We start from the raw sequence: 57,671 nt of genomic DNA on the forward strand, positions 1-57,671 counted from the left end.
CGTACGAGCCGCCGTCGGCCAGCGGCACCGAGGCGCAGCCGGCCAGCCACTTGTGGCCGGAGAGCAGCATGTAGCGGGCGATGCCGGCCCACACCAGGCCGACCACCGAGCCGTTGCGGTGGTCCGGGTGCACGCAGGAGCGGCCGGTCTCCACCAGCGCCGGCCGCAGCGCCGACAGGTTGCCCAGGTCGAACTCGGTCTCGGAGTACAGGCCGCCGCCGGCGTACTCGGGCGGCAACATCCGGTAGGTGCCGACGATCTCGCCGCTCTCGTCGTCACGGACCACCAGGTGGTCGCAGCGCTCGTCGAACTCGTCGGCGTCGACACCATCCGCGATGGAATGCAGAGTGGCGCCCATTTCCTCGGCGAACACCAGGTGCCGCAGCCGCTGGGCGGCCCGCACCTCCTCGTTGTCACGGGCGACGAGTAGCGAGTAGCGAGGCGTGCCCGGAGCCGTTTCCGGGCTGCTGACCAGCAGTTGCGACCGCGTCATGCCATCTGGTGTACCGGCAGTAACCCCTACTCCGAAGGGTATGTCCGTTTACGCGAAAATGACGGTTGCGCTAATTGCCGGTCGACGTGAATTCAGCGTGAAGTGGATATGAATCAGGGGCTATTCCCAGGTTGATGGGAATAGCCCCTGATACCGAAAAGATCTCAGCCCTTGCGCTTCGAGACTTCCTCGGTGAGCTGCGGGGCCACCTTGAACAGGTCGCCGACCACGCCGAAGTCGGCGATCTCGAAGATCGGCGCCTCCGCGTCCTTGTTGACCGCGACGATCGTCTTGGACGTCTGCATGCCGGCCCGGTGCTGGATGGCGCCGGAGATGCCCAGCGCGATGTACAGCTGCGGGGACACCGTCTTGCCGGTCTGGCCGACCTGGAACTGGTGCGGGTAGTAGCCGGAGTCGACGGCCGCACGCGACGCGCCGACCGCGCCGCCCAGGGCGTCGGCCAGGGCCTCGACCACGGCGAAGTTCTCCGCACTGGCCACACCGCGGCCGCCGGAGACGACGACGGACGCCTCGGTCAGCTCGGGGCGGTCGCCCGCGGCCAGCGGCTCGCGGCTGGTGATCGTGACGACGGAGGCCGCGTTGGCCGCCGGCACCGCCACGGTCTCCTCGGCCGCCGCGCCCTCGGCGTTCTCGGCCTCGATCGCGCCCGGACGCACCGAGATCACCGGCACGCCCTTGCCGGCCTTGGCCTTGACGTTGTACGCGCCGCCGAAGATCGACTGACCGACGGTGGCGTCGGCGTTGACCTCGGTGGCGTCCACCAGCACGCCGGAGCCGATGCGGATGGCCAGCCGGCCGGCGATCTCCTTGCCGGTGGCCGACGCGGCGACCAGCACGGCCGCCGGGGACGCGGAGCCGACCAGCGCCGCCAGCACGTCCACCTCGGGGGTGACCAGCTGGGTGGCGGCGTCGTCGGACTCGGCGACGTAGACCTTGGCGGCGCCGTGCGCGGCCAGGGCGTCCTTCAGCTTCGCCGCGGTGCCCGGGGCGCCGACGACGACCGCGCTGGCCTCGCCGATGCGGCGGGCCGCGGTGAGCAGCTCGTGGGTGACCTTCTTGACCTCGCCGTCGACGTGGTCGACGAGGACCAGGACCTCTGCCATGTCTGTTTCCTCCTCGTCAGTTCGTCAGATCAGCTTCTGGCCGACGAGGTACTCGGCGACCTTGGTGCCGCCGTCGCCCTCGTCCTCGACGCGCTGGCCGGCCGAGCGCGGCGGCTTCGGCGCGGACTCCAGCACCGAGGTCCACGAGCCGGCGATACCCAGCTCGGCCGCGTCCACTCCGAGGTCGGCCACGGTGAGCGTGCTGACCGGCTTCTTCTTGGCGGCCATGATGCCCTTGAAGGACGGGTAGCGCGGCTCGTTGATCTTCTCGTTCACGCTGATCACGGCGGGCAGGGCGGCCTGGAGGTGCTGCACGCCCTCGTCGGTCTCGCGCTCGACCTTGACGGTCGTGCCGTCGACCTCGACCTTGCGGGCGTGGGTCAGTGCGGGCAGGCCCAGCAGCTCGGCCACCATCGCCGGCACCGCGCCGACGCGGCCGTCGGTCGCCTCGTTGCCGGCCAGCACCAGGTCGACGCCCTCGACCGTGCCGACGGCCTTGGCCAGCACCTTGGCCGTGCCGATCGCGTCGGTGCCGTGCAGGGCCTCGTCGCTGACGTGGACGGCCTTGTCGGCGCCCATGGACAGCGCCTTGCGGATGGCGTCGGTGGCGCGGTCCGGGCCGACGCTGACGACGGTGACCTCGCCGCCGTGCGTGGCCTGGAGCTGCAGCGCCTCTTCGACGGCGCGCTCGTTGATCTCATCGAGCACCGCGTCAGCCGACTCGCGGTCCAGGGTGTGGTCGGAGTCTGCGAGCTTGCGCTCGGAGTAGGTGTCGGGCACCTGCTTGACCAGGACGACGATGTTCATCGGTCTCCTTCGACCTCCTGAGCGCTGGGCTGTTCAACCACCAGAATGTTACCGACGGGTAGCACAGGCGCAAACGCGGGCAAGCACTCTGGTGGCGTGAGAGTCCTCACGCGGCATCCTTGCACTACGCGGACGTGCGGGGGCAGCGGGTGGACGTCCGAACGGACGTCACCCGTATGCAGGCATGCGTCAGCCCGGATAGCCTCCTGGGCCATGAGGCGTCGTGTAGCCGTCGTGACCGACTCCAGCGCCTGTCTTCCGCCGCACTTGGCTGCTACATCGGGAGTGGCCGTTGTTCAGTTACAGCTCCAGGTGGGAGATCGGTTCGACGAGGAGGCGTGGGTCGCGCCAGAGGACTTGATCAAGGCCATGCAGGCCGGGAGCGCGGTGTCGACCTCGCCGCCGGATCCCGGCGCGTTCTTCTGGACGTACCAGGACGCCGCCGCGCAGGGCGTGGATGCCGTGGTGTCGCTGCACATCTCGGAGAAGATGTCGCAGACCTGCGAGGTCGCCAGACAGGCGGCCGCGCAGGCCAGCGTGCCCGTGCACGTGGTCGACAGCTCGTGCATCAGCATGAGCCTCGGCTACGCCGCGTTGGCCGCCGCCCAGGCCGCGGCCGCCGGTTGGGACGTGCGGCAGGTGATCGCCGCCGCCCAGCGGAGATACAGCACCGGGACCGAGTTGATCTACGTGGACACCTTGGAGTACCTGCGCAAGGGTGGGCGGATCGGGGCTGCGCAGGCACTGCTGGGCACGGCGCTGTCCATGAAACCGCTGTTGACCATAAAGAACGGCCAGGTGGCCCCGTCGGGCCGCGCGATGGGCACCGACCGTGCCATCAAGAAGCTGGTCGAGGCCGCCGTGAAGCGGGCCGGCAACGACCAGGTGGACGTGGCCGTGCAGCACTACGGGCCGGATGAGCGGGCCGCGACGCTGCTGGACACGTTGAAGAAGCGCATCCCCCGCGCCCGCAACTTCGTGCTCACCCAGGCCAGTTCCGCGGTGTTCGCGCACCTCGGTCCGGGCGCGATCGGCGTAACCGTGTCGCCGGTGTGATCGACGCCGGCAGCTCTGGGGGCTGTCGGCTAACGGTCCGTGCCCGGGATCCGAAGGAGCGGGCATGGCAGTTCTCAGGGCACTGGCGGTTGTCAGCGTGCTCGGTCTCGCCGGCTGCTCGACGGCCGTGGCCGGCCAGGCGTCGCCGGCGGTGCATCCGCAGCTGCGCTTCCGTCCCGTGCTGGTCGACCCGACCACGGGGGCGGCCATGGTGATGCCGTCCGACCAGCGCTCCGGGAACGGGCAGTCGCCGCGCCAGAGCACGACGCCGGCCGAGCAGCGGGCCGCGCTGGAGGGCCTGGACTGCTCCGCGCCGGATCCGCTGCACGCCAAGGACGACCCGGCCAAGCCGCTGGCCACCTGCGACCAGCAGGGCGAGATGAAGTACGTGCTCGGGCCGTCGTTCCTGGACGGCAGCTCGATCAAGTCGGCGACCGCGGGCCAGGACCAGGGCCGGTGGACCGTCACCCTGACGTTCACCACGGCCGGCGCCAAGACCTGGTCCGACTACACCGGCCACAACGTCGGCTCGCAGGTCGCGGTCGCGCTGGACGGCCGGGTGCTGTCCGCGCCGACGATCAACCAGCAGATCACCGGCGACACCGAGATCAGCGGGTCGTTCACCGAGCAGACCGCCAAGGACCTGGCCGCCGCGCTCAGTGGTTGACCAGGGCCCGTGCGGTCTGGCCGGCCTCGCTGGTGGTCGGGAAGCGGAACGCGAGGGTGTCGGACAGCGTCGGGGTCACGGTCAGCGACGACACGACTCGGCCGTCCAGCAGCAGCGCCAGCAGCACATCGTTGTTCTTCGGCGCCATCTCGGCCACGGTCCGGCTGCCGGCCGGGGTCAGTCGCACCCAGACCGTGCCGCCCTGCGCCGGGTCATCGCTGACGCCGTAGCTGATCTCGGCGATCTGGTCGGCGGTGAGCAGGGTCGGGGCCAGCACGGCGACCTTGTAGTCGGGCGCGCAGGCGGCCAGCGGCAGCTTCGGATCGTCCTCGCCGCGCATCGGGTTGTCCTGGAAGCAGTTCATGGTGTCGGCGGCATGCTTCTGCGCGGCCGGGTCGGTGGCCAGCGCCGGGTCCTGCCACGCCGCCTTGGCCGTCGCCGAGTCGTGGATCCCGTCCATTCGGGTGTTGGACTCCAGGAGCGCGGAGGTGTGGTACTTGTCGGCGACGAACAGCCGCACCTGGACCTGGTGCCGCGGAGCCGCCGCCTCGGGCGTCGCCGTCTCCCGAGGCGGGGCCGCTGTCGTCGGCGCGCTCAGCGCTTGGCCCGGAACCTGGATCTCGATGCCGACGGTGCACCCGCCGAGAGCCAGCAACACAATGATCAACAAAGCTCGGAAACGCATGGCGAATCCCCCTTGACCTGGGATTCGCCACGCGCGCCCGTCGTGTTACTCAGGTCGTGACCCAGTACCGGCGGATGCCGTCGCCGGCGAACTCCAGGACGCCGCCGTTGGCCTCGATCACGCCGCGGGAGCCGAGGTTGTCCTCGTCGCACGTGATCAACACGTGCTGGAGGCCCAGCTCACGGGCCTTGGGCAGCGCGGCCTTGAGCATCGCGGTGCCGTGCCCCTGCCGCCGGGCCGTCGGCCGCACGTCGAAACCGATGTGACCGCCCTTGCGGCGCAGCCGCTCGGTCAGCTCGTGCCGGATCGCGATCCGCGCCAGGTAGGTGTCGCCCTCGCACCACCACCAGGTCGTGCTGGGCACCTTGAGCGCCGTGGCCGACGCCGTCTGGAGGCTGGCGAGGAACGCCGGAAACGTCTCGGCTTCGGCCCACCGGCCGTCCCGGATCTCGTCGCCGACCATGGACTGGTCATGCCCCTGCCCGCGCCCCTCGGCCTGGAACTCGGCCATCGCCTCGGCGAAGGACGGCTGCATCAGGATTCCGGGTGCTGTGAGCTCTGGCATGGCCCCAGTGCAGCAGCAATGCCGGCCGTCATGCACCCGAATTCCGACGAGGCGATCATCGCGGTTCGATCGCCGAGCCGCCGGTGCTGCGGCCGTGGGGCATGTACGAGATGCGTCTGCGCGATCCCGACGGCAACGTGCTCCGGGTCAGCTCGCCGCCTACCGGCAGGTAGGGTTCGCGGCGTGACCGCCGAGCCACTGCCCCTGACCGGGGAACGCACCGTCCCGGGCATCCCGGAGGAAAATTACTGGTTCAGGCGCCATGAGGCGGCGTATCTGGCGCTGGCCCGGCACTGCACGGGCGCGACGGTGCTGGAGGCGGGCTGCGGCGAGGGATACGGCGCGGACCTGCTGGCCGGGGTGGCGGCTCGCGTCGTGGCGGTGGACTACGACCAGCTGACGGCGGCGCACGTGCGGCGGGCCTATCCGCGGGTGCATACCGTGCGGGGCAACCTGGCGACGCTGCCGCTGGCCGACGAGTCGGTGGACGTGGTGGCCAACCTCCAGGTGATCGAGCATCTCTGGGACCAGCACGGGTTTCTGGTGGAGTGCCGGCGCGTGCTGCGGCCGGGCGGCCGGCTGCTGGTGACGACGCCGAACCGGATCACGTTCTCGCCGGGCCGGGACACGCCGCTGAATCCCTTCCACACCAGGGAATTGTCACCGTCCGAATTGGACTCACTGGTGCGCGGGGCCGGGTTCGAGGTCGAGTCGTTGCAGGGCCTGCGGCACGGTCCGGGCATCTCCGACACGATCATCGAACGGCAGGTCGCGGTGGTGCTCGGCGACGACGGCTGGCCGGACGACCTGCTGACGGAGGTCAAAGCCGTTGCCGCGGAGGACTTCGTGATCACGGGCGACGACCTGGACGGCAGCCTTGATCTCGTTGCGGTGGCGGTGAAACCGTGACGGAGCAAGGAACCTTCTGTCTGGTCGTGCACAGTCACCTGCCCTGGCTGGCCCATCACGGCTCGTGGCCGGTCGGCGAGGAATGGCTCTACCAGGCCTGGGCACACTCCTACCTTCCGGTCGTCGATCTGCTGGAACGCTATGCGGCGCAAGGAAAGCGGGACATGCTGACGCTCGGCGTGACGCCGGTGCTGGCCGCCCAGCTGGACGATCCGTACTGCCTGCGGGCCTTTCACGACTGGCTCGGCAACTGGCAGCTGCGGGCCGACTTCGCCGCCACCCGGTGGACCGACCCACTGCTGAAGGACCTGGCCGCGGCCGAGCACCGGGCTTCGGCGAAAGCGTTGCGGGACTTCGAAACCAAGTGGCGGCACGGGTTCTCGCCGGTCCTTCGCGGACTGGTCGACAACGGCGTGATCGAGCTGCTCGGCGGCCCGGCCATGCACCCCTTCCAGCCGCTGCTGGATCCCCGTATCCGCCGCTTCTCCTTGGAGACAGGACTTTCCGACACCCAGCACCGCATCGGCCATCGGCCGGCCGGCATCTGGGCGCCGGAATGCGGGTTTTCCCCTGGCATGGAGGAGGGTTACGCCGCCGCCGGCGTGCAGCGGTTCCTGGTGGACGGTCCGGCGCTGCACGGCGACACGGCCGCGGCGCGCACGGTCGGCGACAGCGACGTGGTCTGCTTCGGCCGCGATCTCGAGGTCACCTACCGGGTGTGGTCGCCGAAGGCCGGCTACCCCGGCGATCCGGTGTACCGGGACTTCCACACCTACGACCACCCGTCCGGCCTGAAGCCGTCGCGGGTGACCGGCAAGAACGTGCCGCCGGAGCAGAAACGGCCGTACGAGCCGGAATTGGCCGCCGCCGCGGTGCAGCGGCACGCCGCCGACTTCGTCGACACGGTGGTGCACAGGCTGCGTTCGCTGCCGGGGCGGGGGCTCGTCGTCGCCGCGTACGACACCGAGCTGTTCGGGCACTGGTGGCACGAGGGGCCGGCCTGGCTCGACGCCGTGCTGACCGCCTTACCCGAGGCCGGCGTGCGGGTCACCACGCTGCAAGGCGCGCTGGAGGCCGGGCATCTGGGCGGCCCGATCGACCTGCCGGCGTCGTCGTGGGGCTCGGGCAAGGACTGGCGGGTCTGGGACGGCGAGCAGGTGGCCGACATGGTCGACGCCAACGCACGGTTGCAGCGCACGCTGCTGGACACGCTGCGCCCCAGCGATGTCCGTGATCCGGTCAACGACCAGCTGCTGCGCGAGGCGCTGCTGGCGCTGTCCAGCGACTGGGCGTTCATGGTCACCAAGGACTCGGCCGCCGACTACGCCCGGCACCGCGCGTCAACCCATGCCGACGGGTTTTCCCACCTGGCGGACCTGATTCGCCTGGGAGCTCGGGACAAAGCGGCCGATATCGCCGCTGAGCTGCGCGTTCGGGACGGCCTGTTCGGAACTCTAGACGCAAGACGGTGGTGACAGCCGGGCCTTGCCGCTAGGTTCACCGTTCGTGTCCAAATCCGCACGCACGGTGCTAGTCGCTGCCCTCGTCGCCGCGACCCTGCCCGCCACCGCGGCGGTCGCCGCCGCCACGCCCCTGCTTCCGTTGCAGCGCACCGCCGTCCAGCCCGCGCCGCTGCCCACCGACCAGTGCCTGGCCAAGCTGTCCCGACACTGCTACTCGCCGGCCCAGCTGCTGGCCGCCTACGACGTGAATCCGTTGCACGCCAAGGGAATCACCGGCAAGGGCCGGACCATCGTGATCGTCGACTCGTTCGGCTCGCCGACCATCCAGCACGACCTGGAGGTGTTCGACAAGCAGTTCGGCCTGCCCGACACCCAGGTCGAGGTGCTCAAGTGGGGCGAGGTGCCGCCGTTCGACCCGACCAACGACGACCAGACCGGTTGGGCCGGCGAGAGCACGCTCGACGTCGAGTCGGCGCACGCCATCGCCCCTGGCGCCAAGATCGTCCTGGTCGAGACCGGCGTCTCCGAGACCGAGGGCCCGGTCGGCGTGCCGGAGATGATGAGCGCGATCAACCACCTGGTCAACGCCGGTGACGGCGACGTCGTGTCGATGAGCTGGGCCACCGGCGAGCGGCACTTCCCCGGCTACGAGGTCGGCGACTACACCTCGCTGACCAGCCTGCGCTACGCCTTCCAGAACGCCGCCCGGCATGGCGTCACGCTGACCGCCAGCTCCGGCGACGGCGGCGGCGCGCAGGCCGGCTCCGGCGGGCTGTGGCCGTCGTCCGACCCGCTCGTCACGGCCATCGGCGGCACCCATCTCGACCTCGACAACACCGGCAAGCGGCTGGCCGCCGACAGCGCGTGGAAGGGCAGCGGCGGCTACGTGTCGCAGGTCTTCGACCGTCCCGCATACCAGAACGCGGTGAAGTCGGTCGTCGGGGCCAAGCGCGGCACCCCCGACATCAGCATGGACGCCGACCCCGACGGCGGCCTGTGGATCTACTCCAGCTACGACAGCCAGCCCGGTTGGTGGCTCGGCGGCGGCACCAGCCAGTCCTCGCCGCTGTTCGCCGGCGTCGTCGCGCTGGCCGACCAGGCCGTCGGGCACCGACTCGGGCAGATCGACAACGACATCTACCGGCTCTACGCCCGGCACGCCGCCGGCCTGGTCGACGTGACGACCGGGCAGACCGGGACCAACGGCTATCCGGCGGTGCCCGGCTACGACCACGCCACCGGTGTCGGCACCCTGGACGTGGCGAAGTTCGTGTCCGAACTGCACTAGAACACGTTCTAACGAGGTGATTCGGGTCAACCGGGGCTACCGCCGAGTAGCCCCGGTCCCGGACATGGCAGGATCCCCTGGTCATGCGGATCCTGATGCTGTCCTGGGAGTACCCGCCGGTCGTGGTCGGCGGGCTGGGCCGGCACGTGCACGCGCTGGCCCGTCAGCTCGGGCAGCAGGGCCACGAGGTGGTCGTGCTGTGCCGGCAGCCGACGGGCAGCGACGCGTCGACCAACCCGACCTCGGATTTCACCGCCGACGGCGTGCGGGTGATCAGGATCGCCGAGGACCCGCCGCACCTGGTGTTCGAGCGCGACCTGGTGGCGTGGACGCTGGCCATGGGCCACGGCATGATCCGCGAGGGCCTGCGGCTGCTGCGCACGTGGCGGCCCGATGTCGTGCACGCCCACGACTGGCTGGTGACGCATCCGGCCGTCGCGCTGTGCGAGGCCGCCGAGGTGCCGCTGGTGGCGACCGTCCACGCCACCGAGGCCGGCCGGCACAGCGGTTGGCTGTCCCAGCCGCTGAACCAGCAGGTCCACTCCGTGGAGTGGTGGCTGGCCAACCGCGCCGACAGCCTGATCACGTGCTCGGCCGCGATGCGGGGTGAGGTCACCCACCTGTTCGACGTCGACCCGGACACGATCACCGTGCTGCACAACGGGATCGAGCCTCGGGGCTGGCGGGTTCGCCCGGCCGAGGTCGCCGCCGCTCGGGAACGGCACGGGTCGGTCGACGCCCCGCTGCTGCTGTTCTTCGGGCGTCTGGAATGGGAGAAGGGCGTCCAGGACCTGATCGCCGGCCTGGCCCGGATCCGCCGCAGCCATCCCGGCACGCGGCTGGTGGTGGCCGGCACCGGGAGCCACGACAAATGGCTGGCCGACCAGGCCCGCAAGCACCGGGTCCTGCGGGCCGTCGAGTTCGCCGGGCACCTCTCCGACCGTGAGCTCGCCGCCGTGCTCGCCGCCGCCGACGCCGTCGTGCTGCCCAGCCGCTACGAGCCCTTCGGCATCGTCGCCCTGGAGGCCGCCGCCGCCGGCACTCCCCTGGTCGCCTCCACCGCCGGCGGTCTCGGCGAGGTCGTCGTCGACGGCCGTACGGGATCGTCCTTCGCCCCCGCCGACGTCGACGGCCTCACCGCCGCCGTCCGTGGCGTGTTGGACGACCCCGCCGCCGCCCAGCGCCGCGCTCGCGCCGCCAAGGCCCGCCTCGGCACGGATTTCGACTGGGGCCGCATCGCCGCCGGCACCGTGGAGGTCTACGCGGAGGCCCGCATCCGCGACCACGGCGTCCTGGCCCGCCCCAAGATCGCCACCGGCAACGCCTTCCACTGAACCCCGGCGAGTCCCGCTCAGCGTCACACCGAATGTATGAAACCGATTCGTATTTTCGGTGTGACGCTAAACGGGACTCGCGGGGGTCAGGAGCCTTCGGTCAATGTTTGTTGGAGGGCCTCGTCGGCCTTGCGGGCCATGTCGGCGATGGCGGCGCGGCGTTCGGCGTCTGCGTCGTAGTCGGCGCGGCGGTCCCGGACGACGCGGGCCGGTGTGCCGACGGCGATGGAGTAGTCGGGGATGTCGCCGCGGGCCACGGCGTGGGCGCCGAGCACGCAGCCGCGGCCTATGCGCGTGCCGCGAAGGACGCTCGTCTTCACGCCGAGCCAGCAGTCCGGACCGATGCGCACGGGCGACTTCACGATGCCCTGGTCCTTGATCGGCAGCGTGATGTCGGCGACCACGTGGTCGAAGTCGCAGACGTAGACCCAGTCCGCGACCAGCGTCGCGGCGCCGATCTCGACGTCCAGGTAGCAGTTGACGGTGTTGTCCTTGCCGAACACGACCTTGTCGCCGATGCGCAGCGAGCCCTCGTGGCAGCGGATGGAGTTGCCGTCGCCGATGTGCACCCAGCGGCCGACCTCGAGCCGGCCGTAGCCGGGCCGGCAGTGCAGCTCCACGTTCTTGCCGAAGAACACCATCCCGCGCAGGACCACGTGCGGATTGGCCAGCCGGAACTTGAACAGCCGCCAGTACCGCACCAGGTACCAGGGCGTGTAGGCCCGGTGCCGCAGCATCCAGCGCAGCGACGCCACGGTCAGGAACCGCGCCTGCTCGGGGTCGCGCCGGCGGGCGCGGCGCCGCGACGCCAGCGATGCGCCCCACATGCTCGTCATACGCTGCACCTTATGACGCCACTGATCATCGACACCGACCCAGGCATCGACGACGCCTTCGCCATCGCGCTGGCGGCCGGCAGCCCCGAGGTCGACCTGCTCGCGGTGACCACGGTCTTCGGCAACGTGGCGCTGTCCCACACCACCCGCAACGCCTTGCGCCTGCTGGAGCTCTGCGGCCGGTCCGACGTGCCCGTGGCCGCCGGGGCCGAGCGTCCGCTCGTGCACCCCGTGCCCCACCGCGCCAGCGAGGTGCACGGCGGCGACGGCCTCTCCGGCGCCGCCGACACCCTGCCGCCCGCCACGCACGAGGTCGGCGGCCGGCACGCCGTCACGCTCATGGCCGACCTGCTGCGCCAGGCCGTCGAGCCCGTCACCATCGCCCCGATCGGCCCGATGACCAACGTGGCGCTGCTCCTCGCCCTGCACCCCGAGCTCAAGCCGAAGATCGGTCGCATCGTCGCCATGGGCGGCGGCGTGCGGGGCGGCAACACCACCGCCGCCGCCGAATTCAACGTCTGGAGCGATCCAGAAGCGGCCCACCGGGTGCTCTCCGAGGAGGACGTCCCCACCGTCCTCGTTCCCCTCGACCTCACCCACCGCTGCGCCGTCGACGCCGCTTGGCTCGCTCGCCTCGCCGCCGGCGGCCGCATCGCCCAGGGCCTGCACGCCCTCACGCCTTCGTACGTCGCCACCTACCGCCGCATGCTCGGCGAGGACGGCATGGTCCTGCACGACGCCGTCGCCCTCGCCGAGGCCATCTCGCCCGGCATCCTCCGCACCACCGCTTGTGCCGTCGAGGTCGACTGCTCCCACGGCCCCGGCCGCGGCGCCACGATCGTCGACCTTCGACACCACCTGCCGACCACCCGCCGCCGCGTCGACGTCGCCCTCGACGCCGACACCACCGCCATCGGCGAATTCGTCCTCAGCCGCATCCTGGGCTGAGCCCCGAGCTGCGGTCATGTGGTTGTTCGTTCAAATTCCGGTGCTTACCCGGTCAGCCCGGCCACCGCTGGCCGCGCCCGCCGCTAGCGTGAAAGGGAAAGCCGAATTCCGCTGAGCACAAGACATTGATGCGGTGCCGCGCGCCGCCGAACAGCACCCGAGGGTTCGACGGGAAGGATGCGCATGCGCAGGATAATGATCGTGGGGGCGGGGCAGTCGGGCCTGTTACTGGCCCTGGGCCTACAGAAGCACGGATACGACGTGACGGTCGTGGCGGACCGGCACGCGGAGGCGGTGCGGACCGGGCCGATGCTGTCGTGCCAGCTGGTCTTCGGGCCGGCGCTGGCGCTGGAACGAGAGCTCGGCGTGGACTTCTGGACGGACGAGGTGCCGTTGGTGACGGATGTCTCGTTCACGGCGGCGGCCACGCCCGACGCGAAGGAGCCGGCGATTGCCTGGACGGCGGGGCTGACCGCGCCGGCGGCCGGGGTGGACCAGCGGCTGCGCATGGCGGCATGGCTGGAGGAATTCGACCGTCGCGGCGGCGAGATCCGCTACCAGCGGGCGACCGTGGGAGACATCGACGAATTCGCCCGGGAATTCGATCTGGTCGTGGTCGCGGCGGGTCGCGGCGAGCAGTTCGAGCGGCTGTTCCCACGGAATGACGAGCAGTCGCCCTACCTCGAGCCGCAGCGCTTCCTCTCGCCGATCTACGTGCGCCTGCCCGACGGCGAAAGCCTGACCTCGGCCCTGCGGTTCGGCATGGGTCCGGTCGGCGAGATCAGCCTGATCCCCGGCCTGACCTCGGCGGGACCGGTGATGGGCGTCGGCATGTTCGCCGTGCCGGGCGGGCCGATGGACGTCTGGGCGGACATCCACGACACGGACCAGCATTTCGAGCTGGCCCGCACCCTGATTCGGAAGCATTTCCCGTGGCGGGCGGAGATCATCGAGCACGCCGAACCGGCCGGCCCGTTGATGAGCCTGCGGGGCCGCCTGACGCCGATCGTCCGGCACGCGGTCGGCACGCTGCCGTCCGGCGCCCCGGTGCTCGCTCTCGGCGACACCGCCGTGACCAATGACCCGCTCGGCGGCCAGGGCGGAAACATGGCCGCCCACGCCGCCCGCTCCTACCGGGACGCCATTGTCGCCCAAGGCGATCGGGCGTTCGACGAGCAGTTCATGCGGTCCGCCTTCGCCCGCTACTGGGCCGTGGCCGAGTTCGCCACCCGATTCAGCAACGACCTGCTGGCGCCGCCGGCCGAGCACGTCGGCCTGATCCTCAAGACCGCCGAGGCGGTTCCCGAAGTCGGCCGCCGATTCGCCGGGGTCTTCGAGAACCCCACGGACTACACCGAGTGGCTCACCGACAAGGACGCCGCCCTGAAGTACCTGCACCGCGTCCGTTAAGTCGACCCCCACATGCGCTTCCTATGTGGCGTCTGGTGCCACATAGGAAGCGCATGTGGGGAAAACGGCTACTGGGCGTTGGTGCCGGCGACGACGGGCTTGATTTTCAGGGGCTCCTGGTTGGGCACGTGGGCGGAGCAGCCCTGGACGTCGCCGGACAGCGGGACGAACGCGGCGGCGGTGTTGTTAGGCGGGTAGACGCGCAGGCCGCGCACGGCGATCGGCTTGCACTGCCCGGGGTCGTAGACGCCGGGGTTGGTGATGCTCAGCGCGGCCGAAGCGGCCTGGCCGGGCTGGAGCGTGATGGCGGGCATGCTCGCCGAAACCCGGGTGGCCGGGTCGCCGACCTGGCGGCCGTCGTCACCGGTCACAAAGGACACTCCGGGGTAGGCGGCGATGGTGCACGCGGCCTTGCCGGTGTTGGTGAACACGATCGGGATGAACGAGTGGCCGGCGCCCGCGTTGCCGCTGCCCGCGGTGACCTTGAGGTTGGCGGTCAGGCACTGGCCGTTGGCCTCGGTCGCGCCACCGGAGCCGTCCCCCTTGGCGCCAGAAGCCGAGTTGACGCCGTCCGACGGCGAAGAAGCGGCCGTGGTGCTGGTCGCCGTGGGCGAGGAGGACGTGGTCGAGGTGTCGGACGAGGCGTTGGTCGATCTCGGGCTGCCGCAGGCCGCGGTGAGCAAGCCCACCGCCATGACGCCAGCGACCGCCGCGATACCGAGTGACCTGGTCATGGACATTCGCCTCCAGTCGTACTCAGCGTTTCGAGTACCCGTTGAGAGGACGTGTGACACCTCAGGTGGTTGCGTGAGCCCGACAGAGCACGGCGGTTGGGGTGTGACCGATCCTCGTGAGCACGACGGTGCCCTCGGCGTCACCGGAAAGCTTGAGCCGAGGTCGCAGGGTGTTGGGATCCACGTTAAGGCCTCTAACCAGGATCTCCAGTCGCCCGATCCGGTGGCGTCGCAGCGTCGCCCGCAACGCCTTCTCGCTGTAGTGGCCGTGTTCCAGCACCTCGAACGCCCTGATGCCGGGCGGCGGCGTGTCGCCGGTCAGGTAGGCGATATGGGGGTCCAGCTGGGCCAGACCGTGCCGGGCCGCGTAGTGGCGGACGAGGCCGGCCCGCACCACGGCGCCGTCGGGATCGACGATCCAGCGGCCGACGGGGGTGACCGGGCAGTCGTCGCCGTCGTCGGAAGTGATCGTCCACTCGGGACCGTTCGTGCGCAGAACCGTTGCCCGCCTGGACACTGTGGCCAATGACCCGGTCCACAGACAGGCCTCCCGCACCTGGCCGTCCAACGAGACGAGCTCGACCTCGTCAGCCCAGGGCGCCGCGTCGAAGTCCATGCCGGGCGAGCACTTCACTGCCAGCTCCCGGCCGCGATAGGCGTCGACGAGGTCGTCCAGCGGCGGCACGAGATCGCCGGCACGCCACTTGCGCTGCCCGGCGGTGTCCCGGCGCGCCGGATCCGCGACGACGACGGTGTCCCTCGTGGACGGTCTCAAGGCGTCGGCTCGAACCAGCAACGGATCGACGCCGGCCACGGATGCGTTGTGGCGGGCCATCTTCAGCCGGATCATGTCCACATCGGACCCGACGCAACGATTCGCGACACGGGCGACCACGGTCAGGTCGGCGCCGATCGAGCACGTCACATCGTGCACGTCACGACCGCGAAGCCGACGAGCCCGATGCTCGGCGACCGGCGACGGGGTGGCCTGCTGGAGGGCGGCATCGGTGAACAGCCATTCGTCCGAAGAGGACAGCTTGGCCACGGCCTTTCGGCGCAGCACAGCCGTTTCCAGCACGGCCGCGGCGAACTCCGGCACGATCCGGCGGGCGGCGGCCACATCGGCCAGCCGCGAGGCCGCGGTCAGCGGCAGCGCGCCGACCTCGGCCAGCGCGGACCGGCCCGCCGCCGACGTCAGGAAGGCGACGTCGGCGGCGGAGAACTCATACCCCACCCGGCTTGGTCCCGGTCACCAGCACGTTGTAGAACAGCTCCCGCGGCATCACCTTGGACAGCACGTTCTCGTCCAGCCAGGACAGCCGCTGCCAGCCCTTGTAGGCGAACATCGCCCAGCCCCAGCCCAGCTTCTCGCGCGGGACCGCCGCCTCGAACGTACGCACCGGCCAGCCGAACAGCGCCGCCGACAGCTCCTCGGTAACGGCTTTGACGTTACGCGCGCCGGCCGCTCGCGCCGTGCGCTCCAGGTCGGCCGGGTCGAAGGTGTGGATGTCGACGACGGCCTCCAGCGCCGCCGCGCGCGAGGACTCGTCCAGCTCCTCCTGCGGCCGCCGCCACGAGTTCAGCGGCTCCAACCTGGTCAGGTTGGTGGTCAGCCACCAGGTGAGCTGGCCCAGCTTGCGGGCGTAGAAGTCGCCGATCTTGGTCGGCTCGCCGGCGAACACGAACCGCCCGCCCGGCTTGAGCACCCGCAGCACCTCGGCCAGCGCGGCCTGCACGTCCGGGATGTGGTGCAGCACCGCGTGCCCCACGACCAGGTCGAACGTGTTGTCGTCGTACGGGATGCGCTCGGCGTCGGCCACCCGGCCGTCCACGTCGAGGCCCAGGTTCTCGGCGTTGCGCAGGGCCACCTGCACCATGCCCGGCGACAGGTCGGTCACCGAGCCCTGCTTGGCCACCCCGCCCTGCATCAGGTTGAGCAGGAAGAACCCGGTGCCGCTGCCCAGCTCCAGCGCCCGGCCGTAGGGCCAGCCGCGGTCGCCCGCCACGGCCCGGAACCGGCCGGTGGCGTACTCGATGCAGCGCTCGTCGTAGGAGATGGACCACTTCTCGTCGTAGGTGCCCGCCTCCCAGTCGTGGTAGAGGACGTTGGCCAGCTTGGGGTCGTCCCAGGCGGCCTGCACCTGCTCCTCGGTGGCGTGCGGGTTGGGGGCAGGGTCCTGCACGTCACTTGCCACTGAACTTCGCCTTTCCCGGACCGTTCTCGATGAACGACTGCATGCCGGCGCGCTGGTCCTCGGTCGCGAACAGGGCCGCGAACAGGTGGCTCTCCAGCTTGAGGCCGCTGGCCAGGTCGCCGTCAAGACCGCCGTCGATGGCCGCCTTGGCCGCCGCCAGGGCCAGGGCCGGGCCCTCGACGAACTGCGAGGCCCAGCGCTTGGCCGCCTCGAACACGTCGTCCGGGGCGACGACCTCGTCGACCATGCCGATGGCCAGCGCCTCGTCGGCCGCCACGAACCGGCCGGTGTAGATCAGGTCCTTGGCCTTGCTCGGGCCGACCAGGCGGGCCAGCCGCTGCGTGCCGCCCATGCCCGGGATGATGCCGAGCAGCATCTCCGGCTGGCCCACCTTGGCGTTGTCGCCGGCGATCCGCCGGTCGCAGCACAGGGCCAGCTCGAAGCCGCCGCCGAGGGCGTAGCCGGTGATCGCGGCCACCGTCGGCTTGGGGATCTCGGCCACCGCGCCGACCGCCGAGGACAGCTGCTGGGCCCGGGTCGCCATCTCGGCGTAGGACAGCGTGGCCATCTCCTTGATGTCCGCGCCGGCCGCGAACACCTTCTGCCCGCCGTAGACGATCACCGCACGCACGTCGTCGCGCCGGGACGCCTCCGCCGACGCGGCCCGGATCTCCTCCTGGACCTGCATGTTCAGCGCGTTCATCGGCGGCCGCTCCAGGCGGATGACACCGATCCCGCCGTCCACCTCTAGCCGGACGAACTCAGCCATCTGTCCTCCTCGACATCCAGGCCCGCAGGCTACCCGCCGGTAGCACCCCGGGTTGAGGTTGGGAACGGACCATTCCTCAACTCGGAGTTTTGGAAAGGTCCGTTCACACCTTGACCGCGTGGTCAGGCAGTGGTCCGGCGGCGGGCGAAGAAGCGGTTGCCGGCCCGGTCCAGCTCCAGGTCCTGGCCGAAGGTCGCGGACAGGTTCTCGGCCGTGATCACGTCGTCGATCAGGCCCTGCGCGACCACGCCGCCCTCGCGCAGCAGCAGCCCGTGGGTGAAGCCCGGCGGGATCTCCTCGACGTGGTGCGTGACCAGGACCATGGCCGGCGCGTCCGGGTCGTAGGCGAACTCGGACAGCCGGGCCACCAGGTCCTCCCGGCCGCCCAGGTCCAGGCCCGCGGCCGGCTCGTCCAGCAGCAGCATCTCCGGGTCGGTCATCAGCGCCCGCGAGATCAGCGTGCGCTTGCGCTCGCCCTCCGACAGCGTGCCGAACATGCGCTCGGCCAGGTGCTTGATGCCCAGCGCGGCCAGCAGCTCCTCGGCCCGCCCGGTGTCCACGGTGTCGTACTGCTCGCGCCAGCGGCCGATGACGCCGTAGCCGGCGCTGACGACCACGTCCAGCACCTTCTCCTCCGGCGGCACCCGGCCGGCCAGCGCCGACGAGCACACGCCGATTCTGGGGCGCAGCTCGAACACGTCGGTGCGGCCCAGCTTCTCGCCGAGCACGTGCACCGACCCCGTCGTCGGGTGCATCTCGGCCCCGGCCAGCCGCAGCAGCGTGGTCTTGCCGGCCCCGTTCGGGCCGAGCACCACCCACCGCTCGTCCAGCTCGACCCGCCAGTCGATGCCGCGCACCAGGGTGGTCCTGCCGCGCCGCACGCTGACCTTCTCCATCGCCACGACGAGATCGACATCCGCACTGATCGGCTCGGTCACGAGCCCATTGTTCACAACCCGCCGGACGTGGCCTGGCACCGGGGCACCAGGTCGGGGAAGATCGCGACGTGGTTGCCAACCCTGCGCCGGACCCGATGATGTTGGCCGGACGTCCCTTCCCCCTCGGGTCGCACCCCGAGGGCGGCGGGGTGCGTTTCGCCGTGGCCTCCTCCACGGCCGAGGCCGTGGAGGTCTGCTTACTGGACAACGTCAACGGCCGTGGGGTGTCGGAACGGCGCGTCGAGCTGACCGAACGCACCTTCGGGGTGTGGCACGGCGTAGTGCACGGAGTGCTGCCCGGGCAGCAGTACGGATACCGCGTGCACGGGCCGTACGACCCGGCACGTGGTCTTCGCCACAATCCGGCGAAGCTGCTCGTCGACCCGTACGCGAAACGCATCACCGGGCAGCTGACCAGCCTTGAGGCGACGCTCGGCTACGTGGACAACGCCATGACCGGGCCGGCCTCCACCGTGGACTCGCTCGGCAGCGTGCCGCTGTCCGTGGTGACCTCGCCCGGCGGGCCGGCGACCGGCGTGAAGCCGGATGTGCCGTTCGAGGAGTCCGTCTTCTACGAGTTGCACGTGCGCGGCTACACCAGGCGGCATCCGGACGTGCCGGAGCAGCTGCGGGGGACCTATCTGGGGCTGGCCCATCCGGCCGTCGTCGAGCATCTCGTGCGGCTCGGGGTGACCGCCGTCGAGCTGATGCCGGTGCACACCTTTGTGGACGAACCGTCGTTGATCACGGCCGGTCGCCACAACTACTGGGGGTATTCGCCGCTGGGCTTCTTCGCCCCGTACGCCGGGTACGCCAGCGAGCCCGGCCGTGAGGTCGAGGAGTTCCGGACCATGGTGGCGTCGCTGCACGCCGCCGGTATCGAGGTCATCGTCGACGTGGTGTTCAACCACACCTGCGAGTCCGGTTTCGAGGGCCCGACGCTGTCGTTCCGCGGTTTGGACGCCCCGGCCTACTACGCGCACGGCGACGCCGGGCGTGGGCTCGACATCACCGGCTGCGGCAATACTCTCGACGCCGGTTCGCCGACCGTGGTGCGGCTCGTGACCGATTCGCTCCGGTACTGGGCCGGGGAGCTGGGCGTCGACGGCTTCCGCTTCGACCTCGCCTCCGTGCTCGGACGGCCCGGGGCCGGTCAGTTCGATCCCAACGCCGCACTGCTCACCGCCATCGCCTGCGACCCGCTGTTGGCCAGCTGCAAGCTCATCGCCGAGCCGTGGGACGCCACCGGCGACGGCTATCGCGTCGGCGCTTTCGGCGTGCAGTGGGCCGAGTGGAACGGCCGCTACCGCGACACCGTCCGTGACTTCTGGCGCGGCGCCGTCGGCGTTCGCGATCTGGCCTATCGGCTCACCGGTTCCAGCGATCTGTACGCCGACGACGGGCGGCGGCCGTGGTCGTCGATCAACTTCATCACCGCGCACGACGGCTTCACCTTGCGGGACATGGTCTCGTACAACGACAAGCACAACGAGGCCAACGGCGAGGACAACCGCGACGGCACCAACGACAACCGGTCGTGGAACTGCGGGGCCGAGGGCGAGACCGCCGAGCCCGACGTGCTTGAGCTGCGGGCCCGGCAGGCCCGCAACCTCGTCGCCACGCTGCTGTTGTCCATGGGCACGCCCATGATGACCGCCGGCGACGAGATGTGGCGGACGCAGGACGGCAACAACAACGCGTACAACCAGGACAACGAGATGTCCTGGGTGGACTGGTCCCTCGACGCCCCCGCCGCCGAGCTGCTCGCCTTCGTGCAGCGCGTGGTGGCCCTTCGTGCCGCGTCCCCCGCCTTGCGCCAGCCCCAGTTCTTCGACGGCCGCATCACGCCTTCCGGCGAGCCCGACCTCGTCTGGCTCCGTCCCGACGGCACGGAGATGGCCGAGACCGACTGGTTCGACGACGACCGCCGCACCCTCGGCGTGTGGATCGACGGCGCCAACTGCCTGTCCCGCACCAAATCCGGCGAGCTCGTCTCCGACCATTCGTGGCTCATCGTGCTGCACGCCGGCGCCGACCCGTGCGAATTCACCCTCCCCCGCGCCGAATTCGGCCCCGCCTTCGAGCCCGTCCTCGACAGCGCCACCCCCGACGGCACCCCCACCGACGAGACCGCGCTGGCCTCCGGCGCCCAGCTCCAGCTACCCGGCCGTACCACCCTGCTGCTCCGCGTTCCCCGCAACAGCAAGTAACTTCGGCCTACGTGAGTGGCTCATTTGGCTTCCAGGGCCAACTGAGCCACTCACGGAGTCCCGACTCAATACGATTCGTCGCATGGCCTCCAGCGACGACGCCCCGAGAGTGTTTCAGCCCCTACCCGGCCGTACCGTCGACCGCTCCGCCGCGTATCACGCCTTGCTACGGGAGCTGCTCTCCCTCGTCGGTGCAGAGGCTCCGGCCGACGACGAGCCCCGCTGGCAGGATCGGGCCCGCCTGGCGGTCAGAAAGGCCGTCAAAGCCCGCACGGTGCAGGGGCCCGTTCCCGAGGAATGGTTCGAGCCGATGATGCGGGCGACCGTGCACGAGCCCGACCCCAGCTTCGTCGGTCATCTCGTCGTACCCGCCGTGGCCGCCTGGGGTCTGCGCCCGGTCCTGCTCGCGCTGCTCGATCACCTCGACAACGGCACCCCCGCCGACGTCGCCGGCGTGGCCCGCGCCTGGTACCACACCGGCGGGGCACCGGAAGCCGAGCATGAGGCCTCCCGCGACCTCTACCGCCGGTACCAGCACACCGCTTTACGCCGCTTCGTCACCCTCGACGACCTCGACGCGCGCCGATGCCTGCTGCCCGGCCTGCGGCTCCAGCACCGATCCTTTCCTCCCGACATGCACGAGCTGGTCGACCAGGCCGTGCACCTCGCCCGCACGTCCGACGACGACTACCTCCGCCACCGAGTGGAAATCCAGACCCGGCTCACGTGACGGCGTGCCACGACTCCGCTGAAACCCGGCGCACGTGGTCCAACGGCCGCCGAGCCGACTTCCGGTGTGCCGACTTGCCCGGGGTCGGGCCGCATCGACCTCACCGAACCGACCCCCACGCACCAATACGGACCGAAAACACAGCCCACCCACCGCCTGTGGACAACCCGGCGAGCTGCCCTCAGGCTGTGGATAGGTCAGAGTTGGCCCAGGTAGAAGCGCAGGCCCTGGTCGTCGACGCAGTCCGAGGTGATGCCGTACGGCATCTGCACGGGGTCGGTGGCGGTGCCGCCGGCAGCACGGACCCGGGCGACGGCGGCGGCCACGTCGGAGACGGCGTACATGGGCAGGACGGCGGACTCGGGGTGCCCGCCCTGGAGGCCGAACATGGGGTGCGGGCCCTGGACCTGCCAGCCGTCGGCAACGGAGCCGGGGGTGAACGACCAGCCGAAGACGGAGCCGTAGAAGTCCCGGGCGGCGGCGGAGTCGGCGCAGAACATGGTCAGGTAGACGATCTCGCCGTCGGCCGACGAAGCGGGCCGGGCGACGGGACCGGACTGGTGCAGCGCGAAGCGCAAGCCCTGGTTGTCGACGCATTCGGCGGACAGGCCGTAGGGCTCCTCGACAGCGGGCGAAGCGGTGCCGCCGGCGGCCCGGACGCGTTCGGCAGCGGCCTCGATGTCGGAGACGGCGTGGCTGAGGAACGTCGTCCGGTACGAAGCGGCGGACCACAGGCCGAGGTGCTGGGACAGGCCCTGCACACGACGCCCGTCGGCGTCGATCCGCCAGCCGAGCACGGACGAGTAGAAGGCACCGGCACGGGCGGCGTCGGGCGACCACACGGACGCGTAGACGACGTCACCCTGAACGGCAGTGGCAGGCATGGTTCCTCCAGTCAGGAAAGCGGCCTCGAGCAGGGCACGAAGCCGAGCGGCGAAGCGCGGGTCGGGATCGGCCGGCACGACGGGCTCGAGCAGGTCCTCGAACGGATCGCTCATCGGGTGCCCTCCTCTCGGCGCTGGTATCGGGCACGAAAGGCGCCACGGGCCCGGACGAGCAGCGCCTCGGTGGCGTGCACGGTCCGGTCGAGGCACCGGGCCACCTCGGGCACGGGCAGCCCGTCGAGGTAGCGAAGGGTGAGCACGGACCGGTGCTGCGCGGACAGCTCGGCGAGAACCTCCCGCGCCAGCAAGGCATCCAGCCGCTCATCCCACGGATCGTCACGGGAAACGGCGTAGCCGCCGAGGACCCGCAGTCCCCGCCGCTCGCGTTCGGCCCGCCGCCAGTGGTCGACGAGCTTGTGCCGGGCGACTCCGATCAGCCAACTAGTGCTGACCTCGGAGACGTTGCCGCGCCGGCAGGAGTCCATGGCCGCCAGGAACACCTCGGTGGTCAGGTCCTCGGCGACCGGCCGCTGCCCGCACCGGCCCAGCAGGTAGCCGTATACCTGGGGCAGCGCCTGTTCGTACAGCTCGAGCAGGGTGAGCCCCGGGTCCGGCCGCACCCCGGACGGTTGGTTCATGCCTACTCATCGTTCCGGCTCGGTGAACTCCGACGAAAAAAACCACTCTTCACGGGGAGCGACCGTTCGTGCACGGCCAGCGCACAGCACTGGTCACCTCTGACACGATGACGCCATGCAGCAGCCGTGGGGCACCGACCCGGAGCTTCGCGACCACCTGGTCGCGCAGTTCCTGGAGTGGGCCGAGCACCGGCACACGCCGGTCGAGCACGTCCAGGACGCCATCATGGCCCTGGACTGGAGCAGCCTCGGCCCGAACGACGGCTACTTCCGCTGGACGGTCCGCGACGTCGACCGGTTCCTGCTGGAGTACCTGCCGGACCGGCTCGGCCTGCCGGAGACGGTGTGCGCGAACGGGGCGCTGACCCTGCATCCGCTGCTCGAGTTCCTGGCCCGCTACGGCATGTTGTCCACGGACAGCGACCTGCCGGACGAGATGGGCGACCGCTGCGAGGCGGTCTGGGAGGCGGCGGAGCACCGGGTGTCCTACGACGTGCGGGCGAAGGAGTTGTTCCAGCACGTGCGCGGCGGCGAGGAGCTGACGTTCGCCGAGCTGGTGTCGCGGGTGCGCACGATGCCGGTGGACGAGGTGGCCAAGGCGCTGGACGGTCTGGATGAGCGGGCGGTCGGCCCGCTGAGGCTGCCGAACGAGCGCGAGCAGTGGTTCGCGGCGGAGCGGGCGCCGGTGTTCGTGTGGTTCGCGCAGCTGCGGCAGGCGTGCGGCGAGGACGGCATCGAGCTGATCGACAAGGGCCTGCCGGACGAGATCGCCCTGGTGCTGGGCGTCGACCCGGCGGAGCTGCCGCGGATCTTGGCGTGGGCGCTGGCGGCGGGCGCGGTGCGGCGGCTGAAGGGCCGTCTGGTGCAGGTCGCGGCGTGGCGCAAGGTCGAGCGGCATTCCGTGAACCTGATCCGCAAGGTGTTCGCGGCGCATCCGAAGCTGCCCGGACGGAGCCTGGTGCAGCTGAGCATCGAGCTGGTGAAGGCGGCCGTGGCGCGCCGGTCGCTCGACCTGAGCGAGGTGCCGGTGCCGGCTGAGGTCGTGGACTTCCTGATGGACTGCGGCCTGATGTTCGCGCTGGGCCGGGACGCCCGGTTGACCGCGTGCGGGATGCCGATCCTGGTGGACGTGGCCGAGGCCAACGGGCTGCCGGTGCGGGTGCTGCCGGTGGCGCTGTGGTCCACCGTGGACGAGCTGATCGACGCGATCCCGGCGGCCGGCGACGAGTGGGCCGACGACGTGCGTGAGTGGAGCATGGAGCAGCCGGACCGGCACAACGCGCGTGAGCTGATCAGCCGCGTCGCCACGCCGGACCGGCCCACCGCCGAGGTCATGGTGGCCATCCAGGCCTGCGGCGACGTCTTCGGCGACCGACGCACCGTGCCGCCCGTGCGGCTCCTGCTCGGGGGCCCGCACGACGGGCCGGCCCTGCTGTGGCTGCTCCGTCACAAGGCGTTGGACGGCGGCGACGTGCCGGCCGTGCGCATCGCCGACGCCCACGTCGTCGAGCTCACCGGCCTCTTGGACGGCGGCAACGTGGCGCGGATGCTCGACGCCGTCGCCGAGCACGGCGACACCGCCCAGACCATCGAGTTCCTCAACCTGGTGTGGCGGTCCGACCACCCGCGCACGTGCGACGTGCTGCTGGTGATCGCCGAGCACTACGGCGACGAGACGGTGGCCGCCCACGCCCAGAAGCTGGCCGAGCGCCACCGCGGCTGGCACACCCGCGGCTGACCGCCGGCCCAATGTCACATGCGCGTCGTACTTGCCTCCCCGCGGCACATCCGGACCGCATGTGACAGTCCTGGAAACGTCGGTGTCCGAGGGGATTTCAGTAGGTGGAAGCGGTCGCGACGCCGGTTCTGGGCGTGCGAACATCGACCTATGATCCGGCCCCGAACGACCTGGTGCGACCTTGTTGTCGACCTCGTTCGCGTCGCCTCCTGCGGGTGTACCCGCACGCGACGCGGCCGCTGATCCAGCCAAGAAGCGAAGGCAAGCCGGCCCGTCGCGTCCGTGCACCACGTCCCAGTGCCGCGACCGCAGGAGCGAACCGTGACCCTCGCCATCGATCTCGACGTCCACCCGGCAATCGACCTGCCGCTGCTGCGCGACCTGATCCAGCCGGAGCGCCCACTGTGGACGCCGGCGCAGCTGCGCGAGCTGACCAGCACGATCGCCACGGAACTGACGACGCCGCTGCTGGAGGTGCTGCGGTTCGAGCCGGAGCAACGCTGGTGGGCCCGCCTGGCGCTGACGGGCGGGGTGGAGGTGTGGCTGCTCTCCTGGCTACCGGGCCAAGGCACGGAGCCGCACGACCACGGCGGCGCGGCGGGGTCGTTCACGGTGCTCAAGGGACTGCTCACGGAGGACTACCGCTACCCGGGCGGCCCGATCCGCAGCATGCGGCGCAACCTGGGCGAGGCGGTGGGCTTCAGCGGCGGCCGCGCCCACCAGGTGCGTAACCTCGGAACCGCGCCGTCGGCGAGTGTGCACGCCTACTCGCCGCCGCTGCTGCCGACCCGCGAGTACGCCAGCCTGGAGGACGTGAAGTGAACGTCGACGAGTACCTCGACCAGGCCCGCGCCGAGCTGGACCGGGTGGACCCGGTCGAGGCGAAGCGGCTCCAGGACGAGGGGGCGCTGCTGGTCGACATCCGGCCGATCGCCAACCGGGCCGAGGAGGGCGAGATCCCGGGCTCGGTGCCGGTGGAGCGGATCCACCTGGAGTGGCGGCTGGATCCCCGGAGCGAGCACCGCCTCGCCGAGCTGGACGGCGCGACGAAGGTCATCGTGCTGTGCAACGAGGGCTACGCGTCGAGCCTGGCCGCCCGGGACCTGCACCGGCTGGGCCTGACCTCGGCCACGGACCTGGTCGGCGGCTTCCGCGGCTGGGCCAAGGCGGGCCTGCCGGTGGTGACGGGCGGTCGACCGGCGGTTCCCTAACTACTCCGGACGGTCCTCTTCGGAGAAGCGGTTGTCACGGATGGTGCTGCCGTAGGCCGGCGGATAGCCGTACTTGCGCAGCCGGGCGTCGTTGGCCTCGGAGGCGTAGCTGAGCGAGTAGTAGAGGCCGACGATGAGGCCGAGGGCCAGCGCCATCAGGATGATGTTGAGCGGCCCGCCGAACTGGGACAGCACGATGAACAGGATGGCCAGCGGGATGAGCAGCCGCAGGAAGGTGCGCAGCAGGTGCCGGACCAGCCAGGTCCTGCTGGTCACGTCGCGCAGCACCCACTCGCGGTAGGTCTGCGGCAACCGCCCCCGAACGAGTACCAGAGCCACAGCGCCGGGTTGGGTCGCTTCACTGCCATACGTGAACCCTAGGCGTGTTCGCACGGAACCACACGGCACGGGGTAGCGTCTGTAGGTTTCGTGCCCCGTGTACGTCCCGGGACGGTGTTGGCCGTCGCATCCGTGATCGTCGTCGCCGCGCTGGAGCGCGCCCCGGCGGCGATCCTGGTGGCGCTGCCCGGCCTGGTGCTGGGTGCCCTGATCGGCCTCGCCGTGCTCCAACTGGGCGTGCTGGCCGGTGGCCTCGCCCTGCGGCCGAGGATGCCTCGGGTTGTGGTCGGCGTCGGCCCCCGGCTCAAGGACTGGATGACACCGGGCCGGTCGATCACGCTACGGGCGCTGCCGATCATGCTGTCGGTGACGATCGGACCGGGCCGGGCTCCGGTGCGGCCGCGGATCTGGGGCACGTATCTGATCTCGGCGATCTTCGGGCTGGCCATCACGGCGGCGTTGATCGTCGTCCAGGACGGACCGTTCTGGCTGGGCGCGGCCGTGGGCTGCGCGGCGGCGGTGGTGCTGGCGTTGTTGCCACGGCGCGATGCGGCGGCGACCTCGACGGGCTGGGTGCTGCTGAACTACCTGCGGCTGGAGCCCCGCGAGGCGGCGGAGATCGACGCGGCGCCGCTGGTGGCGGCGGTGACGAAGGCGGTGCAGGCCGGCGATCTGCCGGCGGCGCAGGAAGCCTGTGACGCGCTGGCCCAGGTGCAACCCGAGGGGCAGTCGCTGTCGATGGCCCGCGTGGTCGTGCTGGAGGCGCACGGCCAGTACGCGGAGGCGATGCAGCTGGTGCTGGGCATGTTGGCCGAGCCGGGCCTGCCGCAGCGCGACTTCGCCCTGATCACGGCCGGCCTGGCCGGACTGGCCGCGGCGGCCGTCGAGGCCGGCCAGCTGGAGGCCGAGCTGGGCCTGGGCTGGGCCGAGCGGGCGATCACCGACGCCGAGCAGCTGGCCTATCCGGCGTACAAGCTCAACGGGGCCAAGGCGCTGGTGGAAGTGTTGCGCGGCAACGTGTCCAAGGCGATCGCGCTGGCCAATGCGGCGATCGAGCTGGGCAATGACGCGCTGGGCCGGGCCGACGACCTGGCCACGCTGGCCCGGGCCCAGATGGCCGCAGGCGACAACGCGACGGCTCGTCTCACGCTCGGCGAGGCCGAGCGGATCGCGCCCTGGTGGCCCCGGGTCGCCCGGATCCGCGACCGCCTCAACGTGTCCTGACACGCACCTGAGTGGCTCACTTGGCTCCAGGAGCCAAGTGAGCCACTCAGGTGGCGATGAACCGCGGCGTCGATCAGGTGCCGGGGATGGTCGGCGGCGCCGGCAGGCCGCCGGGCGGGGCCGGGACGCCACCGCCGCCCGGCAGCGGCGGGGCGCCGGGCACGGGCAGCTTGATCGGCAGGCAGTTGTCGTTGTTGAACTTGGTGATGGCCGCGCCGATCGCGGTGGTGGCGGCGGTGATGCCGGTCGGGTCCGGCGGCGCCTTGAGCACGGCGGCGAGCAACTGGAACAGCGCCGCACCCATGCCCTGCAGGTCCGTGAGGCAGGCCTGCGGATCCTGGATCCGGGCCGGCGGCGCGGCCAGCTGGAGACAGCCGGCCTTCTGCAGCGCGACCAGCTCGGTGATCATGTCGCCGACGGTGCTCTGCACCGCGGCGGTGTCGGGCGGCGTGGCGCTGACCGCCGACATGAACGCGGTCATGGACGCCGCGAGCGCCTTGACCTCCGGGGTGTCCGCGGTGCACGCGGCCCGCGGCGCGGCGGCGGGCGCAGCCGGCGCGGGCGCCGCGGACGCGGAGCCGACGGTGGCCGCGACCATAGCCAGTGCCGGCACGACGACCAGCAGTTTCCTGAGCATGAATGACGTCCTCTCCTGCTTTCCTCCAACCAGGAGAACGCGAAGGGAATTCACAGACTTCCATTCCCCGCGGCGGCTGGTTGAACACGAAAACCGTGCAGCCGGATCCGACCGTATCCGGATGACGCATCAGCACCGGGCCCTGTTGACACAGTAGGCACGGGTGACCGGGAAGTGCCGTCTGAGCGGCGGTGATTCACCAATACGAGCGAGATCACGAGTGGTGATCGTCGAGCGGATCTATATTCCGCACAGGGGGACCCGTGATGTGAGGAGCACTCGACCATGCCGATCGCCATTACCGGCGCGACCGGGCTGCTTGGCACCCGGTTGCTGGAGATCCTCGCGGACCGGCACGACTCGGTGATCCTGCTGAGCCGGCCCGGCGGTATTCCGGCCCGTGAACGGATCGTGCGCTATCTGCGCGCCAGCGGACGGCCGGAGGAGGCGATCGCCACGATCGCCGCCCGGCTGCGCACGGTGGTGGTGGAGCTGGAGCGGCCGCTGCTCGGCCTGACCCAGCAGCGGTTCCAGAGCCTGGCCGACGAGCTGGACGAGATCTGGCACTGCGCGGCGTCCATCGACCTCAACTCCGACCCGCAGCGCCTGCACCTGACCAACACGGTCGGCACGCGGCGGATCATCGAGCTGGCCGACGCCGGCGTGCGCAAGCCGATACTGCACCACGTCAGCACCATCGGCGTGGCCGGCCGGCGGCCGGTCGGCCGCATCTACGAGCCGGACCTGGACGACTCGTACGGCTTCACCACCCGTTACGAGGAGTCCAAGTACCTGGCCGAGGTGGCCGTGCGGGAGTGGTCGGCCCGCACCGGCCGGCCGGCGATGGTGCACCGGCCATCGGTGCTGGTGACCGACGCCCGCCCGCATCCGCACCTGCCGACCCACCCGCTGCTCACCGGCCTCCAGCTGGCCCGCAAGTTGGTCAACACGCTGGCCATGACCGGCGAGAGCCGCGAGCGGCTGGTCGTGCGCATCCCCGGCGATCCGCAGGCGTTGGTGAACATCCTCCAGGTCGACGAAGCCGCGCGGCTGATGGTGGAGGTCTCCGCGCACGCGCCGACGTCCCGGGTGGACACCTACCACATCGTGCATCCGCGGGATGTCCGCACGGAGCTGCTGGCCGACGTGTTCGAGGAGCTCTTCGAGGACATCCTGCCGATCAGCTGGCGGTTCGTGCCCAGCGCGCCGCAGCAGCCGACGCCGTGGGAGTCGTTGGTCTACCAGACGATGAGCACCTTCCTGCCGTTCATGTCCTACCGGCGGCGGTTCGACGACCTCGGCCTGCGCCGACTGGGCCTGACCGGCGACTTCACGCCGCCGGTCGACCGCGACTACCTGATGCGGACGTTCGGCAGCGAGCAGTACACGCTGTCCGCCTGACACCACAGGCAAAGAGCCGCCTCCCACCCGGGAGGCGGCTCTCTTTTGCCACATGCGCTCCTCATGTGGCATCCGCGGCCGAAACGCCACATGCGCTTCCTATGTGGCAACTGGTGCCATCTGGGAAGCGCATGTGGCGTTGGAGGGGGTTAGAGGGCGAGCTGCTCGATAAGATGGTCGCCTAGGGCGGCCGGGGTGGGGTGGGTCCAGACGGCGGTGGCCGGGATCTTGAGGGCCAGGTCGGCCTCCAGCTGGTTGCGGAGCTGCAAAGCGGTCAGCGAGTCGAAGCCGAGGTTGGTCAACGGCACGTCGGCATCGACGCTGGCCGAGCTGAGGCCGAGGATCACTCGGATCTGGCCGGCCAGGTAGTCGATCATGAAGCGGCGGCGTTCCTCGGGCGGCAGTTCGACGAGCTCGGCCCGGACCTTGCCGCCGGCGGCGGGGGCGTCGCCGGCCGCCGAACGAGGCATGGCGGCGAAGAACGACGACTCCAAGGCCGACGGCAGCATGCCGAACCACTGGTCGGCCTCGAAGGCGAAGACGCCGGTGCGCACGCGGTCGTGGTCGAGCAACGTGGTCAGCGCGTCGATACCGTCCTTTGTCGACAAAGTGCTGAAGCCACGATCCTTGAACCCGGTGGCCCGGCCGGCCTCGCCCCACGCGCCCCAGTTCACGGCCAGCGCGGGCAGCCCGCGATGGTGCCGCCACTGGGCGAAGGCGTCCAACCACGCGTTGGCGGCGGCGTAGTTGGCCTGTCCGGGGTTGCCGAACATGGAGGCGCCGGAGGAGAACAGCACGAACCAGTCGAGGTCGTGGCCCTCCGAAGCGTCGTGCAGGTGCCGAGCGCCGTCGACCTTGGGCCGCCAGACCTTCTCCACGCGGTCACGGTCCAGGTTGAGCACCATGCCGTCGTCCAGCACGGCGGCGGCGTGCAGGATGCCCCGCAGCCGGAACGGCCCGCAGGCGTCGACCAGACGCTGAGCCGTGTCGCCCGTGGACACGTCGCCACAGACGACCTCGACCTGCGTGCCGGCGGCCCGGAGCTCGGCGATGACCTCCTCGGTGTGCACGGACGGCGCGGACCGGCCGTTCAGCACCAACCGCCCTGCACCCAAGCCGCCCAACCACTTGGCCATCTCCAGGCCGAGACCGCCGAGGCCACCGGTGATCACGTAGGCGCCGTCGGAGTGGGCCACCGGCACGGTGCCCTCCGGCACCACGGCCACCGTCGACCCCGACGAAGGCACGGTCAGCACGAGCTTGCCGATGTGCTTGGCCGCGGCCATCAGACGGAACGCATCGGCCGCCTGATCAAGCGGGAACTCCTTGCGCGGCAACGAGTCCAGCCGGCCGGCGGTGAGCTCCTCGGCCACCTCGGACAGTAGCGTGCAGGCCAGGTCGGGCTTGGTCCGCAGCACCAGGTCCAGGTCGACGCTGCTGACGGTGATGTTGCGCCTGAACGGGGACATGCCCAGCTTGGTGTCGGCGTAGATGTCCCGCTTGCCGAGCTCGATGAACCGGCCGCCGACGGCCAGCACGTCCAGCCCGGCCCGCAGCGCCGGCCCGGCCAGCGAGTTCAGCACGACGTCGACGCCGCGGCCGTCGGTGGCGGCCATGGTCTGCTCGACGAAGTCCAGCGACCGCGAGTCCATGACGTGATCCACGCCGAGTTCCCGCAGGTAGGCTCGCTTGTCCGAGCTACCGGCAGTGGCCAGGACCTCCGCGCCGCGGCTGCGGGCGATGGCCATCGCGGCCAGGCCGAGGCCGCCGGTGGCGGAGTGGATCAGCACCCGCTCGCCGGGCATCAGCCGGGCCAGGTGCACCAGCGAGTACCAGGCCGTCAGGTACACGGCCGGCACGACGGCGGCCTCGGCGGCGGTCATGCCGTTGGGGATCACCGCCACCAGGTCGGCCGGCGTCGTCACGTAGGTCGCGAACGAGCCGCTGGCCAGCGTGAACACGCGGTCGCCGACCTTCAGGTGGTCGACGCCGGGGCCGACCCGGCTGACCACGCCGGCGCAGTCGCCGCCCAGCGGCGGCTGGGTGCCGTCGGTGGTCGGGTAGAGGCCCATGGCCAGCAGCACGTCACGGAAGTTCAGCGCGCCGGCCTCGACCTGGATCTCCACCTCGCCGGCCGCCGGATCCTGGCGCGGCCGCACAACCAGGCCCATGGTGTCGAGATTTCCCGGACGGGCCAGGTCGAGTGCGAAGCCGTCGCGTCCGTAGTGGACTGTCCTTCGTGGACGGAACTGCCAGGTGCCGTCGTGCAGCGGGGCCTTGACCATCCGCGCGGCCAGCCGTTCGCCGCCGCGCCAGGCGACCTCGTCCTCGGTGGCGTCGGCGGTGAGCTCCCGGGCCAGGGTCGAGGCCGGTGCACCGTCGGCCGGATCGAGGTCGACGAGGGTCAGCCGCAGCTCCGAGTGCTCGTAGCCGGCGACCCGCCCGATGCCGCGCAGGGCGGCCTGCGCGAGGTTGATGTCCTCGTCGGTGGTCACCGCCTGCCCGCCCTGGGTGACGACCCACAGCCGCGCGTCGCCGGCCGCGCGGATCACGTCGATCAGGTCGACGACCTGGTCCACGCCGTCGGCATTCGACGGCAGGACAACAATTCCCGTGACATCACCCTCGGACGGCAACAGCCCGGCCAGCTCATCGGCCAACAGCCCGTCACCGACGATCCGCCAGCTGCCGGAGGCAGTGGTCTCCGGCAGCGGCGCGGGCTGCCAGGTGATCTCGTGGAACAGCGGGTCCAGGCGACGCGGCCCGGTTTCCCGTAGCGGCGCCACCAGCTTGATGTCATGCGCCTCAACGAGAACTGCGCCATCGGCATCCAGCAGGCGGATCCAGCCCAACGCCGACGAACCGTCGCTCTCGTCCAGCACGGCCTGACCCTCACACCACACGCCGCGCGCCGGATCGCCGAACACGCGTAGCGAGGCGACGCCGGCCGGCAACAGTCGGGGCGCGCCGGCCGGACGGCCCTTGATCCGCGCGGCGCCCAACGCCTGAAGGCAGGTGTCGAACAGCACCGGGTGGAAGCGGAAACCCCTGGCGCTGGCCCGAGCCGCCGCCGGCACCTTGACCTTGCCGAGCACGGTGCCGCCGTCCACGTCCTCGACACGCAGCTCGGTCAGGCCGGCGAACGCCGGCCCGTGGAAGTAGCCGTCGGCCCGCAGTCCGGCGTAATACTCGGGCAGCTCCTCGACAACCGTATGCGCGCCAACGAGTTCCGACAGCACGGCCGGGGCCATCGGGCTGCGCGACTCCAGCCGGCGAACCTCGCCGACGGCGTGCGTGACCCAGTTCAGACCGTCCTCGGTGCTGGTCAGCACGGCCACCGACGCCCGGTCCGGGGCCAGTGAAGTGAGCACAGTGGACACTTCGGTGTGCTCACCCAGCGGCAACAGGCGGTCGAAGCGCAATCCAGTCACGTCAACGAGTTCGGCCGAGACGCCGAAGAACTCGGAGCCGGCGGCCAGCACCATCTCGCTGAAACCCGCGCCCGGCAACACGATCGCGTCGTCCACCGCGTGATCGGCCAGCCACGGCACCACCGCCGTGCCCAGATCCGCCTGCCACACATGGCGTCCGTCGCCCTCGGGCATCTTGACGTGCACGCCCAGCAGCGGATGCGTGTCGGCCGAGCCGGCGACCTGGAGGTCGGGATGCGGCATCGGCAGGTCGATCCAGTGCCGCTTGCGGTCCCAGGTCAGCGTCGGCACGTCGACCAGACGGCCCCGGCTGTAGGCCTGCGACCAGTCGATCGGCGTACCGGCGCAGTACAGCGCGCCGAGCTGGCTGCCGAAGAAGTCGGCGGCGCAGTCGCGCTTGATCGTCGGCAGCACAACGGCTTCCGGCAGCGTCTCGCTCATCGGGTAGGTCGTCACGGGATGCGGCGACACCTCGACGAACACGCCGTAGCCGTCCTCGCCGGCCGCCTGCACGGCATTGGCGAAGCGCACCTGGTTCCGCAGGTTCGCCGCCCAGTACTCGGCGTCGAAGGCCACGAACGCCCGCGCGTCCTCCAACACCGTTGAGTAGACGGGAACGGTGGGCGGCAACGGCTTCAGGCCGGCCAGGCCGCTGCGGATCTCGTCCAGCAGCGGGTCCATGTGCGTGGAGTGGGCGGCGATGTCCACGGCCACCAGCCGGGCCATCTGCCCCTGCTCCTGCCACTTCTCGACCAGCCGCTCCACCTCGGCGGTGTCGCCGGAGACCACGGTGGACCGTGGCGAGGACTGCACCGCCACCGTGACGGAAATCCCGGACAGGTCCAGGTCCTCGGCCCCCAGATCGACCGACGCCATCGTGCCCAGGCCGGAAGCCCGCTTCATCAGCGCCGACCGGCGGCAGATCACCAGCACGCCGTCGGCCAACGACAATCCGCCGGCCACCACCGCGGCGGCGGTCTCCCCCATCGAATGGCCGATCACCGCGGCCGGCTCGACGCCGTGCGAGCGCCACAGCCGAGCCAGTCCGACCTGCATGGCGAACAGCGTCGGCTGGATCTTGTCGATCTCGGTCGACATCTCGTCGGCGCACATCACCTCGGTCACCGAGAAACCGGCTTCCGCCAACACAAGCGGCTCGATCTCGGCGATGGCGACGGCGAACTCGGGCTCCTCGGCCAGCAGCCGGCGACCCATGCCGTGCCACTGTGAACCCTGGCCGGAGAACACCCAGACGCTGCCCTTGGCCGCGGCGGTCTTGGCGGTGGTGCAGGTGACCTGCGGCTGCGGTTCGCCTTCGGCGAAGCCCTCCAGACAGGCCGCCAATTCGTCGACCGACGACGCCGTGACGGCGAGCCGAGCGAGGTTGTGTGAGCGGCGGGAGGCCAGCGTGTGTGCCACGTCGGTGAGCGAGACGTCGTTGTCCCGCAACCATTCCGCCAGCCGGCTGGCGGCGGTGCCGAGCACCTCGAACGAGGTCGCGGACACCGGGATCATGACCGGTCGGCCGGTGTCGGATGTTCGGCGCGGTGTTCGGTCCGGCGCCTGCTCCACCAGCACGTGCGAGTTCGTGCCGCCGACGCCGAAGGACGACACGGCGGCCAGCCGCGGCGCGTCCCGCACCGGCCACGGCGTCACCTCGGTCGGCACGAAGAACCGCGTGTCCTCGGGGTGGATCTGCGGGTTCCAGCCGGTGAAGTTGAGCGTCGGGGGGATCAGGCCGTGCCGCAGGCTGAGCACGGTCTTGATCAGCCCGGACACGCCGGCCGCGGCTTCGGTGTGGCCGAGGTTGGACTTCACGCCGCCGAGCGCGCAGCGGTCCCGGCCGGTGCCGTAGACCGTGCGCATGGAGTCGAACTCGATGGGATCGCCGACCGGCGTGCCGGCGCCGTGCGTCTCGATCAGGCCCAGCAGACCCGGGTCGATCCCGGACTTCTCCACCGCCTCGAAGAACAGGGCTCGCTGCGCGTCGGCCGACGGCGCGGTCAGGCCCTGCGAACGGCCGTCCTGGTTCACCGCGGTCGCGCGGATCACCGCCAGCACCTCGTCGCCGTCGGCCTGCGCGTCGGACAGCCGCTTGAGCACGACCATGCCGGCGCCCTCGCCGCGCACGAAGCCGTCGGCGCCGGCGTCGAACGGGTGGCAGCGGCCGGTCGGCGACAGCATGCCCCACTTCGAGTAGCTGATCGGCGTCTCGGGATTGATCATCAGGTTGATGCCGGACGCCAGCGCCAGATCGGACTCGTCGGCGGCCAGGCTCTGACAGGCCAGGTGCAGGGCCACCAGCGACGACGAGCACGCGGTGTCCACGGCCACGCTGGGGCCGTTCAGCCCGAGCAGGTACGAGATGCGGCCGACCGCGGTGGAATGGCCGTTGCCGGTCATCATGTACGCGTCGATGTCCTCGTACCGGCCGGCCAGCCGGCCGATGTACTCGGAATGGCACAGGCCGGCGAACACGCCGGTCCGGGTGCCGGCCAGCCCGCGCGGCGGCATTCCGGCCCGTTCCAAGGCCTCCCAGGCCAGCTCGATCATCAGCCGGTGCTGCGGGTCCATGGTGGTGGCCTCGCGCGGCGAGATACCGAAGAAGGCCGCGTCGAACCCGGTGATGTCGTCGAAATAGCCGGCCCAGCGCGACGTGCAGCGGCCGGGCACGTCCACATCGGGGTCGTAGAAGGCCTCCACGTCCCACCGGCCGTGCGGGCCTTCGCGGATCACGTCGCGGCCCTGCGCGAGCAGTTGCCAGAACCGCTCCGGTGAATCGATCCCACCCGGGTACCTACAGGACATGCCGATGACGGCAATCGGTTCACGCGCGAGCTGCACCACGCCGGTCACTCCCTCGCAGGAATTGGCACGACCGGCCGTCGGGGAAAATGCGAAGCCAATTCGGACGGCCATGCGATGTCCGTTCAATGCAGCATGGGTCGCGGTTGACTGCGCAACAACCGCAACTTGCCAAGATCACCCGACAGTGGGCCTGCTGCCGCAGGTCAACTTGCGGGAAACCGGTCCCGGACGGACAGTGGTCGCCGTGGCATCACAGAACTCCACGCTCTATGTGGCCGACGTGCGCAAGGCGTTCGGCCGCAGGCAGGTGCTCGACCGCGTGGACTTCACACTCGAGCGGGGCGAGCTGGCCGGAATCGTCGGCGAAAACGGGGCCGGCAAGACCACTCTGTTGCGAATTCTGGCCGGTGAACTGAAGCCGGACCACGGATGGGTCATACCGCGAGGAAGACTCGGTTACTGCCCGCAACGAACCGTGCTGAACGACTCGCTGACCGTGGCCCAGCACCTGCGCTACTTCCAGCGGGCCTACCAGCTCGACGACCTGCACCGGGCCCACGAACTGGTGGAGCGACTGAACTTCACCCAGTACCGGGCCAGCCGGGTCAAGGCACTGTCGGGTGGAACCCGACAGAAGCTCAACTTGGTCATCGCACTCATGCACGACCCGGCTGTCGTGCTGCTGGACGAGCCGTACCAGGGTTTCGACTGGGAGACCTACCTGCACTTCTGGGACCTGGCCGGCGAGTTGCGCGACACGGGGCGCTCGCTGCTGGTGATCTCCCACCTCAGCCACGACATCGACCGCCTCGACACCGGCTACCGGTTGGCCAACGGGGTGGTCACCCCGATGCCAGCCGAGTCTGATCGAATCGGGGCGCACGCCTGATGTCCATCGGCCGGAGGTTCTATCGCACGGCGACCGGGTTCGAGCTCATCGAGCACGCCCGCAACCGGCTGGCCATCGTCATGGTGGCCGTGTTCATCCCGGTCTGGATCACGCTGATCCGGTTCATGATGCCGGAGAACCCGCTGCCCTTCCGCTATCGCGGCACCGGCGAGCAGCTGCACGTCAACGGACAGCACCTGACCTTCGTGTCCGGCGGGCTGAACGCGGCCACCCTGATCGTAGGGTTCCTCATGTTCAGCGTGACCCACCGTTCGGGTCCGTTCGACCGGCGGCTGGTCGCGGCCGGCTACCCCCGTCCGCACCTGCTGGCGGCCAAGGTGACGGCCCTGTTCGCCAGCTCGGTCGTCGTCGGCGCGTACGCCACCGCCATGGTCTACGTCTACTGGCAGCCCGAGCAGCTGTGGCTGTTCGGGCTGGGCATGTTCACCTCGGCGCTGACCTACGGCGGCATCGGCATCGTGCTCGGCACGCTGCTGCACGGCGAGCTCGAGGGCATGTTCGCCATCATCATGATCAGCCTGATCGACGTCGGGCTGGAGTCGCCGGTGGTCAACGCCGGCTCGGACAACGACCTCGTGCAGTTCCTGCCGATGTACGGCTCCATGCAGGCCGGCGTCGGCGCCGGGTTCACGCACACGGTGCCGTGGACGCAGATGGCCGCGCTGCCGGTGTGGTGGGCGGTGTGCTCGATCGTCGGCCTGATCGCGTTCCACGTGCGGACCCGGGTCTACACCCGATCCGGTCGGCCGGTCACGGCGGCGATGGTGGCCAACGCGCCCATCCCGCGGCCGGCGCCGGGCGAGGCCGTGCACGTGACGGTGCGGGTGTGCGGGCCGTCGTGCGTTGCCACCGACCACATGCCGATGTACCAGGGCCTGGCCGTGCTGGCGGCGCTGTCGGCGGAACAGGCGGCCGACCGCGCGGACCAGAACGTTTACCCGCTCAGTATAAAACGGGGCTGAGCGGGCTCCCGCCGGGAGCAGTGGCGCTCCCGGCATCGGAACGGGCGGGACTCCTCGCACCCGGGAAGCGAGGAGCCCCGCCCGTTTCTCAGCACCCGCTTCACACCCGCAAATGTCACATGCGCGTCATACTTGCCTCCCTGAGGCACATCCGGACCGCATGTGCCATCAGGCCGGAGGGTGTCAGGCGAGGATTACTCGGCCGAGCTCGGCGGGGGTGGCGAGGAGCTCGTGGTGCGGGAGGACCCGGACCGTGTAGCCGACCGAGCCGACGTGCGGCAGGCCCAGCTCGGCCTGGTACGAGCCGTCCATGCCGGGCGTCATGGTCGCCGTGACGACATCGGACAGTTCACCCGAATCGGCGACACGGCCGATGACCGCCTGCACCTCGACGTCCGAGGCCGACAGGCCGTTCAGGTCGACCCGGGCCCGGACGGTGACCGGCTGTCCGACCACCGGGGCGTGCGCGCCGTTGACCGACAGGTCGGTGTACGTCACCTGCACGCGGTTCCAGGCCGAGCGGATCCGGGCCTTGTAGACGGCCAGCTCCTTGGCCCCCTGGAACGACCCGGCCCGCACCGCGGTGGCCGACGAGCCGGCCGGCGCGTAGTAGGTCTCCACGTACTCCTTGACCATGCGCTCGGCCTGGAGCTGCGGGCCCATCTCGGTCAGCGTGTGCCGGACCAGCGACATCCACCGGGTCGGCACGCCGGACTCGTCACGGTCGTAGAACAGCGGCGCGACCTGGGCCTGGAGCAGCTCGTAGAGCGCCGCCGCCTCCAGGTCGTCACGGCGGTTCGGGTCGGGCACGCCGTCCGCGGTCGGAATGGCCCAGCCGTTCTTGCCGTCGTAGAACTCGTCCCACCAGCCGTCCCGGATGGACAGGTTCAGGCCGCCGTTGAGCGCCGCCTTCATGCCCGAGGTGCCGCACGCCTCCAGCGGCCGCATCGGGTTGTTCAGCCAGACGTCGCAGCCCCAGTACAGGTAGCGGGCCATCGACATGTCGTAGTCCGGCAGGAACACGATGCGGTGCCGCACGCCGGCCTCGTCGGCGAACTTGACGATCTGCTGGATCAGCGCCTTGCCGCTGTCGTCGGCCGGGTGCGACTTGCCGGCCACCACCAGCTGCACCGGGCGCTCCGGGTGCAGCAGCAGGGTGCGCAGCCGCTCCGGGTCGCGCAGCATCAGCGTGAGCCGCTTGTAGGTGGGCACGCGGCGGGCGAAGCCAACCGTGAGCACGTCCGGGTCGAAGACCGAGTCGGTCCAGCCCAGCTCCAGGGCCGACGCCCCGCGCTGCAACCACGACGCCCGCACCCGGCGGCGGACGTCGTCCACCAGCTTCTTGCGCAGGCCGCAGCGCAGCTCCCACAGCACGGAGTCGGTCAGCTGCTCCGGCTCCAGCCTGGTCATCTCCGGCGCGGCCCAGGTGTGGCCGTGCACGCCGTTGGTGACCGAGCCGATCGGCACCTCGTCGGCGTCGAAGCCCTGCCAGAGCGCGCCGAACATGCCCCGGCTGACCTCTCCGTGCAGCTTGGACACGCCGTTGGCCCGCTGAGCCAGCCGCAGGCCCATGTGGGCCATGTTGAACAGGCCCGGGTTCTCCTCGGCGCCCAGCGCCAGCACCCGCTCGATCGGCACGCCCGGCAGCAGCCGGTCGCCGCCGAAGTAGTGCTGGACCAGGTCGACCGGGAAGCGGTCGATGCCGGCCGGGACCGGGGTGTGCGTGGTGAACACCGTGCCGGCGCGGATCGCCGCCAGCGCCTGGTCGAACTCCAGGCCCTGGCCCGTGACCAGCTCGCGGATACGTTCGAGGCCGAGGAAGCCGGCGTGGCCCTCGTTGGTGTGGAACACCTCGGGCTGCGGCGTGCCGGTGAGCTCGCAGTACAGGCGGACCGCCCGCACGCCGCCCACGCCGGCCAGGATCTCCTGGCGGATCCGGTGGTCCTGGTCGCCGCCGTAGAGACGGTCGGTGACGCCGCGCAGGTCGTCGTCGTTCTCGTCGACGTTCGAGTCGAGCAGCAGCAGCGGCACTCGGCCCACCTGCGCGCGCCAGATACGGGCGTGCAGGGTGCGGTTGCCGGGCACGCTCACGTGCACCTGGGCCGGCGCGCCGGCTGCGTCCGTGACCAGCTCCAGCGGCAGGCCGCGGGGGTCGAGGACCGGGTAGTGCTCCTCCTGCCAGCCGTCCAGCGACAGCGACTGGCGGAAGTAGCCCGAGCGGTACAGCAGGCCCACGCCGATCAGCGGCACGCCCAGGTCGGAGGCCGCCTTCAGGTGGTCGCCGGCCAGCACGCCCAGGCCGCCCGAGTAGTTCGGCAGGGCCTCCGTGACGCCGAACTCCATCGAGAAGTAGCCGATCGTCGCCGGCAGCTCCGCCTGCTCGCCGCGGGTCTGGTACCAGCGCGGGGCGGTCAGGTAGTGGTCGAGGTCGTCGGCCGTGGCCCGCACCCGGGCCAGGAACCCCTCGTCCGCGGCCAGCCGCTCCAGGTGCGCCGCCGGGACGTCACGCAGCAGGGCCAGCGGGTCGTTGCCGGCCCGCTGCCACGCCTGCGGGTCGACCGCGGCGAACAGCTCCTGCGTCGGCGGGTGCCACGTCCAGCGCAGGTTGGTCGCCAGCCGGCCGAGCGCGGCGAGCGGCTCGGGCAGACTGGCGCGGACGGTGAACCGGCGGAGTGCTCTCACGGTGGGCGACCTTATAACCGCCCCCCGCCGCCCCTGCAACTTTCACCCCCATCCTGCAAATTTTTGCAGGACTGAGCCCACGTGAGTGGCTCATTTGGCTCCAGACGCCACCTAACCCACTCACGTGGGGTCGGGTGCGGCACGTGAGTGGCTCATTTGGCTTCAGGGGCCAAATGAGCCACTCAGGTAGAGCAAAGGCGCCCTAGCTCACAGGCAACGCCAGGTGACCGGGAGGTCGGAGGGGCCGCCGCCCCAGGTGCGGCCGTATTCGGAGCCGGCGGCGGTGTGGTCGTCGGGGCCGATGACGGTCACGCCGGCGGTGGTGCTGACCGTGGGCAAGGTGGCCATGACGCTCCCGGCCTTCCACAGGACGGTGCTGTACTTCTGACCGTCGAAGGCCTGGCCGCCGACGGTGCCGGTGGCCCCGATGGCCTGGGCCTTCGTGCCGCCGGCGATCTTGGTGCTGAGCTTCCCGTCGACGGTCCACAGCGCAGCCTGCTGACCGTCCCACGAGCCGGCGACGAGGCCGGCGCGGAGGGCGAACGTGGTGTGCCAGGTCTGGGAGTCGACGCCGGCCAGCACGTGCCGGGTCCCCGACGCGTCCCAGACGACGCCGCTGAGCTCGTTCTGAGCCGCCGGCAGGGCGATGTCGGCCAGCACGCGGCCCTGGTCGTCGATACCGTGCACGAGGTCCAGACGCGACGAAGACTGGGGCAGGACCTTGTAACCGCCGGCGTGCCAGACGACGATCTGCGAGTCTGCGGTGCCGGCGATGTCGCCGTTGGTGTTGATGGCGTCGGCGGTGGTATTGGTCCACTTGGGGTCGATGGGTAGCTGGGTGGCCGCGCCAGTGGACGACGAGAAGGTGGCGGCGTGGCTGTGCCCGTTGGCGTCGATGGTGAAGCCGACGACGGTGCCGGCGGAGTTGATGCCGGTGAACTGCGTGCCGGGGTCGGCAGCCGAGGCGACGAGCTGGCCGCCCGACCACACGGCGCCGTAGCGAGGGCCGCTACCGGCGAAGATCGGGTTCGGCTTGTACGTGTTACCAACGAGTACGCCGCGATCATTGCCGGCGGTCACATCGCCGGCGGTGCGATCACCCGTGGTGGGTAACGCGGTTCTCGTCCAGACACAGACCGCTGCCGATGCGGTCGGTGCCACAAGTGCCGTGACCGAGGTGACGAGAAGTAGGGCCGCTGCCAAGCGACCTGCCCCAGTGAACATGAAGAATTCTCCCAGCGGTGGCTGATGATCCAGCCGGACGCTAGCCTTCGGACACCGGGTCACGGCCGAAGTCACGGCCGACGGTCACGAGGAACCCGGTGGTTTGGAATTGGGCCGGCCAAGGCACACTATGGGCGGGCGGCGGCGACCTAGGGGCGTGGGCGATGAGTGGACGTTTGGGCATCGACGACATCACCCCGGTGGTCAGTTGCGGCCGCTACGCGGCGAAAGCCGTTGTGGGAGAACACATCCCGATCGGCGCGACGGTGTGGCGGGAAGGCCACGACGCGGTCGCGGCCACGGTGACGTGGAAGGGCCCGAACGACAAGGTGGCCCGGCAGACCCGAATGGTCGAGCACGGCATCGGCCTCGACCGCTTCGCCGCCACGGTGGTGCCCGACGCCGAGGGCGCGTGGACGTTCCGCATCGACGCCTGGAGCGACCCGTGGGCCACGTGGCGCTCGGCGGTGGAGAAGAAACTGGCGGCAGGCCAGGGTTCCGCCGACCTGGCCAACGACCTCGAGCTCGGCGCGCGGCTGGTGGAACGGGTGGGCAAGCGCCCGGATCGGCGCAACGACAAGGATTTGCTCCTGGCGGTTGCGGCTGGGTTGCGTGACGGTGAACGGCCGCTGCCGGACCGGGTCGGCGCCGCGCTGTCCGACCACGTCGACAAGATCATGCACGAGTACCCGGTGCGAGAACTGCTCACCCGGGGCAAGGTGCACAAGATGTGGGTGGACCGCCCGCGCGCCCTCTACGGCTCCTGGTACGAGCTCTTCCCCCGCTCGACCGGCGGCTGGGACGAGACCGGCAAACCGGTGCACGGCACGTTCGTCACCGCCGCCCGTGAGCTGGACCGGATCGCGGAGATGGGCTTCGACGTTGTCTACCTGCCGCCGATCCATCCGATCGGCCACGTCAACCGCAAGGGCCCCAACAACACCCTGCACGCCGGCCCGGACGACGTCGGCTCGCCGTGGGCCATCGGCTCGCGCGACGGCGGCCACGACGCGGTCGCCCCGGAGCTGGGCACGCTGGCCGACTTCAAGGGCTTCGTGCACCGGGCCGAGGAGCTCGGCCTGGAGGTGGCGCTGGACTTCGCCCTCCAGTGCGCGCCGGACCACCCGTGGGTGATCGACCACCCGGAGTGGTTCACCACGCTGCCCGACGGCACCATCGCCTACGCCGAGAACCCGCCCAAGAAGTACCAGGACATCTACCCGCTCAACTTCGACAACGAGCCGCGGAGCCTGTACGCCGAGGTCGACCGGGTGATCACGCACTGGATCGAGCAGGGCGTGCGGATCTTCCGGGTGGACAACCCGCACACCAAGCCGCCGGACTTCTGGCACTGGCTGATCTGGGAGGTCAAGCGCCGCTACCCGGACGTGCTGTTCCTGGCCGAGGCGTTCACCCGCCCGGCCCGCCAGTACGGCCTGGCCAAGCTGGGCTTCACCCAGTCCTACACCTACTTCACCTGGCGCACCGGCAAGCAGGAGCTGATCGACTTCATGGTCGACTGGCTGGAGCACGCCGACCAGGGCCGGCCCAACCTGTTCGTCAACACCCCGGACATCCTGCACGAGTCGCTCCAGCACGGCGGCCCGTCGATGTTCGCCATCCGGGCCGCGCTGGCCGCCACCATGTCCCCGACCTGGGGCGTCTACTCCGGCTTCGAGCTGTTCGAGCACGAGCCGGTGCGGCAGGGCAGCGAGGAGTACCTGGACTCGGAGAAGTACCAGCTGCGGCCGCGGGACTTCCACACCGCGCTACAGGAGGGCCGGTCGCTTCAGCCGTGGCTGACCACGCTCAACCGGGTTCGGCGCAACCACCCGGCGCTGCACCAACTGCGCACACTGCACTTCCACCACGTCGACAACGACGCGCTGATCGCGTACAGCAAGACGGACCCGGACACCGGTGACACGGTGGTCGTGGTGGTGACCCTCGACCCGAACAACGCCCAACAGGGCACGCTCTGGTTGGATCTTCCCGAGCTGGGATTCGACTGGCACGAGCGGGTCACCGCTCACGACGAGGTCACGGGCGACACCTGGGACTGGGGTCAGGCCAACTTCGTCCGGCTCGAACCCTGGCGTGCCGTCGCGCACGTCATCAGTATTTCTCGCAGGTAAACCGGATCAGCACGTATATCGCGGCTCCGCCTCGGGTAGTCCCCGGTGGCGGGGCTAGCCGACCATGGACGAGGGGTGGTGGCGACTAATGCCCGACGCTCCCCAGCTGGGGACCGAGATCCCGGGGACCGAGTTCACCGAGGACGGCCACCTCGTTGAGCCGAGCAGCGACGACTTCGGCACGGCAAGACAGGCTCCGCGTGAGCCCGAGTGGTACAAGAGCGCCGTCTTCTACGAGGTGCTGGTGCGGGCGTTCGCCGACTCCAACGGCGACGGCACCGGCGACCTGCGCGGACTGGCCGAGAAGCTGGACTACCTGGAATGGCTGGGCGTCGACTGCCTGTGGCTGCCCCCGTTCTACGCGTCCCCGCTGCGTGACGGCGGCTACGACATCAGCGACTTCCGGCAGGTGCTGCCCGAGTTCGGCACCGTCGACGACTTCGTCTACCTGCTCGACCAGGCCCACCGCCGGGGCATCCGGGTGATCACCGACCTGGTGCTCAACCACACCTCGGACGCGCACGCCTGGTTCCAGGCCTCGCGCACCGACCCGCAGGGCCCGTACGGCGACTACTACGTGTGGAGCGACGACGACTCCCGCTACGCCGACGCGCGCATCATCTTCGTCGACACCGAGTCGTCCAACTGGACCTTCGACCCGGTGCGGGGCCAGTTCTACTGGCACCGCTTCTTCAGCCACCAGCCGGACCTGAACTACGAGAACCCCGAGGTCCAGGAGGCGATGATCGATGTCCTGAGGTTCTGGCTGGACCTCGGCATCGACGGCTTCCGGCTGGACGCCGTGCCCTACCTCTTCGAGGAGGAGGGCACCAACTGCGAGAACCTGCCGCGCACCCACGAGTTCCTGCGCACCTGCCGCAAGGTGGTGGACGTGGAGTACCCGGGCCGGGTGCTGCTGGCCGAGGCCAACCAGTGGCCGGCCGACGTGGTGGAGTACTTCGGCGACCAGGCGGTCGGCGGCGACGAGTGCCACATGGCCTTCCACTTCCCGCTGATGCCGCGGCTGTTCATGGCCGTGCGCCGCGAGTCGCGCTTCCCGATCTCGGAGATCCTGGCCCAGACCCCGCAGATCCCGTCGGGCGCCCAGTGGGGCATCTTCCTGCGCAACCACGACGAGTTGACGCTGGAGATGGTCACCGACGAGGAACGCGACTACATGTACGCGGAGTACGCCAAGGACCCGCGGATGAAGGCCAACATCGGCATCCGCCGCCGGCTGGCCCCGCTGCTGGAGAACGACCGCAACCAGCAGGAGCTGTTCACCGCGATGCTGCTGTCGCTGCCCGGCTCGCCCGTCCTGTACTACGGTGACGAGATCGGCATGGGCGACAACATCTGGCTGGGCGACCGGGACGCGGTCCGCACGCCCATGCAGTGGACGCCGGACCGCAACGCCGGCTTCTCGCGCTGCGACCCGAACCGGATCTACCTGCCGGTGATCGCCGACGCCACCTACGGCTACCAGGGCATCAACGTCGAGGCGCAGATCAACAACTCCTCGTCGCTGCTGAACTGGACCCGGCGCATGCTGGAGGTGCGCACCGCGCACAAGGCGTTCGGCTTCGGCGAGTTCACCGAGCTGGGCTCGACCAACCCGAGCATGCTGTCCTACCTGCGGCGCTGGAACGACGACGTGCTGCTGTGCGTGAACAACCTGTCGCGGTTCCCGCAGCCGGTCGAGCTGGACCTGTCCGAGTACCGCGGGCTGGTGCCGGTGGAGATGACCGGCGGCGTGCGCTTCCCGGCCATCGGCGAGCTGCCGTACCTGCTGACGCTGCCGGGGCACGGCTTCTACTGGTTCCAACTGGTCGCCGAGACCGAGGGCGGGGAGGCGCCATGACAGAACTGACACCGTTGTCCGACGCGCTGTTGCGCTGGCTGCCCGAGCAGCGCTGGTTCGGCGGCAAGAACCGGGACCTGTCCGAGGTCTCCACCCGTGACGCGGTCACGCTGCTCGACGGCGACCCGAAGCTGGTGCACGCCGTGCTGGACACCCCCGACGGGGAGTACCAGCTGCTGGTCGGCCGGCGCCGCGAGTTGCCGGAGCACCTCGGGCACGCGATGATCGGCGAGGTCGACGGACACGTCTACTACGAGGCGGTGCACGACACCGAGCTGATGGGCCGGCTGCTGACGCTGATCGCCGAGGACACCTGGGTGGCGGGCATCCACTTCGCCCCCGAGCCAGGTGCCGTGGTCGTGCCCGGGCAGCGGGCCAAGCCGGTCAGCGCCGAGCAGTCCAACACCTCGGTCGTCTACGGCACCGACTACATCCTCAAGCTGTTCCGACGGGTGGTCGCCGGCCCCAACCCGGACCTCCAGCTGCACCGGGCGCTTCAGTCGGTCGGCTCCAAGCACATCGCCCGGCCGCTGGGCGCGATCACCGACCAGTTCGTGGTGCTGGGCATCCTCCAGGAGTTCCTCCAGGGCGCGGTCGAGGGCTGGGCCATGGCCACCGCCTCGGTGCGTGACCTGATGGCCGAGGCCGACCTGCACGCCGCCGAGGTCGGCGGCGACTTCGCCGGCGAGGCGTTCCGGCTGGGACAGTCGGTCGCCGAGGTGCACGCCGACCTGCGCAAAGCCCTGGGCAGCGGGCAGGAAGGGCCGGAACGGCTGTACGGGGCCGTGCAGGCCATGCACCGCCGGCTGGACACCGTGCTGGCCGACGTGCCGCAGCTGGCCGAGCACGAGGACGCGTTACGGGCCGTGTTCGAGCAGGCCCGCAGCGGGCCGTCGCTGGTCGACGTGCAGTTCATCCACGGCGACCTGCACCTCGGCCAGGTGTTGCGGACGGCCACCGGCTGGAAGCTGATCGACTTCGAGGGCGAGCCGGCGGCGCCGCTGGCCGAGCGCAACGCGCTGCGCTCGCCGCTGCGGGACGTGGCCGGCATGCTCCGGTCGTTCGACTACGCCGCGCAGCAGTTGCTGGTCGGCCAGCCGGCCGACCACCAGCTGGAGGTGCGGGCCCGTGAGTGGACCGCACGCAACCGGGAAGCCTTCTGCGACGGCTACGCGGAGGTCTCGGCCGACCCCCGTGAGCAGGGTTCGCTGCTGCGCGCGCTGGAGCTGGACAAAGCCGTGTACGAGGTCGCCTATGAGCACGGGAACCGGCCGGACTGGCTGACCGTGCCGCTGGCGTCCATCGCCAGGATCACCGCCGGAGAGGACTGACCTGTCGTGACGAGCATCGCACCGGCCAAGGACGAGGTGGACCGGCTGCTCGGGGTGCGCACCATGATCCGCACTCCGTGCTGGGGGCGCACGCGCACCCCGGCGGCACCGTCGTGCGGGCGCTGCGCATCGGGGCCCATTCGGTGTCGGTGCTGGTCGGCGACAAGCGGTTCGAGCTGGACCCGGTCGAGGGCGGCCTGTTCGCCGGGCTGGTGCCGGAGCCGCCGAGCGACTACCGCTTCGAGGTCGACTACGGCGACGGCAACGTGGTCATCGCCGACGACCCGTACCGCTGGCTGCCCACCATCGGCGAGCTGGATCTGCATCTGATCGGCGAGGGCCGGCACGAGCGGCTGTGGGAGGTGCTGGGCGCGCATCCGCACACCTACGACACCCCCGGCGGCCCGGTCGACGGCACGTCGTTCGCGGTGTGGGCGCCGACCGCGCAGGGCGTGCGGGTGTGCGGCGACTTCGACGGTTGGGACGGCCGCGGCACGCCGCTGCGCTCACTGGGCGGCTCCGGCGTGTGGGAGGTGTTCCTGCCCGAGGTCCCGGTCGGCACCCGGTACAAGTTCCGGCTGCTGGGCAAGGACGGCGCCTGGCACGAGAAGGCCGACCCGCTGGCCTTCGCCACCGAGATCCCGCCGGCCACCGCGTCGGTCGTGTACGAGTCGTCGTACACCTGGGACGACGCCGAGTGGCTGGCCGAGCGGGAGGCCAGCGACTGGTCCCGCCGCCCGGTCAGCGCCTACGAGGTGCACCTGGGCTCGTGGCGGCAGGGCCTGAACTACCGCGAGCTGGCCGAGCAGCTGGCCGACTACGTGCTGGAGACCGGCTTCACCCACGTCGAGCTGCTGCCGGTGGCCGGCCACCCGTTCGCCGGGTCGTGGGGCTACCAGGTGACGTCGTACTACGCGCCGACGCCGCGGTTCGGCTCGCCCGACGAGTTCCGGCACTTCGTCGACCACCTGCACCAGCGGGGCATCGGCGTGCTGGTGGACTGGGTGCCGGCGCACTTCCCCCGTGACGAGTGGGCGCTGGGCCGGTTCGACGGCAGCCCGCTCTACGAGCACGCCGATCCGCGCCGGGGCGAGCAGCCCGACTGGGGCACGTTCGTGTTCGACTTCGGGCGCAACGAGGTCCGCAACTTCCTGGTGGCCAACGCGCTGTACTGGATCGAGGAGTTCCACGTGGACGGCCTGCGGGTCGACGCGGTGGCCTCGATGCTGTACCTGGACTACTCGCGGCCCGAGGGGCAGTGGCTGCCCAACATCCACGGCGGCCGGGAGAACCTGGACGCCGTGCAGTTCCTCCAGGAGCTCAACGCCACCGTGTACCGGCGGCACCCGGGGATCATGATGATCGCCGAGGAGTCGACGGCCTGGCCGGGCGTGACCCGGCCGACCCATCTCGGCGGGCTCGGCTTCGGCTTCAAGTGGAACATGGGCTGGATGCACGACACGCTCCGGTACCTGTCGCACGACCCGGTGCACCGGTCGTACCACCACAACGAGATGACCTTCTCGCTGATGTACGCCTGGAGCGAGAACTTCGTGCTGCCGCTGTCGCACGACGAAGTCGTGCACGGCAAGGGTTCGCTGTGGGGCCGGATGCCGGGCGACGCCTGGAACAAGGCGGCCGGGCTGCGCTCGCTGCTGGCCTTCATGTGGGCCCACCCGGGCAAGCAGCTGCTGTTCATGGGCGGCGAGTTCGGGCAGATCGACGAGTGGTCGGAGAAGCGGTCGCTGGACTGGCCGCTGCTGGACGAGCCGCTGCACAACGGGATCAAGCGGCTGGTCGGCGATCTGAACGCGGCGTACAAGGTGTCGCCGGCACTGTTCACTCTGGACACTTCGCCGGACGGCTTCTCGTGGATCGACGCCAACGACTCGGCCGGCAACGTGCTGTCGTTCCTGCGTGAGGGCGAGGACGGCTCGATGTTGGCCTGTGTGGCCAACTTCTCCGGCTCGCCGCACCAGGACTACCGCATGGGCCTGCCCACCACCGGCGTCTGGCGCGAGGTGGTCAACACCGACGCCTCCGTGTACGGCGGTTCGGGTTGGGGCAACCAGGGCGAGATCGTGGCCGGGGCCAAGCCCTGGCACGGCCGCCCGGCCTCGGCCATCGTGCAGCTGCCGCCGGCCGGCGTGATCTGGCTGGCCCCGGAGGCGTAGAGACAGCGAAACGGCCCGAAACCTGGTTCCTGGGACCAGGTTTCGGGCCGTTGTGGTGCGAACGGGGTGTCAGCCGACCTTCTGGATCAGCGCCTTGCGGATGAGCTGCTTGCCCTGCTCGTGGATCTGGTTGAACGCGCCGGCGTCGAGCAGCACGCAACTGCCGGAGGTGGACGTCACCGGGACGGTGATGGACTTGTTGTTGTCCAGGTTGGTCACCTTGAGCTTGGTGCCGATCGGGAACTGGTTGCTGGAGGCGGTGAGGCCACCCGAACCGGTCGTGGTCACCGTGGAGCCCTTGCAGACCTGGTTGGCCGCGGTGCCGGCGGCGGTGCCGTTGTCGGCGCCGTTTCCGTTGCCGGCGTTGGTGTCGGTCGGGTCGGCGGTCGCGGTGGGGTCGGCGGTGGCGGTGCCGTTGTCGCAGCCGGCGTTGCCGTTGCCGTTGTTGCCGGCGTTGCCCATGCCGTTGTCGTTGCCCATACCGTTGTCGTTGCCCATGCCGGCGTTGCCCATGCCGTTGCCGTTGCCGTTGTTGCCCATGCCGTTGTTCATGCCGCCGTTGTCGCCCATGCCCATGCCACCGTTGTTGTCGGTGGTGGTGGTCGGCGGCGCGGTGGTGTCGGTGCCCATGCCACCGTCACCCATGCCGTTGCCCATGCCGTTGTTGTTGCCCATGCCGTTGTTCATGCCACCGTTGTCGCCCATGCCACCGTTGTTGTCCGTGGTGGTGGCCGGCGGGGTGTTGGTGTCGGTCGGGCAGCCGTTGTTGTTGCCGTTGCCGTTGTTGTCACAGTTCGCGGCCTTGAGGCGCGACTCGATCTGGGCCACGACGGCCTCGCGGTTCTTGATGCGGGCGGCCGACTGGGCGTCGGGGTGGGCCTTCTGGTCGGCGATGAACTTCAGGTTGTTCTGCAACGCCTTCTGCAGGCCGGCGCAGTCCTCGCCGCTGCCCTTCTTCTTTTTCGCGTCAGCCGATGCCGTCACGTTGTTGGTGCAGCCGGCGGCCTGGCGGCGCTGCTGGATCTGGGCCACGACCGCGTTGCGGTTGGCGATGTTGGCCGCGGACACCGCGGTCGGGTTGGCCTTCTGCTGCGCGATGAAGTTCAGGTTGTTCTGCAGGGCCTGGTCGAGGCCCTGACAGTTCTCGGTCGCCGCGTGGCTAGTCCCCGAGATGATCGCGAATCCACCTCCCAGCACGACGGCGACGCCCAGCACAGCCGCGACACCGAGGATGGTGGCACGTTTGCGACTGGGACTCATATCGGCAATCCAGGACATTGCGGCGTCTCCTGTCGTCGTTCTTGGTCTGAACCACGTTCGCGGGGTTACTACCGCCGAAACCGTCGAAAGGTTCACCTCGGGTCGGCCCAAGTTGACGGGTAGCATTCGTTCACGTGCACGAGATCGCGGTCTTCAGCGGCAGCGCCCACCCCGAACTTGCGTCCGACATCTGCGCGCACCTCGGTGTTCCACTACGCCCGGTACGGGTCGATCGGTTCGCCAACGACTGCATCGAGGTCCAACTCCAGGCGAACTGCCGCGAGCGGGACGTGTTCCTGATCCAGCCGCTGGTGCCGCCGACCCAGGAGAACCTGGTCGAGCTGCTGCTCATGCTGGACGCCGCCCGCGGCGCGTCGGCCGCCCGCACGACCGTGGTCATGCCGCACTACGCGTACGCCCGCAGCGACAAGAAGGACATGCCCCGCGTCTCCATCGGCGGTCGCCTGGTCGCCGACCTGCTGGTCACCGCGGGGGCCAGCCGGGTGTTGACCATGACCCTGCACTCGCCGCAGGTCCACGGCTTCTTCAGCGTGCCGGTGGACCACCTGCACGCGCTGCGTGAGCTGGCCACGCACTTCAGCGGCGCCGACCTGTCCAACGCCGTGGTCGTCTCGCCCGACCTGGGCAACGCCAAGCCGGCGGCGGCCTTCGCCCGGCTGCTCGGCGTGGACGTGGCCGCCGGGGCCAAGCAGCGCTTCTCCGACGACAAGGTCAGCATCAGCTCGATCATCGGCGACGTGGCCGGCAAGGACGTGATCGTGCTCGACGACGAGATCGCCCGCGGCTCCACCGTGGTCGAGCTGATCCGCCTGCTGGCCGAGCTGGGCGTCAACTCGATCCGGGTGGCCTGCACGCACGGCCTGTTCGCCGACGGCGCGATCAAACGCATCGGCGACCTGCCCGGCGTGCGGGAGATCGTCTGCACCGACACCGTGCCGCTCGCCCCGCAGAAGCGCACGCCCAAGCTGACCGTGCTGTCCATCGCCTCGGCCATGGCTGAGGCGATCCGGCGCATCCACAACGGCGAGTCGGTCAGCGCCCTGTTCGACGCCTGATCTCGGGGGTTAACCGGATATCGGGACCGGTCCCGGCTCCGTAACCTGGGAAAACGTGAGCCTGCACGCGCTGATACTGCGACCGCTGGGGGAAGCGCGGACCTGGCGGGCGACCCTGCACCTGCTCGGCGGCGTGTTCTGGAGCGTGGGCAACACGCTGGTGCTGCTCGTCGGCCTGATCGTCACCCTGCTGCCGATCCCGGCGGTGATGACCTTCGGGGCGATGGTCAGCGCCACCGAGTTCAACGTCACGGCCAGCACCTTCGTGGTGCTGCTGCTGTTGCTGCTGATCCTGCCGATGGGCGTGTTCGGCTTCGTCGGCACCGGTTACGCGCTGGAGGCGTGCGCCCGGCTCGAGGTCGGCTGGCACCGGTCGATCCTCGGCGTGGACATCCCGCTCACGCTGCACCTGCCGGCCCGTGGCGGGCGGCTGCTGCCGCTGTTCCTGCGAATGCTGCGCGACCCACTGCTGTGGCGGCTGATGGCGTACCAGCTGGTCCGGCTGCCGGTGGCGCTGCTCACCGGGGCGCTGACGGTGATCGCCTGGGTGCTGCCGCTGGTGGTCACCGTGGTCGCGGCGATGTTCTTCGTCAGCCTGACCGTGCAGTCGATCAACTCGCCGTACGTCCACCCGAACGACGTGTGGGCCGGCACCCCGATGCTGTTGCTGGCCCTGCTCGTGCCGGTGGTGCCGTACCTCGTGCGGTGGATGCAGTCGTGGCAGCTCGCGCTGGCCCGCCGCTACCTGGGGCAGCTGTCGGCCGAGCAGCTCGCGGCCCGGGTCTTCGAGGTGGAGCAGCGCCGTGAGGACGCCATGGCCGCGGCCGAGACCGAGCGGCGTCGGATCGAACGCGACCTGCACGACGGCGCCCAGCAGCAGCTGGTGGCGTTGGCCATGCTGCTGGGGCGGGCCAAACGCAAGTACGACAGCGACCCCGACGCCACCCGGGCGCTGCTGGAGGAAGCCCATCGCAGCGCCAAGGAAGCCATCGTCGAGCTGCGGGAACTCACCCGCGGCCTGTCGCCGCCGGTGCTGGCCGACCGGGGCCTGGACGCCGCGCTGTCGGCGCTGGCCGCCCGCTCCGAGGTGCCGGTGTCGATCGACTACGCCGTGCCGGCGCGCCCCGGCCGGACCGCCGAGTCCATCGCCTACTTCATGATCGCCGAGTCGCTGACCAATATCGTCAAGCACGCCCGGGCCACGCGGGCCTGGGTGATCGTGCGGCGGGCCGGTGGACGGCTGCGGGTCGAGGTCGGTGACGACGGCGTCGGCGGGGCCGATGCCGCCGGCTCGGGGCTGGCCGGCCTGGCCGACCGGGCGGCCGGCGTCGACGGGGTGCTGACCGTGACCAGCCCGGCCGGTGGGCCGACGACCGTGAGTCTGGAGCTGCCGTGCGAATCGTGATCGCCGAGGACGCCGTGCTGCTGCGGCACGGCCTGACCCTGCTGCTGACCGAGAACGGCCACGAGGTCGTCGACGCCGTCGACGACGCCGAGAAGCTGCTGCGGTCGGTGGCTGATCACCGGCCCGACGTGTGCGTGGTCGACGTCCGGATGCCGCCCACGCACAGCGACGAGGGGTTGCGGGCGGCGCTGGTGATCCGGCAGCAGTGGCCGGCGACCGGGGTGCTCGTGCTGTCCCAGTACGTGGAGGAGCGCTACGCCGCCGACCTGATCACCGGGGCTTTGAACGGCGTCGGCTACCTGCTCAAAGACCGGGTCGCCGACGTGGAGGAGTTCCTGTCCGCGCTGGACCGGGTCGGGTCCGGCGGCACCGTGTTCGACCCCGAGGTCGTGTCGCAGATCGTGGCGCGGAGCCGGCGGCACGACCCGCTGGCCGCGCTGACGCCCCGTGAGCGGGAGGCGTTCAGCCTGATGGCCGAGGGCCGGTCCAACGCCGGCATCGCCGAAGGGCTGGTGATCACCGAGGGGGCGGTGGAGAAGTACGTGGCCAACATCTTCAACAAGCTGGGGCTGCCCAAGACCAGCACCGAGCACCGCCGGGTGCTGGCCGTGCTGCGCTACCTCGGCGGCTGAGTCCGCGAGCGGAGCAGGTCGAGCAGCGTGCGGCCGAACGCCGCCGGGTCGTTGATGCCCGGCATCGGCGCGTAGCCGAAGTGGTTGCCGGGGAAGATCACCATCGACGCCTTGATCGCGTCGGCGACCGCCTCGGCCGTGCGGAACGGCAGCGAGCCGGCGACCGCCTTGCCCCCGGCCAGCACCACGTTGACGCCGCTGTCGCGGACCTTGGCCAGGTCGAGGCGGTGGTCGACGAAGGCGTTGACCTCGTTGCTGTCGAAGCGCAGGGTCGCGGCCACGGCCTTGGTCGTCTCCTCGTCGACCGGGCCGAGGATGCCGGTCAGCTTGAGGAACCGCAGGCCCGGGTCGGGGGCGTCGGCGAGGTCGTGGAAGGCCTTGGTCACTTCGTCGCCGTCGGGCAGCGCGGACATCACCGGCGGTTCGTGGGCGATGACCACGCCCAGCCGTTCCGGATGGCGGGCCACCAGGTCGAGGGCGACCAGCCCGCCGGCGCTGCTGCCGAAGACCGCCGCCTTCTTCGCGCCGAGATCGTCGAGCAGCTGCGCCGCTTCGTCGGCGCGCTCGACCGGGCCGCCCTCGCACTGCGTGTACGTGACGACGGTGTACTGCTCGGCCAGGACGTCCAGCACTGCGTCGTAACTGCTGTCGTTGCCGCCGCCCCCGTGCAGCAGGAGCAGTAAAGGACCGTCGCCCCGGGTCTTCGTGTCCATGGGAACCCCCTTGCCGGCCAACGATACCGTGGCGCGTCGGGCAGACTGGTCGGGTGCTTGGAACTGCTCGGCTCGTCGTCGCGCTGGTGGCCGTGCTCTGTGCCGGCGGGTGCGCCTACGTCGACGGCGTCGCCGAGCCGGTCGGGGCCGACTCCGTGCTCGTCGACGGCGGCGTCGCGCCGACCTTCGTGAAGGACACCGATCAGGGCACCACCGATCGCCTCGCCGCCTCCACCATCAGCGACGTGCAGGCCTTCTGGAAGCAGAACTTCCCGTCGGTGTTCGGCAAGCCCTGGCGGGACCTGACCGGCGGCGCGTACTCGGTCGACACCGTGTCGTCCAAGGGCGCGGCGCCGCCATGCACCGAGCAGGCGTCGGACGTGGAAGGCAACGCTTTCTATTGCCCGTCAAAGGATTCCATCGCGTGGGACCGCTCGGCACTGCTGCCCGTGCTGCGTGATCAGTTCGGCGATGCCGCCGTGGTTGTCGTGCTGGCGCACGAGATGGGGCACGCCGTGCAGTCCCGCACCTCGCCAACGGCAGACATGGCCCGCCGGGACCCCGACCGGTATCCGACGATCTTGATCGAGACCATGGCCGACTGCTACTCCGGTGCCTTCGTGCGATCCGTCGCCGACGGCAAGGCTCCGCATCTGCGGATCACGTCGGCCCAGCTGGACAAGGCCATCGGGGCGTTGGCCACGTTCCGCGATCCGGTCGGCACCAGCTCGGCCGAGGACGGGGCGCACGGCGACGCGTTCGACCGCGTTTCGGCTTTTCAGGACGGGTATCAGCAGGGGGCCAAGCTGTGCGCCGGCATGTCGGTGGACAACCGCCAGTTCACCCAGCGGACCTTCACCAGCCTCACCGACAAGGCCCGCGGCGGCAACATTCCGTTGCCTGATCTCGTGAAGGCGATGGAGCCCGACCTCAACGCCTACTTCGGCGGACTGGCCGGTTCCCGCTGGTCCGCGCCCAAGCTGACGCAGAGCGACGGCCCCGCCTCGTGCTCTTCGGGCGGCGATCAGGGTCCGGTCGCGTTCTGCCCGGCCACGAAATCCGTACTGCTGGCGACCAAGGGCACCGTCGCCGTGCTCGTGTCGTCCATCGGCGACTACGCCGCCGGCACCCTGCTGGCCACCCGCTACGCCCTGGCCGCGTTGTCCGCCCTCGGCAAGCCGATCGACTCCGGCGACGCCGGCCGGTCGGCCGTCTGCTTGGCCGGCGCGTACACGGCGTCGGTCCCGGCGCGCAACCAGACCTTGCGGCTGTCCCCCGGCGACCTCGACAAATCCGTCGGTGTCCTGTTGGCCTACGACTACGGCTCCCGCACCACCGCCGGCACCCCCATCCCGACCGGTTTCGCCCGTGTGCTGGCCTTTCGCGCCGGTTTCGCCGGCGGCGCGAAGTCCTGCGGCGTCTGATTCCGGCGGCCCGCGACATCAAGAAAACAACAAGGCCGTGTCGTTCGTCGTGCGACGGCACCCGGAGGGCGTATCCTGGTGTCGAGCCCGTCACCCTCCCCCTGGTGGCGGGCTCGTCTTATGTCTGATTTCGTCAAGACGCCTGGTCAGGCCGTTGCCTAGGGTCGTGGCCATGACACCTCAGTTCGCGGTCATCGGCCTGGTCGTCGATGACATGCCCAAGTCCTTGGCCTTCTACCGGCGGCTCGGTCTCGAGATTCCCGCCGACGCGGACGGCGAGCCCCATGTCGCCGCTGACCTGCCCGGTGGGCTCCAGCTCATGTGGGACACCGTCGCCACCGTCCGCTCGTTCGACCCGACCTGGACGCCGCCGACTGGTTCGCACCGCGCCGGCCTGGCCTTTCGCTGTGCCACGCCGGCCGAGGTCGACCGGGTCTACGCCGAGCTCGTGGACACCGGGTACCACGGTCACAAGGCACCGTGGGACGCCTTTTGGGGCCAGCGCTACGCCGTCGTCCACGATCCCGACGGCAACGGCGTCGACCTCTTCTGCCCTCAGGCCTGAGCCACGGCCCTTCGCGTGAGCACCGTCGACACGCGGTAGCTGGCGTACAGCGACGCCACCAGCGTCCCCACCAGCAGCGCCCCCAGCGCCAGAATCCCCCCGTCCACCGCCGGCGCCGGCGGGCCGCCCGCCTGCGTCCGGGCCGACCCGGACAGGAACGGCACGATGGTCAGCACCGCCAGCCCCAGCCCCGTCTCCACGGCCACGACCTTCGGGAAGTGCTTGAGCGCCAGGGCAAAGCCACGTCCCAGGTCCCCTTCGGCGTGCGCCTTGGCAATCCGCGGCGTGAGATTGAGCTGGTTGTACGCCCCCGCCGCCACCATCGCCGCCACGATCACCAGCTTCACCAGCAGGAACCGCCCGTACGTCGTCGTCACCAGTTGGCCGACCGTGCCCACGTGCCGCCAGGCCAGCCACACCCCCGACGCGACGACGGCCCCCACTGCCACCAGCGCCACCGAGCTGAACCGCTGCCACATCCGGGCCCACCCCAGACCGGCCCCTTCGCCGAGGGCACGGTCGTCCAGGCCGCGCCCCCGCCCGATCATCGCCAGCGCAAACAGCCCGCCCAGCCAGGCACAGGCCCCCAGGATGTGCACCTGTGTCAGCCCACTGTTCAGCACCGTGTCGAGGCTCTGGTTCGCCCAGTTCGTCGGCATCGCCAGCACCACCGTGCCCGCCACCGTCAGCGCCAATGCCACACCCGCCACCAGCGCCGGCCGCTCTTTCACGAACAGCGTGCACAACGCTGCGGCAGCAAGCACGTAGCAGACGTTCTGCACCAGCGTGAGCGTTCCCGAGGACACCCATGCGCCCTTCGCCCCCGGCAGCGTCAGAAACCCCCAGATCCGGCTCGGGTTCAGCGCTTGGCCAAAGGTCGTCCCCTTCACACCCCGCGCCACCCGCCCCGCCAGCTGAAGGTAGCCCGCCACCAGCAGCCCCGGCCCGCACCAGGCCAGCAACCGGGTGGCCCGCCCACGCACCGCACGGTCATCGCCCGTCAGCACCGGCCGAATCACCGCCAGGTACACCAGCGCGCCCCCGATCACCGCCGTCAGCCCCGCGAAGTACGCCACCTCGCTACCCACACGCCACCAGGCCGGCATCGTCGCCTCAGCCGCCGCCATCACACCAGTCACAAGGCGGTTAGGTTAGGCTTAGCTAAGCCATGACGCAAGACTTAGCCGGCAGCCCAGCCTCCGGCAGCCGACCCGCGTCGGCCCGGAGCCCACGCCGCAGCCACTCCAGCGCTCCGTAAGACCCAAACACCGATTAGGTGTTACAGCGGTCAGAACTCGACCTGGATGCCGAACGGCAGGTACTCGTCAGCCGGATCGAAGGCCCGCAGGCCGGCCGAGCTCAGGATGCCGATCATCGCCGCCTGCATGTGCCGGTCCACCGCGCCCGAGTGGATCAGGTCGGGGTCGTCACCCCGATCGCTGAGCGCCTTGGCCGCCTCGTGGAGCATCTCGTTCGTCAGCTCGCCGGTCGTCGGCACGCCCATCGCCGCCCGGCGCAGCTCCTCACTTCCCTGCCACTCCACAAAAACGCCGCCACCGTCCTCCTTGACCATCCAGTCGAGGCTCACCACCGCTCCGCCGTCGTGCGCCGCTCCGTTCTCGTTGCGGCACGCCGGCAGCCCCGCCCTCGCCAGCTCGTGCAGAACGCGGTCCACCAGTTCCTCGCGCTTGGCCAGCTCCTCGTCCGACGCCACCTTGAGGCCGAAATCCGCCGGGCCCATGCCTTCCCCCTTTTGCCTTACCCCTAACATGACCCAGCCTCACACCCGGCTCAGCGGCACTCCCGCCAGGGCCTTCACATCCCGCGACAGATGGGCCTGGTCCG

General features: G+C 70.4%; 48 protein-coding genes and 1 pseudogene (2 of these 49 running past the window's edge). 26 read left to right on the forward strand and 23 right to left on the reverse strand.

All coding sequences use genetic code 11. The features are described from left to right. From M3Q35_RS27070 to M3Q35_RS27080, 3 genes are all read right to left on the reverse strand, one after another. Positions 1-493 carry the 5' portion of a GNAT family N-acetyltransferase gene (locus M3Q35_RS27070; RefSeq protein ID WP_273935336.1) on the reverse strand. The gene continues 272 nt to the left of window position 1, outside the view, so only the first 493 of its 765 coding nucleotides appear in the window; its start codon is at positions 491-493; its stop codon lies beyond the left edge, outside the window. Positions 494-657: 164 nt separating this feature from the next. Next, positions 658-1,617: an electron transfer flavoprotein subunit alpha/FixB family protein gene (locus tag M3Q35_RS27075; RefSeq protein ID WP_273935337.1), complete on the reverse strand. Its 960-nt coding sequence runs from the start codon at positions 1,615-1,617 to the stop codon at positions 658-660. A gap of 24 nt (positions 1,618-1,641) precedes the next feature. Then, positions 1,642-2,424 (reverse strand): electron transfer flavoprotein subunit beta/FixA family protein, encoded by a 783-nt coding sequence (locus tag M3Q35_RS27080; RefSeq protein WP_273935338.1) that lies wholly within the window; start codon positions 2,422-2,424, stop codon positions 1,642-1,644. 213 nt (positions 2,425-2,637) lie between these two features. Between M3Q35_RS27080 and M3Q35_RS27085 the strand changes: the two genes are divergently transcribed. After that, positions 2,638-3,480 carry a DegV family protein gene (locus M3Q35_RS27085; protein WP_273935340.1) on the forward strand — a complete coding sequence of 281 codons (843 nt, stop codon included), beginning with the start codon at positions 2,638-2,640 and terminating at the stop codon, positions 3,478-3,480. Between the two features lie 64 nt (positions 3,481-3,544). Next, positions 3,545-4,147: a SecDF P1 head subdomain-containing protein gene (locus tag M3Q35_RS27090; RefSeq protein WP_273935341.1), complete on the forward strand. Its 603-nt coding sequence runs from the start codon at positions 3,545-3,547 to the stop codon at positions 4,145-4,147. Here M3Q35_RS27090 and M3Q35_RS27095 read toward each other — a convergent pair. Further along, positions 4,137-4,832 carry a hypothetical protein gene (locus tag M3Q35_RS27095; protein WP_273935342.1) on the reverse strand — a complete coding sequence of 232 codons (696 nt, stop codon included), beginning with the start codon at positions 4,830-4,832 and terminating at the stop codon, positions 4,137-4,139. The genes M3Q35_RS27090 and M3Q35_RS27095 overlap by 11 nt on opposite strands. A gap of 49 nt (positions 4,833-4,881) precedes the next feature. Continuing rightward, positions 4,882-5,397, reverse strand: coding sequence for a GNAT family N-acetyltransferase (locus M3Q35_RS27100; protein ID WP_273935344.1), 516 nt, complete (start codon positions 5,395-5,397; stop codon positions 4,882-4,884). Between the two features lie 183 nt (positions 5,398-5,580). On the opposite strand from M3Q35_RS27100, the gene M3Q35_RS27105 reads away from it, so the two are divergent. From M3Q35_RS27105 to M3Q35_RS27120, 4 genes are all read left to right on the forward strand, one after another. Then, on the forward strand, positions 5,581-6,306 hold the full coding sequence (locus M3Q35_RS27105; protein ID WP_273935345.1) for a class I SAM-dependent methyltransferase: 726 nt from the start codon (positions 5,581-5,583) through the stop codon (positions 6,304-6,306). Then, the gene (locus tag M3Q35_RS27110; protein ID WP_273935346.1) at positions 6,303-7,781 is read left to right on the forward strand and encodes a glycoside hydrolase family 57 protein; all 1,479 of its coding nucleotides are present in this window, start codon (positions 6,303-6,305) and stop codon (positions 7,779-7,781) included. The genes M3Q35_RS27105 and M3Q35_RS27110 overlap by 4 nt, the downstream gene beginning before the upstream one ends. 31 nt (positions 7,782-7,812) lie before the next feature. Further along, positions 7,813-9,057, forward strand: coding sequence for a S53 family peptidase (locus tag M3Q35_RS27115; protein WP_273935347.1), 1,245 nt, complete (start codon positions 7,813-7,815; stop codon positions 9,055-9,057). An 83-nt stretch (positions 9,058-9,140) separates the two neighbouring features. Beyond that, positions 9,141-10,391, forward strand: coding sequence for a glycosyltransferase family 4 protein (locus tag M3Q35_RS27120; protein ID WP_273935348.1), 1,251 nt, complete (start codon positions 9,141-9,143; stop codon positions 10,389-10,391). Between the two features lie 86 nt (positions 10,392-10,477). Here the strand turns inward: M3Q35_RS27120 and M3Q35_RS27125 are convergent, their stop codons facing one another. Next, positions 10,478-11,227, reverse strand: a complete 750-nt coding sequence (locus M3Q35_RS27125; RefSeq protein ID WP_273935349.1) for an acyltransferase — start codon at positions 11,225-11,227, stop codon at positions 10,478-10,480. Positions 11,228-11,239: 12 nt separating this feature from the next. On the opposite strand from M3Q35_RS27125, the gene M3Q35_RS27130 reads away from it, so the two are divergent. Continuing rightward, positions 11,240-12,175: a nucleoside hydrolase gene (locus M3Q35_RS27130; RefSeq protein WP_273935350.1), complete on the forward strand. Its 936-nt coding sequence runs from the start codon at positions 11,240-11,242 to the stop codon at positions 12,173-12,175. 195 nt (positions 12,176-12,370) lie between these two features. Next, positions 12,371-13,585: a styrene monooxygenase/indole monooxygenase family protein gene (locus M3Q35_RS27135; RefSeq protein ID WP_273944484.1), complete on the forward strand. Its 1,215-nt coding sequence runs from the start codon at positions 12,371-12,373 to the stop codon at positions 13,583-13,585. 68 nt (positions 13,586-13,653) lie between these two features. On the opposite strand, the gene M3Q35_RS27140 is transcribed toward M3Q35_RS27135, so the two are convergent. The 5 genes from M3Q35_RS27140 to M3Q35_RS27160 all read right to left on the reverse strand — a co-directional run bounded on the left by M3Q35_RS27140 (position 13,654) and on the right by M3Q35_RS27160 (position 18,179). Then, a complete protein-coding gene (locus M3Q35_RS27140) occupies positions 13,654-14,319 on the reverse strand; it encodes a DUF4232 domain-containing protein (RefSeq protein WP_273935352.1) in 666 nt (221 codons plus the stop codon). 61 nt (positions 14,320-14,380) lie between these two features. Continuing rightward, complete coding sequence (locus M3Q35_RS27145) at positions 14,381-15,553, reverse strand: THUMP-like domain-containing protein (protein WP_273935353.1); 1,173 nt, start codon at positions 15,551-15,553, stop codon at positions 14,381-14,383. After that, complete coding sequence (locus M3Q35_RS27150; RefSeq protein ID WP_420704698.1) at positions 15,543-16,514, reverse strand: class I SAM-dependent methyltransferase; 972 nt, start codon at positions 16,512-16,514, stop codon at positions 15,543-15,545. The genes M3Q35_RS27145 and M3Q35_RS27150 overlap by 11 nt, the downstream gene beginning before the upstream one ends. Then, complete coding sequence (locus tag M3Q35_RS27155; RefSeq protein WP_273935355.1) at positions 16,504-17,283, reverse strand: enoyl-CoA hydratase/isomerase family protein; 780 nt, start codon at positions 17,281-17,283, stop codon at positions 16,504-16,506. Before M3Q35_RS27155 ends, M3Q35_RS27150 begins: the two co-directional genes overlap by 11 nt. Before the next feature lie 122 nt (positions 17,284-17,405). Continuing rightward, on the reverse strand, positions 17,406-18,179 hold the full coding sequence (locus tag M3Q35_RS27160) for an ABC transporter ATP-binding protein (protein WP_273944486.1): 774 nt from the start codon (positions 18,177-18,179) through the stop codon (positions 17,406-17,408). A gap of 137 nt (positions 18,180-18,316) precedes the next feature. Between M3Q35_RS27160 and glgX the strand changes: the two genes are divergently transcribed. Both glgX and M3Q35_RS27170 read left to right on the forward strand, forming a co-directional pair. Further along, a complete protein-coding gene (glgX, locus tag M3Q35_RS27165; protein WP_379794229.1) occupies positions 18,317-20,431 on the forward strand; it encodes a glycogen debranching protein GlgX in 2,115 nt (704 codons plus the stop codon). A gap of 82 nt (positions 20,432-20,513) precedes the next feature. Then, on the forward strand, positions 20,514-21,161 hold the full coding sequence (locus M3Q35_RS27170) for a hypothetical protein (protein WP_273935357.1): 648 nt from the start codon (positions 20,514-20,516) through the stop codon (positions 21,159-21,161). A 197-nt stretch (positions 21,162-21,358) separates the two neighbouring features. Here the strand turns inward: M3Q35_RS27170 and M3Q35_RS27175 are convergent, their stop codons facing one another. Next, a complete protein-coding gene (locus tag M3Q35_RS27175) occupies positions 21,359-22,159 on the reverse strand; it encodes a VOC family protein (RefSeq protein ID WP_273935358.1) in 801 nt (266 codons plus the stop codon). Next, on the reverse strand, positions 22,156-22,683 hold the full coding sequence (locus M3Q35_RS27180) for an RNA polymerase sigma factor (RefSeq protein WP_273935359.1): 528 nt from the start codon (positions 22,681-22,683) through the stop codon (positions 22,156-22,158). The genes M3Q35_RS27175 and M3Q35_RS27180 overlap by 4 nt, the downstream gene beginning before the upstream one ends. Positions 22,684-22,798: 115 nt before the next feature. Here M3Q35_RS27180 and M3Q35_RS27185 point away from each other — a divergent pair, with 115 nt between their 5' ends. The 3 genes from M3Q35_RS27185 (at position 22,799) to M3Q35_RS27195 (ending at position 25,632) form a co-directional block, all read left to right on the forward strand. Further along, entirely contained in the window at positions 22,799-24,421 is a 1,623-nt protein-coding gene (locus tag M3Q35_RS27185) for a hypothetical protein (protein ID WP_273935360.1), read from the forward strand. Positions 24,422-24,742: 321 nt separating this feature from the next. Next, positions 24,743-25,243 carry a cysteine dioxygenase gene (locus M3Q35_RS27190; protein ID WP_273935361.1) on the forward strand — a complete coding sequence of 167 codons (501 nt, stop codon included), beginning with the start codon at positions 24,743-24,745 and terminating at the stop codon, positions 25,241-25,243. Continuing rightward, entirely contained in the window at positions 25,240-25,632 is a 393-nt protein-coding gene (locus M3Q35_RS27195; RefSeq protein ID WP_273935362.1) for a rhodanese-like domain-containing protein, read from the forward strand. Before M3Q35_RS27190 ends, M3Q35_RS27195 begins: the two co-directional genes overlap by 4 nt. Here M3Q35_RS27195 and M3Q35_RS27200 read toward each other — a convergent pair whose 3' ends face one another. Next, positions 25,633-25,971 carry a DUF5313 family protein gene (locus tag M3Q35_RS27200; protein WP_273935363.1) on the reverse strand — a complete coding sequence of 113 codons (339 nt, stop codon included), beginning with the start codon at positions 25,969-25,971 and terminating at the stop codon, positions 25,633-25,635. A 90-nt stretch (positions 25,972-26,061) separates the two neighbouring features. On the opposite strand from M3Q35_RS27200, the gene M3Q35_RS27205 reads away from it, so the two are divergent. Then, entirely contained in the window at positions 26,062-27,195 is a 1,134-nt protein-coding gene (locus M3Q35_RS27205) for a hypothetical protein (RefSeq protein ID WP_273935364.1), read from the forward strand. Positions 27,196-27,268: 73 nt separating this feature from the next. On the opposite strand, the gene M3Q35_RS27210 is transcribed toward M3Q35_RS27205, so the two are convergent. Next, complete coding sequence (locus M3Q35_RS27210; protein WP_273935365.1) at positions 27,269-27,832, reverse strand: hypothetical protein; 564 nt, start codon at positions 27,830-27,832, stop codon at positions 27,269-27,271. Between the two features lie 285 nt (positions 27,833-28,117). Between M3Q35_RS27210 and M3Q35_RS27215 the strand changes: the two genes are divergently transcribed. Next, positions 28,118-29,233, forward strand: coding sequence for an SDR family oxidoreductase (locus M3Q35_RS27215; RefSeq protein ID WP_273935366.1), 1,116 nt, complete (start codon positions 28,118-28,120; stop codon positions 29,231-29,233). Positions 29,234-29,382: 149 nt separating this feature from the next. Here M3Q35_RS27215 and M3Q35_RS27220 read toward each other — a convergent pair whose 3' ends face one another. Continuing rightward, positions 29,383-35,511, reverse strand: a complete 6,129-nt coding sequence (locus M3Q35_RS27220; protein ID WP_273935368.1) for a type I polyketide synthase — start codon at positions 35,509-35,511, stop codon at positions 29,383-29,385. Between the two features lie 205 nt (positions 35,512-35,716). Here M3Q35_RS27220 and M3Q35_RS27225 point away from each other — a divergent pair, with 205 nt between their 5' ends. After that, positions 35,717-36,361: an ABC transporter ATP-binding protein gene (locus M3Q35_RS27225; RefSeq protein WP_273935369.1), complete on the forward strand. Its 645-nt coding sequence runs from the start codon at positions 35,717-35,719 to the stop codon at positions 36,359-36,361. Next, positions 36,361-37,344 (forward strand): ABC transporter permease, encoded by a 984-nt coding sequence (locus M3Q35_RS27230; RefSeq protein ID WP_273935370.1) that lies wholly within the window; start codon positions 36,361-36,363, stop codon positions 37,342-37,344. The genes M3Q35_RS27225 and M3Q35_RS27230 overlap by 1 nt, the downstream gene beginning before the upstream one ends. Before the next feature lie 183 nt (positions 37,345-37,527). Here M3Q35_RS27230 and glgP read toward each other — a convergent pair whose 3' ends face one another. Both glgP and M3Q35_RS27240 read right to left on the reverse strand, forming a co-directional pair. Then, positions 37,528-40,026, reverse strand: a complete 2,499-nt coding sequence (gene glgP / locus M3Q35_RS27235; protein ID WP_273935371.1) for an alpha-glucan family phosphorylase — start codon at positions 40,024-40,026, stop codon at positions 37,528-37,530. Between the two features lie 207 nt (positions 40,027-40,233). Then, the gene (locus M3Q35_RS27240) at positions 40,234-41,106 is read right to left on the reverse strand and encodes a hypothetical protein (protein ID WP_273935372.1); all 873 of its coding nucleotides are present in this window, start codon (positions 41,104-41,106) and stop codon (positions 40,234-40,236) included. A gap of 308 nt (positions 41,107-41,414) precedes the next feature. Between M3Q35_RS27240 and M3Q35_RS27245 the strand changes: the two genes are divergently transcribed. From M3Q35_RS27245 to glgB, 4 genes and pseudogenes are all read left to right on the forward strand, one after another. After that, on the forward strand, positions 41,415-43,385 hold the full coding sequence (locus M3Q35_RS27245) for an alpha-1,4-glucan--maltose-1-phosphate maltosyltransferase (RefSeq protein ID WP_273935374.1): 1,971 nt from the start codon (positions 41,415-41,417) through the stop codon (positions 43,383-43,385). 88 nt (positions 43,386-43,473) lie between these two features. Beyond that, positions 43,474-45,246 carry a maltose alpha-D-glucosyltransferase gene (treS, locus tag M3Q35_RS27250; protein WP_273935375.1) on the forward strand — a complete coding sequence of 591 codons (1,773 nt, stop codon included), beginning with the start codon at positions 43,474-43,476 and terminating at the stop codon, positions 45,244-45,246. Further along, a complete protein-coding gene (locus M3Q35_RS27255; RefSeq protein ID WP_273935376.1) occupies positions 45,243-46,577 on the forward strand; it encodes a maltokinase N-terminal cap-like domain-containing protein in 1,335 nt (444 codons plus the stop codon). The genes treS and M3Q35_RS27255 overlap by 4 nt, the downstream gene beginning before the upstream one ends. A 6-nt stretch (positions 46,578-46,583) precedes the next feature. Further along, positions 46,584-48,751 (forward strand): annotated as a pseudogene (gene glgB / locus M3Q35_RS27260) (1,4-alpha-glucan branching protein GlgB). 69 nt (positions 48,752-48,820) lie between these two features. Here glgB and M3Q35_RS27265 read toward each other — a convergent pair. Then, the gene (locus M3Q35_RS27265) at positions 48,821-50,011 is read right to left on the reverse strand and encodes an RlpA-like double-psi beta-barrel domain-containing protein (RefSeq protein ID WP_273935377.1); all 1,191 of its coding nucleotides are present in this window, start codon (positions 50,009-50,011) and stop codon (positions 48,821-48,823) included. Between the two features lie 134 nt (positions 50,012-50,145). Between M3Q35_RS27265 and M3Q35_RS27270 the strand changes: the two genes are divergently transcribed. From M3Q35_RS27270 to M3Q35_RS27280, 3 genes are read left to right on the forward strand one after another with little or no spacing between them, the layout of a single operon-like run. After that, on the forward strand, positions 50,146-51,087 hold the full coding sequence (locus tag M3Q35_RS27270) for a ribose-phosphate diphosphokinase (protein ID WP_273935378.1): 942 nt from the start codon (positions 50,146-50,148) through the stop codon (positions 51,085-51,087). A 55-nt stretch (positions 51,088-51,142) separates the two neighbouring features. Further along, positions 51,143-52,492, forward strand: coding sequence for a sensor histidine kinase (locus M3Q35_RS27275; RefSeq protein ID WP_273935379.1), 1,350 nt, complete (start codon positions 51,143-51,145; stop codon positions 52,490-52,492). Next, positions 52,480-53,124, forward strand: a complete 645-nt coding sequence (locus M3Q35_RS27280) for a response regulator (RefSeq protein WP_273935380.1) — start codon at positions 52,480-52,482, stop codon at positions 53,122-53,124. The genes M3Q35_RS27275 and M3Q35_RS27280 overlap by 13 nt, the downstream gene beginning before the upstream one ends. Here the strand turns inward: M3Q35_RS27280 and M3Q35_RS27285 are convergent. Further along, entirely contained in the window at positions 53,109-53,837 is a 729-nt protein-coding gene (locus M3Q35_RS27285; protein WP_273935381.1) for an alpha/beta fold hydrolase, read from the reverse strand. The genes M3Q35_RS27280 and M3Q35_RS27285 overlap by 16 nt on opposite strands. A gap of 53 nt (positions 53,838-53,890) precedes the next feature. On the opposite strand from M3Q35_RS27285, the gene M3Q35_RS27290 reads away from it, so the two are divergent. Then, on the forward strand, positions 53,891-55,261 hold the full coding sequence (locus tag M3Q35_RS27290) for a neutral zinc metallopeptidase (protein ID WP_273935382.1): 1,371 nt from the start codon (positions 53,891-53,893) through the stop codon (positions 55,259-55,261). 172 nt (positions 55,262-55,433) lie between these two features. Beyond that, positions 55,434-55,826 (forward strand): VOC family protein, encoded by a 393-nt coding sequence (locus M3Q35_RS27295; protein ID WP_273935384.1) that lies wholly within the window; start codon positions 55,434-55,436, stop codon positions 55,824-55,826. Here the strand turns inward: M3Q35_RS27295 and M3Q35_RS27300 are convergent. The 3 genes from M3Q35_RS27300 to M3Q35_RS27310 form a co-directional block, all read right to left on the reverse strand. Further along, the gene (locus M3Q35_RS27300; RefSeq protein ID WP_273935385.1) at positions 55,817-56,965 is read right to left on the reverse strand and encodes a CopD family protein; all 1,149 of its coding nucleotides are present in this window, start codon (positions 56,963-56,965) and stop codon (positions 55,817-55,819) included. The genes M3Q35_RS27295 and M3Q35_RS27300 overlap by 10 nt on opposite strands. 149 nt (positions 56,966-57,114) lie before the next feature. Beyond that, positions 57,115-57,567 carry a hypothetical protein gene (locus M3Q35_RS27305; protein WP_273935386.1) on the reverse strand — a complete coding sequence of 151 codons (453 nt, stop codon included), beginning with the start codon at positions 57,565-57,567 and terminating at the stop codon, positions 57,115-57,117. Between the two features lie 39 nt (positions 57,568-57,606). Next, positions 57,607-57,671: the 3' end of a helix-turn-helix transcriptional regulator gene (locus M3Q35_RS27310; RefSeq protein ID WP_273935387.1), read on the reverse strand. Its footprint extends 601 nt past the window's final position; 65 of the gene's 666 nt are visible here — the last part of the coding sequence; its start codon lies beyond the right edge, outside the window; it ends in the stop codon at positions 57,607-57,609.

The sequence above is a fragment of the Kutzneria chonburiensis genome (genome assembly GCF_028622115.1).
In the GTDB taxonomy this organism is placed as follows: domain Bacteria; phylum Actinomycetota; class Actinomycetes; order Mycobacteriales; family Pseudonocardiaceae; genus Kutzneria; species Kutzneria chonburiensis.

Excerpts from the sequence above, each read along its gene's own strand:
- M3Q35_RS27285 (WP_273935381.1), bottom strand. The coding sequence starts at position 53,837 with ATGGACACGAAGACCCGGGGCGACGGTCCTTTACTGCTCCTGCTGCAC.
- M3Q35_RS27230 (WP_273935370.1), top strand. The coding sequence starts at position 36,361 with ATGTCCATCGGCCGGAGGTTCTATCGCACGGCGACCGGGTTCGAGCTC.
- M3Q35_RS27120 (WP_273935348.1), top strand. The coding sequence starts at position 9,141 with ATGCGGATCCTGATGCTGTCCTGGGAGTACCCGCCGGTCGTGGTCGGC.
- M3Q35_RS27075 (WP_273935337.1), bottom strand. The coding sequence starts at position 1,617 with ATGGCAGAGGTCCTGGTCCTCGTCGACCACGTCGACGGCGAGGTCAAG.
- M3Q35_RS27305 (WP_273935386.1), bottom strand. The coding sequence starts at position 57,567 with ATGGGCCCGGCGGATTTCGGCCTCAAGGTGGCGTCGGACGAGGAGCTG.
- M3Q35_RS27090 (WP_273935341.1), top strand. The coding sequence starts at position 3,545 with ATGGCAGTTCTCAGGGCACTGGCGGTTGTCAGCGTGCTCGGTCTCGCC.
- M3Q35_RS27135 (WP_273944484.1), top strand. The coding sequence starts at position 12,371 with ATGATCGTGGGGGCGGGGCAGTCGGGCCTGTTACTGGCCCTGGGCCTA.
- M3Q35_RS27185 (WP_273935360.1), top strand. The coding sequence starts at position 22,799 with ATGCAGCAGCCGTGGGGCACCGACCCGGAGCTTCGCGACCACCTGGTC.
- M3Q35_RS27175 (WP_273935358.1), bottom strand. The coding sequence starts at position 22,159 with ATGAGCGATCCGTTCGAGGACCTGCTCGAGCCCGTCGTGCCGGCCGAT.
- M3Q35_RS27085 (WP_273935340.1), top strand. The coding sequence starts at position 2,638 with ATGAGGCGTCGTGTAGCCGTCGTGACCGACTCCAGCGCCTGTCTTCCG.
- M3Q35_RS27170 (WP_273935357.1), top strand. The coding sequence starts at position 20,514 with ATGGCCTCCAGCGACGACGCCCCGAGAGTGTTTCAGCCCCTACCCGGC.
- M3Q35_RS27080 (WP_273935338.1), bottom strand. The coding sequence starts at position 2,424 with ATGAACATCGTCGTCCTGGTCAAGCAGGTGCCCGACACCTACTCCGAG.
- M3Q35_RS27295 (WP_273935384.1), top strand. The coding sequence starts at position 55,434 with ATGACACCTCAGTTCGCGGTCATCGGCCTGGTCGTCGATGACATGCCC.
- M3Q35_RS27140 (WP_273935352.1), bottom strand. The coding sequence starts at position 14,319 with ATGACCAGGTCACTCGGTATCGCGGCGGTCGCTGGCGTCATGGCGGTG.
- M3Q35_RS27160 (WP_273944486.1), bottom strand. The coding sequence starts at position 18,179 with ATGGAGAAGGTCAGCGTGCGGCGCGGCAGGACCACCCTGGTGCGCGGC.
- M3Q35_RS27095 (WP_273935342.1), bottom strand. The coding sequence starts at position 4,832 with ATGCGTTTCCGAGCTTTGTTGATCATTGTGTTGCTGGCTCTCGGCGGG.
- M3Q35_RS27255 (WP_273935376.1), top strand. The coding sequence starts at position 45,243 with ATGACAGAACTGACACCGTTGTCCGACGCGCTGTTGCGCTGGCTGCCC.
- M3Q35_RS27180 (WP_273935359.1), bottom strand. The coding sequence starts at position 22,683 with ATGAACCAACCGTCCGGGGTGCGGCCGGACCCGGGGCTCACCCTGCTC.
- M3Q35_RS27210 (WP_273935365.1), bottom strand. The coding sequence starts at position 27,832 with ATGCTCAGGAAACTGCTGGTCGTCGTGCCGGCACTGGCTATGGTCGCG.
- M3Q35_RS27245 (WP_273935374.1), top strand. The coding sequence starts at position 41,415 with ATGAGTGGACGTTTGGGCATCGACGACATCACCCCGGTGGTCAGTTGC.
- M3Q35_RS27215 (WP_273935366.1), top strand. The coding sequence starts at position 28,118 with ATGCCGATCGCCATTACCGGCGCGACCGGGCTGCTTGGCACCCGGTTG.
- M3Q35_RS27155 (WP_273935355.1), bottom strand. The coding sequence starts at position 17,283 with ATGGCTGAGTTCGTCCGGCTAGAGGTGGACGGCGGGATCGGTGTCATC.
- M3Q35_RS27125 (WP_273935349.1), bottom strand. The coding sequence starts at position 11,227 with ATGACGAGCATGTGGGGCGCATCGCTGGCGTCGCGGCGCCGCGCCCGC.
- M3Q35_RS27130 (WP_273935350.1), top strand. The coding sequence starts at position 11,240 with ATGACGCCACTGATCATCGACACCGACCCAGGCATCGACGACGCCTTC.
- M3Q35_RS27265 (WP_273935377.1), bottom strand. The coding sequence starts at position 50,011 with ATGAGTCCCAGTCGCAAACGTGCCACCATCCTCGGTGTCGCGGCTGTG.
- glgX (WP_379794229.1), top strand. The coding sequence starts at position 18,317 with ATGATGTTGGCCGGACGTCCCTTCCCCCTCGGGTCGCACCCCGAGGGC.
- treS (WP_273935375.1), top strand. The coding sequence starts at position 43,474 with ATGCCCGACGCTCCCCAGCTGGGGACCGAGATCCCGGGGACCGAGTTC.
- M3Q35_RS27100 (WP_273935344.1), bottom strand. The coding sequence starts at position 5,397 with ATGCCAGAGCTCACAGCACCCGGAATCCTGATGCAGCCGTCCTTCGCC.